48 protein-coding genes and 2 pseudogenes are annotated in these 57,671 nt (G+C 42.6%); 20 read left to right on the top strand and 30 right to left on the bottom strand.

Features of this window, described 5'->3' with window-relative positions; translation table 11 throughout:
* The first annotated feature begins 149 nt into the window (after positions 1-149).
* The 6 genes from ppdD to yacG all read left to right on the top strand — a co-directional run bounded on the left by ppdD (position 150) and on the right by yacG (position 4,958).
* Positions 150-572: a prepilin peptidase-dependent pilin gene (gene ppdD, locus ACGF49_RS17965; RefSeq protein WP_011147801.1), complete on the top strand. Its 423-nt coding sequence runs from the start codon at positions 150-152 to the stop codon at positions 570-572.
* Positions 573-613: 41 nt separating this feature from the next.
* Positions 614-2,056, top strand: a complete 1,443-nt coding sequence (gene gspE / locus ACGF49_RS17960) for a type II secretion system protein GspE (RefSeq protein WP_113043335.1) — start codon at positions 614-616, stop codon at positions 2,054-2,056.
* Positions 2,057-2,058: 2 nt separating this feature from the next.
* A complete protein-coding gene (gene hofC, locus ACGF49_RS17955) occupies positions 2,059-3,258 on the top strand; it encodes a protein transport protein HofC (protein WP_112895349.1) in 1,200 nt (399 codons plus the stop codon).
* A gap of 103 nt (positions 3,259-3,361) precedes the next feature.
* Entirely contained in the window at positions 3,362-3,985 is a 624-nt protein-coding gene (gene coaE, locus ACGF49_RS17950; protein ID WP_262977861.1) for a dephospho-CoA kinase, read from the top strand.
* Positions 3,978-4,730: a cell division protein ZapD gene (zapD, locus tag ACGF49_RS17945; RefSeq protein ID WP_113043365.1), complete on the top strand. Its 753-nt coding sequence runs from the start codon at positions 3,978-3,980 to the stop codon at positions 4,728-4,730. The genes coaE and zapD overlap by 8 nt, the downstream gene beginning before the upstream one ends.
* A 30-nt stretch (positions 4,731-4,760) precedes the next feature.
* Positions 4,761-4,958 carry a DNA gyrase inhibitor YacG gene (yacG, locus tag ACGF49_RS17940; RefSeq protein WP_113043337.1) on the top strand — a complete coding sequence of 66 codons (198 nt, stop codon included), beginning with the start codon at positions 4,761-4,763 and terminating at the stop codon, positions 4,956-4,958.
* Positions 4,959-4,996: 38 nt separating this feature from the next.
* Here yacG and mutT read toward each other — a convergent pair whose 3' ends face one another.
* The 3 genes from mutT to secM all read right to left on the bottom strand — a co-directional run bounded on the left by mutT (position 4,997) and on the right by secM (position 8,821).
* Positions 4,997-5,389, bottom strand: a complete 393-nt coding sequence (gene mutT, locus ACGF49_RS17935; protein WP_113043338.1) for an 8-oxo-dGTP diphosphatase MutT — start codon at positions 5,387-5,389, stop codon at positions 4,997-4,999.
* Between the two features lie 112 nt (positions 5,390-5,501).
* Positions 5,502-8,213: a preprotein translocase subunit SecA gene (gene secA / locus ACGF49_RS17930; RefSeq protein ID WP_113043339.1), complete on the bottom strand. Its 2,712-nt coding sequence runs from the start codon at positions 8,211-8,213 to the stop codon at positions 5,502-5,504.
* A gap of 83 nt (positions 8,214-8,296) precedes the next feature.
* On the bottom strand, positions 8,297-8,821 hold the full coding sequence (gene secM, locus ACGF49_RS17925; protein WP_262977860.1) for a secA translation cis-regulator SecM: 525 nt from the start codon (positions 8,819-8,821) through the stop codon (positions 8,297-8,299).
* A gap of 32 nt (positions 8,822-8,853) precedes the next feature.
* On the opposite strand from secM, the gene ACGF49_RS17920 reads away from it, so the two are divergent.
* Positions 8,854-9,381: a DUF721 domain-containing protein gene (locus ACGF49_RS17920; protein ID WP_113043341.1), complete on the top strand. Its 528-nt coding sequence runs from the start codon at positions 8,854-8,856 to the stop codon at positions 9,379-9,381.
* Positions 9,382-9,525: 144 nt separating this feature from the next.
* On the opposite strand, the gene lpxC is transcribed toward ACGF49_RS17920, so the two are convergent.
* The 23 genes from lpxC to leuO all read right to left on the bottom strand — a co-directional run bounded on the left by lpxC (position 9,526) and on the right by leuO (position 35,743).
* Positions 9,526-10,443 (bottom strand): UDP-3-O-acyl-N-acetylglucosamine deacetylase, encoded by a 918-nt coding sequence (lpxC, locus tag ACGF49_RS17915; RefSeq protein ID WP_113043342.1) that lies wholly within the window; start codon positions 10,441-10,443, stop codon positions 9,526-9,528.
* Positions 10,444-10,541: 98 nt separating this feature from the next.
* Positions 10,542-11,702, bottom strand: a complete 1,161-nt coding sequence (ftsZ, locus tag ACGF49_RS17910) for a cell division protein FtsZ (RefSeq protein ID WP_113043343.1) — start codon at positions 11,700-11,702, stop codon at positions 10,542-10,544.
* Between the two features lie 62 nt (positions 11,703-11,764).
* Positions 11,765-13,021 (bottom strand): cell division protein FtsA, encoded by a 1,257-nt coding sequence (gene ftsA / locus ACGF49_RS17905; protein ID WP_011147813.1) that lies wholly within the window; start codon positions 13,019-13,021, stop codon positions 11,765-11,767.
* Positions 13,022-13,062: 41 nt separating this feature from the next.
* Positions 13,063-13,869 carry a cell division protein FtsQ gene (gene ftsQ, locus ACGF49_RS17900; protein ID WP_113043344.1) on the bottom strand — a complete coding sequence of 269 codons (807 nt, stop codon included), beginning with the start codon at positions 13,867-13,869 and terminating at the stop codon, positions 13,063-13,065.
* A 1-nt stretch (position 13,870) separates the two neighbouring features.
* Positions 13,871-14,791 carry a D-alanine--D-alanine ligase gene (locus tag ACGF49_RS17895; RefSeq protein ID WP_113043345.1) on the bottom strand — a complete coding sequence of 307 codons (921 nt, stop codon included), beginning with the start codon at positions 14,789-14,791 and terminating at the stop codon, positions 13,871-13,873.
* On the bottom strand, positions 14,784-16,259 hold the full coding sequence (murC, locus tag ACGF49_RS17890; RefSeq protein WP_113043366.1) for a UDP-N-acetylmuramate--L-alanine ligase: 1,476 nt from the start codon (positions 16,257-16,259) through the stop codon (positions 14,784-14,786). The genes ACGF49_RS17895 and murC overlap by 8 nt, the downstream gene beginning before the upstream one ends.
* 55 nt (positions 16,260-16,314) lie before the next feature.
* On the bottom strand, positions 16,315-17,382 hold the full coding sequence (murG, locus tag ACGF49_RS17885) for an undecaprenyldiphospho-muramoylpentapeptide beta-N-acetylglucosaminyltransferase (RefSeq protein ID WP_113043346.1): 1,068 nt from the start codon (positions 17,380-17,382) through the stop codon (positions 16,315-16,317).
* Entirely contained in the window at positions 17,379-18,572 is a 1,194-nt protein-coding gene (gene ftsW, locus ACGF49_RS17880; protein WP_113043347.1) for a cell division protein FtsW, read from the bottom strand. The genes murG and ftsW overlap by 4 nt, the downstream gene beginning before the upstream one ends.
* A complete protein-coding gene (gene murD / locus ACGF49_RS17875) occupies positions 18,572-19,882 on the bottom strand; it encodes a UDP-N-acetylmuramoyl-L-alanine--D-glutamate ligase (RefSeq protein ID WP_113043348.1) in 1,311 nt (436 codons plus the stop codon). The genes ftsW and murD overlap by 1 nt, the downstream gene beginning before the upstream one ends.
* 2 nt (positions 19,883-19,884) lie before the next feature.
* The gene (gene mraY / locus ACGF49_RS17870; RefSeq protein WP_011147820.1) at positions 19,885-20,967 is read right to left on the bottom strand and encodes a phospho-N-acetylmuramoyl-pentapeptide-transferase; all 1,083 of its coding nucleotides are present in this window, start codon (positions 20,965-20,967) and stop codon (positions 19,885-19,887) included.
* Positions 20,961-22,340 carry a UDP-N-acetylmuramoyl-tripeptide--D-alanyl-D-alanine ligase gene (murF, locus tag ACGF49_RS17865; RefSeq protein WP_113043349.1) on the bottom strand — a complete coding sequence of 460 codons (1,380 nt, stop codon included), beginning with the start codon at positions 22,338-22,340 and terminating at the stop codon, positions 20,961-20,963. Before murF ends, mraY begins: the two co-directional genes overlap by 7 nt.
* Entirely contained in the window at positions 22,337-23,824 is a 1,488-nt protein-coding gene (gene murE, locus ACGF49_RS17860) for a UDP-N-acetylmuramoyl-L-alanyl-D-glutamate--2,6-diaminopimelate ligase (protein WP_113043350.1), read from the bottom strand. The genes murF and murE overlap by 4 nt, the downstream gene beginning before the upstream one ends.
* Positions 23,811-25,580, bottom strand: coding sequence for a peptidoglycan glycosyltransferase FtsI (locus ACGF49_RS17855; RefSeq protein WP_113043351.1), 1,770 nt, complete (start codon positions 25,578-25,580; stop codon positions 23,811-23,813). The genes murE and ACGF49_RS17855 overlap by 14 nt, the downstream gene beginning before the upstream one ends.
* Positions 25,581-25,608: 28 nt before the next feature.
* Positions 25,609-25,929 carry a cell division protein FtsL gene (ftsL, locus tag ACGF49_RS17850; protein ID WP_041380284.1) on the bottom strand — a complete coding sequence of 107 codons (321 nt, stop codon included), beginning with the start codon at positions 25,927-25,929 and terminating at the stop codon, positions 25,609-25,611.
* Entirely contained in the window at positions 25,926-26,870 is a 945-nt protein-coding gene (rsmH, locus tag ACGF49_RS17845) for a 16S rRNA (cytosine(1402)-N(4))-methyltransferase RsmH (RefSeq protein ID WP_113043352.1), read from the bottom strand. Before rsmH ends, ftsL begins: the two co-directional genes overlap by 4 nt.
* 2 nt (positions 26,871-26,872) lie before the next feature.
* Positions 26,873-27,331, bottom strand: coding sequence for a division/cell wall cluster transcriptional repressor MraZ (gene mraZ / locus ACGF49_RS17840; protein ID WP_011147826.1), 459 nt, complete (start codon positions 27,329-27,331; stop codon positions 26,873-26,875).
* Positions 27,332-27,927: 596 nt separating this feature from the next.
* Positions 27,928-28,935, bottom strand: a complete 1,008-nt coding sequence (gene cra / locus ACGF49_RS17835) for a catabolite repressor/activator (RefSeq protein WP_113043353.1) — start codon at positions 28,933-28,935, stop codon at positions 27,928-27,930.
* Positions 28,936-29,022: 87 nt separating this feature from the next.
* Positions 29,023-29,514: an acetolactate synthase small subunit gene (gene ilvN, locus ACGF49_RS17830; protein ID WP_167405300.1), complete on the bottom strand. Its 492-nt coding sequence runs from the start codon at positions 29,512-29,514 to the stop codon at positions 29,023-29,025.
* A 2-nt stretch (positions 29,515-29,516) separates the two neighbouring features.
* Positions 29,517-31,244, bottom strand: a complete 1,728-nt coding sequence (gene ilvI / locus ACGF49_RS17825; RefSeq protein ID WP_113043354.1) for an acetolactate synthase 3 large subunit — start codon at positions 31,242-31,244, stop codon at positions 29,517-29,519.
* A gap of 670 nt (positions 31,245-31,914) precedes the next feature.
* Complete coding sequence (locus tag ACGF49_RS17820) at positions 31,915-32,481, bottom strand: alpha/beta hydrolase (protein ID WP_228899507.1); 567 nt, start codon at positions 32,479-32,481, stop codon at positions 31,915-31,917.
* A gap of 80 nt (positions 32,482-32,561) precedes the next feature.
* Complete coding sequence (locus tag ACGF49_RS17815; protein ID WP_158536584.1) at positions 32,562-32,735, bottom strand: hypothetical protein; 174 nt, start codon at positions 32,733-32,735, stop codon at positions 32,562-32,564.
* 26 nt (positions 32,736-32,761) lie between these two features.
* Complete coding sequence (locus ACGF49_RS17810; protein WP_387492134.1) at positions 32,762-34,561, bottom strand: AMP-dependent synthetase/ligase; 1,800 nt, start codon at positions 34,559-34,561, stop codon at positions 32,762-32,764.
* A 237-nt stretch (positions 34,562-34,798) separates the two neighbouring features.
* Positions 34,799-35,743, bottom strand: coding sequence for a transcriptional regulator LeuO (gene leuO / locus ACGF49_RS17805; RefSeq protein ID WP_113043357.1), 945 nt, complete (start codon positions 35,741-35,743; stop codon positions 34,799-34,801).
* Between the two features lie 957 nt (positions 35,744-36,700).
* Here leuO and leuA point away from each other — a divergent pair.
* The 7 genes from leuA to ACGF49_RS17770 all read left to right on the top strand — a co-directional run bounded on the left by leuA (position 36,701) and on the right by ACGF49_RS17770 (position 45,583).
* Positions 36,701-38,263, top strand: coding sequence for a 2-isopropylmalate synthase (gene leuA / locus ACGF49_RS17800; RefSeq protein WP_112895372.1), 1,563 nt, complete (start codon positions 36,701-36,703; stop codon positions 38,261-38,263).
* 2 nt (positions 38,264-38,265) lie between these two features.
* Complete coding sequence (gene leuB / locus ACGF49_RS17795; RefSeq protein WP_262977857.1) at positions 38,266-39,357, top strand: 3-isopropylmalate dehydrogenase; 1,092 nt, start codon at positions 38,266-38,268, stop codon at positions 39,355-39,357.
* A 1-nt stretch (position 39,358) separates the two neighbouring features.
* Positions 39,359-40,768, top strand: coding sequence for a 3-isopropylmalate dehydratase large subunit (gene leuC / locus ACGF49_RS17790; protein WP_228899512.1), 1,410 nt, complete (start codon positions 39,359-39,361; stop codon positions 40,766-40,768).
* Between the two features lie 8 nt (positions 40,769-40,776).
* Positions 40,777-41,382 carry a 3-isopropylmalate dehydratase small subunit gene (leuD, locus tag ACGF49_RS17785; protein ID WP_228899514.1) on the top strand — a complete coding sequence of 202 codons (606 nt, stop codon included), beginning with the start codon at positions 40,777-40,779 and terminating at the stop codon, positions 41,380-41,382.
* Between the two features lie 462 nt (positions 41,383-41,844).
* Positions 41,845-43,506 (top strand): HTH-type transcriptional regulator SgrR, encoded by a 1,662-nt coding sequence (gene sgrR / locus ACGF49_RS17780; RefSeq protein WP_387492114.1) that lies wholly within the window; start codon positions 41,845-41,847, stop codon positions 43,504-43,506.
* A 584-nt stretch (positions 43,507-44,090) separates the two neighbouring features.
* Positions 44,091-44,777: a DNA mismatch repair endonuclease MutH gene (gene mutH / locus ACGF49_RS17775; protein ID WP_112878568.1), complete on the top strand. Its 687-nt coding sequence runs from the start codon at positions 44,091-44,093 to the stop codon at positions 44,775-44,777.
* A gap of 92 nt (positions 44,778-44,869) precedes the next feature.
* The gene (locus ACGF49_RS17770) at positions 44,870-45,583 is read left to right on the top strand and encodes a TerC family protein (RefSeq protein ID WP_113043360.1); all 714 of its coding nucleotides are present in this window, start codon (positions 44,870-44,872) and stop codon (positions 45,581-45,583) included.
* 561 nt (positions 45,584-46,144) lie between these two features.
* Here ACGF49_RS17770 and speB read toward each other — a convergent pair.
* The gene (gene speB / locus ACGF49_RS17765) at positions 46,145-47,068 is read right to left on the bottom strand and encodes an agmatinase (protein WP_113043361.1); all 924 of its coding nucleotides are present in this window, start codon (positions 47,066-47,068) and stop codon (positions 46,145-46,147) included.
* Positions 47,069-47,239: 171 nt separating this feature from the next.
* A complete protein-coding gene (speA, locus tag ACGF49_RS17760) occupies positions 47,240-49,144 on the bottom strand; it encodes a biosynthetic arginine decarboxylase (RefSeq protein WP_113043362.1) in 1,905 nt (634 codons plus the stop codon).
* A gap of 632 nt (positions 49,145-49,776) precedes the next feature.
* On the opposite strand from speA, the gene metK reads away from it, so the two are divergent.
* The 3 genes from metK (at position 49,777) to ACGF49_RS17745 (ending at position 52,225) form a co-directional block, all read left to right on the top strand.
* Positions 49,777-50,949 carry a methionine adenosyltransferase gene (gene metK, locus ACGF49_RS17755; protein ID WP_011147846.1) on the top strand — a complete coding sequence of 391 codons (1,173 nt, stop codon included), beginning with the start codon at positions 49,777-49,779 and terminating at the stop codon, positions 50,947-50,949.
* 150 nt (positions 50,950-51,099) lie between these two features.
* A complete protein-coding gene (locus ACGF49_RS17750) occupies positions 51,100-51,624 on the top strand; it encodes a SprT family zinc-dependent metalloprotease (protein ID WP_113043363.1) in 525 nt (174 codons plus the stop codon).
* Positions 51,625-52,042: 418 nt separating this feature from the next.
* A complete protein-coding gene (locus ACGF49_RS17745) occupies positions 52,043-52,225 on the top strand; it encodes a hypothetical protein (protein WP_387492110.1) in 183 nt (60 codons plus the stop codon).
* Positions 52,226-52,873: 648 nt separating this feature from the next.
* On the opposite strand, the gene ACGF49_RS17740 is transcribed toward ACGF49_RS17745, so the two are convergent.
* Both ACGF49_RS17740 and ACGF49_RS17735 read right to left on the bottom strand, forming a co-directional pair.
* Positions 52,874-53,134 carry a DUF2569 family protein gene (locus tag ACGF49_RS17740; protein WP_387492131.1) on the bottom strand — a complete coding sequence of 87 codons (261 nt, stop codon included), beginning with the start codon at positions 53,132-53,134 and terminating at the stop codon, positions 52,874-52,876.
* A gap of 67 nt (positions 53,135-53,201) precedes the next feature.
* A pseudogene (locus tag ACGF49_RS17735) lies at positions 53,202-53,927 on the bottom strand (IS982 family transposase); the annotation flags it as partial.
* Between the two features lie 589 nt (positions 53,928-54,516).
* Here ACGF49_RS17735 and accA point away from each other — a divergent pair.
* The 3 genes and pseudogenes from accA to ACGF49_RS17720 all read left to right on the top strand — a co-directional run.
* Positions 54,517-55,476 (top strand): acetyl-CoA carboxylase carboxyl transferase subunit alpha, encoded by a 960-nt coding sequence (accA, locus tag ACGF49_RS17730; RefSeq protein WP_387492108.1) that lies wholly within the window; start codon positions 54,517-54,519, stop codon positions 55,474-55,476.
* A gap of 51 nt (positions 55,477-55,527) precedes the next feature.
* A complete protein-coding gene (locus ACGF49_RS17725) occupies positions 55,528-56,430 on the top strand; it encodes a LysR family transcriptional regulator (protein ID WP_271866583.1) in 903 nt (300 codons plus the stop codon).
* 654 nt (positions 56,431-57,084) lie between these two features.
* A pseudogene (locus ACGF49_RS17720) lies at positions 57,085-57,671 on the top strand (IS982 family transposase); the annotation flags it as partial.

The following is a 57,671-nucleotide window of genomic DNA, read 5'->3' as shown; positions in this document are numbered from 1 at the left end:
ATTTGCGAACACCACCGTAAATATTTTTGCAAACCTTGCAATCCAAAAATTCTTTTTCGAGTCAATTCCATAACCTTCATATATCCTATTTCATTTTTTTCTCTTTCCTTCATTCTCTATATCGCAATACCACAACACGGAGAAAAAATATGAAACAACAAGGATTTACTTTAATGGAGATCATGGTTGCTATTGCTATCATTTCCATCTTAAGTGCCATTGGTATTCCTAGTTATCAAGGATATATCCAGAAAGCCGCTTTAACAGATATACTACAAAATATTGTACCTTATAAATCAGGGATAGAACTTTGCGGTTTTGAAACTGAAGATTTCAATGGTTGCAATGCAGGAGCAGTGTCAATTCCAAAAGAACATAACAGCAGATATATCGATAACATTTCAGTTAAAAATGGGGAAGTTACCATTAACGGTAAACAGAGTCTTAAAAACCTCAGCGTTACATTAAAGCCGACACAAAATACACAAACAGGTATAATTAAATGGAATATTAAATGTGAATCGACAAACAATTCATTAAAAAGTCGTTGTCAGGAAATATTTGAATTTTAATTCATTACTCTTATCAATACACATTTACCCAGGAAACAACAATGAACTCACTTTCAGCAACGGAAAATACATTAATGGAAAAAGAAATTCATGATATTTGTCAACGCCACCAATCTGTTGTGATAAAAAAAGATGATAATACGATAACAATTGCCAGCAGCGAATTACCCAATGATGATTTATTATCAGCATTACGCTTTATTTCCGGATGTATTGTTAATGTAGAAATTTGGCCACTGGCAAGGATCGAATCAGTATTACATCAAAATATTTCACTGAGTCATGCACCAGAGGAAGAATCCTCTCTATTACCACTTAAAGCTGATATCAATACAGATGAAAATGATGCCCCCGTCATTCAACTTATTAATCAAACTTTATTAACTGCAATTCAACGGCGTGCATCCGATATTCATTTTGAACCCTTCCAACAGGGTTATCGTATCCGTATCCGGGTTGATGGCGCATTACACCTCTTGTCTTCGCCATCTCATCAAATGAATGCAAGCATTGCCGCACGCCTTAAAATAATGGCGAAATTGAATATTGCTGAAAAACGGTTACCTCAAGATGGACAATTTGATTGGTCTGACACCCGACACAACTATGCTATCCGTATGGCAACTTTGCCAACCATACACGGAGAAAAAGTTGTGCTTAGAATATTAAATACAATGCAGCAATTATCGTTAGATCAATTAGGTATTCCTGACCCATTATTAAATCAGCTCCGACAAAAACTCGCATTACCACAAGGAATGATTTTAGTGACTGGTCCAACGGGTAGTGGGAAAACCGTAACTTTATATAGCTGCTTACAATATCTGGATCAGAATAAAAAGAATATTTGTAGTGTAGAAGATCCCGTCGAGATCCCACTGAATGGCATTAATCAGACACAAACTAATAGCAAAATCGAGCTCAATTTTGCCAAAGTATTACGGGCACTATTGCGCCAAGATCCTGATGTCATTATGGTAGGAGAAATACGTGATGGCGAAACAGCCGAAATTTCAGTAAAAGCGGCACAAACAGGTCATTTGGTTCTTTCCACATTGCATACTAATTCAACCATAGATACATTATCGCGCCTACAAAATCTGGGTATTTCAGGTTATATGGCTGCTTCTTGTATCAAATTAATTATCGCCCAACGACTTGTCAGAAAATTATGTCTTCATTGCCGCAAGCAACAAACAGAAGAAACCATTATTAATATTGAAAATAATTCTCTATTCATTAAGCAATGGTTAGCAGTTGGTTGTGAGCATTGTTTCTCCGGTTATTATGGCCGAACGGCTATTTATGAATTCTTAGAAATAACTTATGATATTCAACAAATATTATCAGAACAGAATCCTAAAAATGTGCAAAAAACCATTATGGCTCAAAGAAAAGACACTTTACTTTCATCCGGTATTTTATTAGTGGAACAAGGTATCACGACATTAGAAGAAATTTATCAAGTCACAGGTCAGGAATAGTAATGAAAATCCATTATCTTTATAATTGGCAAGCAGTGAACAACAAAGGCGAAATATCAAAAGGGAAATCACTATGTGATAACAGGAAAGTTTTATATCATCAGCTTATTCATTCTGGATTGCAACCTTATAATATAAAATGTGAAAAATTGATATTTTATCATCAACAACAAATTGCCTACCGTTTGAATTTCATTCGTCAATTGGCAACACTATTATCATCAGGAATGCCATTACTGAATTGCCTCAACATTCTTATTCGAGAATGTGCTCATCCATTATGGCACTGTGTATTATTAGATATTAGCAAGAAAATTACCCGTGGAGAATCATTTTCCTCCTCATTAAAAAATTATCCATTTCTATTCCCACCTTTATTTTGTCAACTTATTTCTGTTGGTGAATTAACCGGGCAATTAGAAGTCTGCTGTCAATTATTGGTTAAACAACAGGAGCAACAAGATAAGTTACAGAAGAAAATAGCAAAAGCACTGCGTTATCCTCTGATTATTACCATTGTTGCCAGCATCATTATTTTATTGATGCTTATTTTTGTTTTACCTGAATTTGAACATATTTATCATTCATTTGATGCACAGCTTCCTCTGCTCACCCGCAGTTTATTAATCACTTCCAACTGGCTGATTCAATATGGTGGCTATGGTGTTATTGGATTAATTATACTGTTTCTATTTTATCTACAATTACGTCAACGCCATACAATATGGATTACTCGTGAAAAAAATCTAATGTTACGTTTACCCGTTATTGCAAAATTAATTAGTTGTCAGCAATTAGGACAACTTTTCCATATTCTGTTTATGACACAAAAAGCCGGCCTAACACTCACCGCAGGGTTAGACAGTGCTATTGCATCAATAAATCATCCGGTATTTCTGCAAGCGACTAAATTCTTACGAGCTCAAATTAATCAAGGGGTACCAATGAGCGAAACACTGAAACAACAATCTTGTTTTCCTGCTCTGTGTCAGCAGTTTGTCAGTGTTGGTGAAGAATCTGGCAATCTGGAGCTATTATTAGGCAATCTCGCTAATTGGTACCAACAACAAGCATTGGAGATTTCTGATAATATGACCCAGTTACTAGAACCAATACTTATAGTCATAATAGCAATTATTGTCGGTACGCTATTGCTCGCAATGTATTTACCCATTTTTCAACTGGGTACAATACTCACCTAAAGACTCACCTAAAGCAAAAATGATTCTGTCGCTTTGTCTCTAGGTCATCTGCCCCCTTTCGGTTACAATCCCGAAATAGTATCAAGTAATATTAAGGGATAGGATGACTTATATTATTGCACTCACAGGTGGGATTGGCAGCGGTAAAACCACCATCGCCAATGCTTTTGCAGCGCTTGGTGTTCCTCTTGTTGACGCAGATATTATTGCCAGAGAAGTCGTTGCTCCTGGAACACCTGCCTTACAAACCATTTCAGAACACTTTGGTCATGACATATTGACACCCGATGGTAACCTTAACCGAGCACTGTTACGCCAGAAAATATTCACAAACAATCAAAAAAAACAGTGGGTTAATCAACTTCTTCACCCTCTAATACATCAAGAAACCCGACGGCAATTAGAACAGATAACGGCACCTTATGTTATTTGGGTTATTCCATTATTAGTCGAAAATAATTTAAGGCATTTGGCAGATCGGATTTTAGTCGTTGACGTTTCACCTGAATTACAAATCAGCCGGGTAGCCACTCGTGATGGCATTAGCAACCAACAGGTTGAAAATATTTTAGCTGCCCAGGCATCCCGTAGCGAGAGGCTGGCTTATGCCGATGACATTATCTCAAATCATGATAACGTACAGGCAATTGCTCCTCGTGTTGCCGAACTACATCAACAATATTTAAAGTTAGCTGGATCAGCCAAGCAGGATAATCATGATAAGTGACACAACTTCTACAATCATTTTTGAACACCCTCTGAATGAAAAAATGCGGGCATGGTTGAGAATTGAATCTTCTCTGCAACAACTCACCAGTCAACGCCATCTAGACTCACTAGCAAGCAGCCTCGCCTTCTTCCGCACTGTGACTGAGCTACTTGAAGTACTAGAACGTGGGGAAGTACGTTCTGAATTGCTAAAAGAATTAGAACGCCAACAGGCAAAATTAAAACAATGGGCTGAAATACCCGATGTTGATATTAATATCGTCAATAGCTTCAGATTAAAATTGAAAGAGCGAGCTATCGCATTAAGTAAAGCTCCACGGCTGGGGCAATCCCTTAAAGAAGATAAAATTATCAGCCTGGTGCGCCAGCGTCTCAGTATTCCCAGTGGCTGCTGTGGTTTTGATCTACCCACCCTACATCTATGGCTTCACTTACCACAATCAGAAAGAGATAAAATGGTCGCATTCTGGATTGATAGTTTGCTACCTCTCCAACAAGCCCTGGAAAGTATTTTAGAACTCATCCGCCAATCTGCTATTTTTCGTTCAGAAATCAGTAAAAACGGTTTCCATCAGAATACAGCAGAAGGCGCAGATTTACTAAGATTACGTTTGCCATTAACACCTTTATTGTTTCCCCAAATTTCCGGTCATAAGACCCGCTTTGCTATCCGTTTTTTACCATTAGATAGTGAAAAAGGCTCCGTGCCAACTCATTTACCATTTGAATTGGCATGCTGTTAATATTACGAACTAATTATCAGGAAAATTATTATGTCTGAATTACTCACGATTGAATGTCCAACATGTGGTAAGACTGTGGTTTGGGGAAAAATAAGCCCATATCGCCCATTTTGCAGTAAACGCTGTCAATTAATTGACTTAGGCCAGTGGGCAAATGAAGAGAAACGGATACCAAGCCAAAATGAAAACTCCGATAGTGATGATTGGAGTGGACAACCTGAGCAATAATAAATAGCCGCGTTATTAATAATGCGGCTATTGACAACTCAAGCGGTAAGTAATGCAACAATGCTACGATTAGCAGGCGGGAATTCATCAGCAATTAAATCTTTCTGTAATACCCACCGAGAAAGTTGCTCTTCTTTACCGAAAGGTTCATTTTCCCATTCATCCACCAAGAAGAAATACAGGGTAATCAACCTGTCAGGAAAATCATGTTCAACCGTTTTTACCAGCTCATAATGAGTAACTGTAATACCAATTTCTTCCTGTAACTCACGTATTAAAGCCTGTTCAGGCGTTTCTTCTTTCTCAACTTTCCCACCAGGGAATTCCCAGAAACCACCCATATGGACATCAGCATGACGCTGAGTAATAAAAATTTCATGTTGCGTATTTCTGATAATCCCAGCGGCTATATGCAGGTGTTTCTTTTCCATATTACCCTTACTTCTTCATCTATTCTTTTTGATTGCTCAACAACCAAATGCTATATCCAACGTTGCTCACTTAAAACTAACAGTAAAAAGGCGGTTTCCCGCCTTTTCATTGTTACTGCAAGCGCCCGTGGCAATGTTTATATTTTCTACCCGATCCACAAGGACAAGGATCATTACGGCCTACTTTACGAGCTCCACTGGCAATCTGAGCTTCTGTTGTAGACATCAATGCGCCTTTTTCAACCTCATGGCTTAATTGCTGTTGCCTTGCCAAGCGTTCAGCTTCCGCCCGGCGCTGCTGCTCCAATGCCTCTACTTCTTCCGGCAATCTCACTTGAACTTTGCTCAATGTACTAATCACTTCATATTTCAGCGATTCCAGCATGTTTGCAAACATAGCGAAAGATTCACGTTTATATTCCTGTTTTGGATCTTTCTGAGCATAACCACGGAGATGGATCCCCTGACGTAGGTAATCCATTGCTGCCAGATGCTCTTTCCACAACATATCCAGAGTCTGTAACATGATACCTTTTTCGAAATTACGCATCATTTCAATGCCAACAATCTCTTCTTTACGTCTATAGACTTCAACAGCCTGTTCAAGGATACGCTCACGCAACGTCTCTTCGTGTAACTCAGGCTCTTTATCCAACCACTCTTTGATCGGCAACTCTAAATCGAAATCAGTCACTAAACGTTGCTGCAAACCTTCCACATCCCACATCTCTTCCAGAGATTGAGGGGGAATATAAGCATCGATGGTTGCTTTAAATACATCTTCACGAATGCTACCAATGGTTTCACTAACATCACTCACATCCAGTAAGTCGTTACGCTGAGTATAAATAGCACGGCGCTGATCGTTAGCAACATCATCGTATTCTAACAATTGCTTACGTATATCGAAGTTACGGCTCTCCACTTTACGCTGAGCATTAGCAATGGCTTTAGTTACCCACGGATGTTCAATCGCCTCACCCGGTTTCATACCCAGTTTACGCATCATGCCAGTGACACGATCAGAGGCAAAAATACGCATCAGTGAGTCTTCCATTGATAAATAGAAACGGGATGATCCCGCATCCCCTTGACGCCCGGAACGCCCGCGTAACTGATTATCAATACGACGAGACTCATGACGCTCCGTACCGATAATATGCAAACCACCCGCCGCCAGAACCATGTCATGACGCTCCTGCCATGCGGCTTTAATCTCTTCAATCTGAGCTTCTGTGGACTCTGTCAGTTTAGCAATTTCTGCCTGCCAACTACCGCCTAGCACAATATCTGTACCACGACCCGCCATATTAGTTGCAATGGTTACCGTACTCGCTTGACCAGCCTGAGCAATAATGTCCGCTTCCATTGCATGAAATTTGGCGTTAAGTACGTTGTGCTCGATACCCGCGTTAGTCAGTTCACGGGAAACCAGTTCAGATTTTTCAATAGAAATAGTTCCCACCAATACAGGTTGCCCCTTGCTGGTACGTTCTCGGATATCTTCAATGATAGCTTCAATTTTTTCAGCTTCGGTCATATAAACCAGATCTGGCAAATCATTACGGATCATTGGACGGTTTGTCGGAACCACAATGGTATCAAGCTTATAAATAGAGCTAAACTCAAACGCTTCTGTATCTGCCGTACCGGTCATACCCGCCAGTTTTTCATACAACCGGAAGTAGTTTTGGAAGGTAATTGAAGCTAACGTTTGGTTTTCATTCTGAATTTCTACACCCTCTTTAGCTTCAACAGCCTGATGCAATCCATCAGACCAGCGACGCCCCTGCATAGTACGGCCCGTATGCTCATCAACAATAATGACTTCACCATCTTTCACGATATAGTCAACATCACGGGTAAACAGCACATGGGCACGTAGTGCGGCTGTAACATGGTGCATTAACATGATATTGGTTGGCGAATATAGGGATTCACCTTCTTCCATCAAGTTGGCTTCTGCCAGTAATTGTTCAATCAAAACTAAACCGCGTTCCGTCAAGTTAGCCTGACGGGACTTTTCGTCGACAGAAAAATGGCCTTCTCCCTGGAAAGTCTCTGAATCCTCTTTTTCCTGACGAATCAATTTAGGGATCAACTTATTGACTTTGATATAAAACTCAGAACTATCTTCAGCAGGGCCAGAGATAATCAATGGCGTCCGCGCTTCGTCAATCAGAATGGAGTCAACTTCATCCACTAGCGCGTAATGTAGCTTACGCTGAACACGCTCTTCCGGGCTAAATGCCATGTTGTCACGAAGATAGTCAAAGCCATATTCGTTGTTAGTACCATAGGTAATATCCGCAGCATATGCCTGGCGTTTAACGGGTGCCGGCATACCTGGCAGGTTAATACCAACACTCAATCCCAGAAATTCAAACAATGGGCGGTTATTTTCGGCATCACGCTGCGCCAGATAATCATTCACTGTGACTACGTGAACACCATGCCCAGTTAATGCATTCAAATAAGCAGGCAAAGTCGCTGTCAGTGTTTTACCTTCACCAGTGCGCATCTCCGCAATGCAACGTTCATTCAGAACCATACCACCCAGTAACTGAACGTCGAAATGACGCATAGCAAACACGCGCTTACTTGCTTCACGTACTGTTGCAAACGCTTCAGGTAACAGATTTTCCAGCGATTCGCCTTTTTCCAAACGGGCACGGAATTCGACTGTTTTACCCTTCAATTCATCATCAGACAATTTTTCAAACTCTGGCTCCATGCGGTTGATGACATCAACAACTTTACGCATACGACGCAGTGTACGGTCATTACGACTACCAAAAACCTTTGTTAATAATTTAATCAGCATAATCAATTACATCTCAGATAAGGCCGTTATCTCGCAGCCAGCAAATAGTTATTTATTTCGAAAATTTGTAAAAAAACGAAGATTCAGAGGTAAGCAGTAGGACCTGCACGGATACCTTGGGCTTTAGCAATCCAAAACGTCGGAGTATAAGAAGATTGTGATACAACATTCAGGAACGGTATATCTAAAACTGGTTCAGGTGGCTTAGGTTCCCGAATTAATAGTGTATTCAGGGTTTCCAGAACAAGCTGCTGAATACTGGAAGAACTTAACCGGATACTTTGTTTTGCTGTTTCATCACTCATAGGTTGCGAAACAGAAAAAGCAAAAGAAAGCTGTCTGATCACGTTACGTACAGCATGTTGTTGCCAGTAATTAACGCCATTGGCTGGCTGGTGTTGAACATTCTGCAATGAGAATAGATTATCAAAAGCCGATAAAGCCTGATTTTGCCAACTCTGGCTAGGCGAGGTATTAGCTTGTGAAATATTATCGGGAACACCCGCTAAAATGGTAGGAACGCCAATACTTGCCGCAACCACCCCTAATAACAGATGTGACCAGAAATAACGTCTGCCAAATTGTCGCCAAAGATTTAGAATACCCATTAATCCTTCATCATACCGGAGCTACTTTCATTATGCGCGATAGCCGCCCACAATCATTAGATGTTCTTTTTGAAGACGCCGCCGCCGTTGAGAAAAGCCCGCTTCATGTTATCCAGCAACGTGCCTTCGCTTTGTTAAAACTTAACCGTGCCGTTGTCAGCTTGCTTCCCGCACAATTACATCCGTGGTGCCGGGTCGCTAATTATCGCAAACAAATTCTGGTACTGGAAGCAGGAAACGCCAGTTGGATGACCAGATTGCGTTACGAGCTGCCAACGCTGCTTTCTACACTAAGAAGCGAAATTCTACCATCATTGTCATCTATCGACATCAGGATTAACCCATCACTCATGATTAAGCATGGCAATAGTGCGCAGAGCTTCGCAAAAACGATGAGCGATGAGCATAAAACTTTACCGACACGTCAGTTAAGTCAAGAGAGTGCGAAAGAATTAATAATGCTAGCGAACCGTAGTCCAAAAAAGCTGAAGGAAAGATTAGAACGACTAGCTGCACTGGCCGGAGAGAGTGCCAGTACAGCTAAAACGACTAAGCGATAAACGCTAAATAAATTTAAGTGCTAACGCTGATAAGTGCTAACGCTGAATAGTGTTGACGCCGAGTAAAAAACATCAGCGAGAACAAAACCACTGATAACATAACCCACTGATATATCATTGAATTATTATCAGCATACTAGAGAGTTATGCCATTACAGTTGATGGAGCACGAAAAGCCAATGGCATTTCAGCTTCATCTTCGAAAGTAGTCAGCTCCCATGCACTTTCTTGCGCCAGAACTGCCTGCAATAGTTTATTGTTCAACGCATGACCAGATTTGAACGCAGTAAATGCGCCAATGATGTTATAGCCACACATAAACAGATCACCAATTGCATCCAGCATTTTATGGCGAACAAATTCGTCTTCAAAACGCAAGCCATCTTCATTAAGCACACGATAGTCATCAACAACAATCGCACAATCAAAGCTGCCACCTAAACACAACCCTTTAGATTGTAAGTACTCAATATCACGCATAAAGCCAAATGTACGTGCACGACTGATTTGACGAACAAACGCTTCTGCCGAGAAATCCAGACAGTAACTTTGAGTGCTTGAATCAATCGCAGGGTGATTGAAATCAATAGTGAAATCCAAGCTGAAACCATTATAAGGTGCCATCTCTGCCCACTTATCCCCCTCCTCCACACGCACGGTTTCCTTAATACGCAGGAATTTTTTAGATGTGTTCAGCTCTTCAATACCCGCATCCAGCAGCAGGAAAACAAACGGGCTGGCACTACCATCCATAATGGGAATTTCTGGCGCATCAACTTCGATAATAATATTATCGATACCTAACCCCGCAAGCGCTGCATTCAGGTGCTCAACCGTTGAGATTCGCACGTCATGCTCATTTACCAGGCAAGTACAAAGCATAGTATCACGCACGGATTTTGCATCTGCCGGAAAATCAACCGGTGGATTCAAGTCAGTGCGGCGATAGATGACCCCGGTGTTAGCCGGTGCTGGGCGCATTGTTAGCGTGACTTTTTTGCCGGTATGTAGACCGACACCAGTCGCCTGAACAATACGTTTAAGTGTCCTTTGTTTGATCATCGTTTTATCTCGCAATGTTATCCATCCTGCCAACCACTATACACTATGATTGGCGGGCAAGTTTAGCACAAAAAGCGGAGAATCCAATTTTTTAGCTATTAATCGGCCTGTTTACGCAAAAATGCAGGAATATCCAAATAATCGGGCTCCTTGCTAGTTTGTACGTTTTGGTCATTCACCACTTTTGCTGCTGGTTTATTTTCTTCAGACAATGAAGACATACCGCCAGGCATTTGCTGATGACGGTGTTCCATTACACTTGACTGAGAAGACTTATTGGTAACCAACGTAATTTCAGGGCGTTTATCCATACCAATACCCGTGGCAACCACAGTCACACGCAACTCATCATTCATGTCTGGATCCAAAGAAGTACCGATCACGACGGTTGCATTATCAGATGCAAATGCACGGATCGTGTTACCCACTGTTTCGAACTCATCCAAACGCAGATCAAAGCCAGCAGTAATGTTAACCAGAACACCACGAGCGCCTGACAAGTCGATATCTTCCAGCAATGGGCTGGATATCGCCATCTCAGCAGCTTCTTCCGCACGATCTTCACCCTGCGCAATACCGGAACCCATCATAGCGTAGCCCATTTCGGACATCACGGTACGCACATCAGCAAAGTCAACATTCATTAGACCTGGACGCGTGATCAGTTCAGCGATACCCTGAACCGCCCCTTTCAAAACATCATTAGCTGCGCCGAAAGCGTCCAGTAGTGAAATGCCGCGGCCAAGTACTTTTAACAGTTTGTCGTTAGGGATAGTAATCAATGAATCCACATGCTTGGACAATTCAGTGATCCCTTGTTCGGCAAACGCCATACGTTTCTTACCTTCGAAATTGAAAGGCTTAGTCACCACAGCAACTGTCAAAATTCCCAGCTCTTTTGCAATCTCAGCCACCACAGGCGCGGCGCCAGTACCGGTACCACCGCCCATACCGGCAGCGATAAATACCATATCCGCACCATCAAGCGCAGTACGCAATGCATCCCGATCTTCTTGAGCAGCAGTACGACCAACCTCCGGGTTTGCACCCGCCCCCAAACCTTTAGTAATACCATTACCAATCTGGATAGTCTGGCCGACAGCAGTTTTACGCAATGCCTGAGCATCCGTATTTACTGCAAAGAATTCAACACCTTCGATGCGTTCACGCACCATGTGCTCAACAGCGTTACCGCCGCCGCCGCCGACGCCGATGACCTTAATCACCGCGTCATTGGTTAATTCTATTGGTTCAAACATAGTTTCTCTCCGCTTTATGCCTTTATATCGAGACTAAAAATAGATGTAGTCTCTGTATAAAATTAAAACTCTTTTTTCAGCCAGCTACTGACTCTCTTAAACCAACGGCTCACTGAAACATGTTTTTCAATATCCGCATCACCATTAAGATGAGAGGCTTTTCCGTAATGCAGCAACCCTACCGCTGTTGAATAATAGGGTTGCTGCGCATAGTCCGTCAGACCAGTAATATTAAGAGGTTGACCGATACGCACCTGAGCATGGAACACACGCTGAGCGCATTCAGCCAAACCATCAATCTGAGCACCACCGCCAGTCAAGACAATACCCGCAGCCAGATGGTGTTTAACCCCCTGCTGGCGTAACTGTTCCTGCAATCGCAAGATTTCATCATTCACTAAATTCAGTAATTCGATGTAACGCGGCTCAATGACTTCAGCCAACGTCTGACGCTGTAAGCTACGTGGTGGGCGTCCACCGACACTAGGTACCTCCACACTTTCATCTTTGCTGACCAACGAACCTAGTGCACAACCGTGGCGTACTTTTATCGTTTCCGCATCGCTTGGTGGCGTACCAAAGGCATAAGCAATATCACTGGTGACAACGTTACCGGCATAAGGAATAACTTTGGTATGACGCAGCGCTCCGCCGGTATACACCGCAATATCCATCGTCCCTCCGCCAATATCTACCACGCAAACGCCCAATTCACGCTCGTCTTCGGTCAAAACAGCATAGCTGGCAGCCAACCCGGAAAAAATAAGCTGATCGACTTTCAAGCCACAGCGTTCAACGGCTTTTGCAATATTCTTCGCCATATCATTATGACAGGTAATCAAGTGAACTTTCGCCTGCATACGCACACCGGAAAGCCCCACCGGATTTTTAATGCCTTCCTGATAATCGATAGCATATTCTTGCGGAATAACATGCAGTATTCGGTATTCATCACGTACACGAACTGATTTGGCAGTATGAACAACATTGTCCACATCTTCCTGAGTAACTTCCTCTTCGGAAATAGGAACCATCCCGATTTCATTCTGACAACTGATATGTTTTCCAGATAACGCCAGATAAACAGAGGAAATTTGACAATCTGCCATCAATTCAGCCTGATCGATAGCCCGCTGTACACATTTAACAACCGACTCTAGGTCGTTTACACCGCCTTTATCCATACCACGGGATGGACAGCTTCCCACCCCGATAATATTAACCATACCATCGGGCAGAATTTCACCAACAAGGGCAGATACCTTTGCTGTGCCAATCTCTAGGCCAACTACTAATTTTCTGTCCGTCGATTTGATCATCGTTGTTCTGCCTGCCTCATATAATTATTGCCAGTAATTGTTTATTGCCCTTTGACCGGAGCATTAGGATCACCCATTGGTAAAGATGCCCAACCTACCGCGGCACCACTGTCATAACGCAAATCCACATAATCTACCCTTTTCTCTGTGTTCTGCTGTAACAGCGGATAAAGCTCGATAAAACGTTTAATACGGCCTGTTGCATCCATTCTTCCCAGCTTTAGCTGGATACCATTATCCAGAGTCAGTTGCCAGGAACGACGCGCAGTCATTGCCGCCGCTTTTAATTTCAGTTTATTGGCAGCGAGAAGTTTAGCCATGGCTCGGTAACCATCAAGTACTTCTTTTTCACTGCCTTGTGGGCCATAAAGCATCGGGAAATACCCTTTAGCTCCCCATTCAGCCGGAATGCTGAATACCTGACCTTCGGCATCCAGCATCTGTGTGTCATTCCAGCGCACATAAGGGATATATTCTACCAGATGAATTCTCAGTTCATCAGGCCACTGTTTGCGGACAGTGACTTGCCTTATCCACGGCATCCGTTCAATTTGTTGCTGAATGATATTCACATCCTGCGTCATGAAAGTTCCCGGTTGCCCTAATGACAAAATTGCTTGCCGGATATCATCGTTGGTAGTGTAGTGACGCTCACCCGTTACCACCAATTTTGAAATAGGCAATCTGTTAGCATCTTTCATCCAGTTAAGGACGGCCAAACCTCCCCAAATAATGGTCCCAAGTACCATCAGGAAGAAGATAAGCCCTGCCAGATAAGAGCCGTTACTAGGACGGGAACTGCTATTTTCATTATCCCGTCCCCTCACTTTCAGGGCCGCTTGAGACATATCAATCAGCCAACTCCAAAATCTTTACCACCAACTGTGAAAAACTTAATCCAGCCTGACGCGCAGCCATCGGCACCAAGCTGTGACTGGTCATCCCCGGAGAGGTATTCACTTCCAACAGATAGAAATCACCATCAGTATCCATCATGACATCAACTCGCCCCCAACCACTGCATCCAACTGACTGATAAGCTTTAAGCGCCAGTTCTGTCAATTGCTGCTCTTTTTCATCACTTAAGCCACTTGGACAAAAATATTGTGTTTCTTCAGACCAATATTTTGCATCATAGTCATAAAAAACAGCAGCGGGTTGAATACGAATAGAAGGTAAAGCCGCATCACCAAGGATGGCTACTGTGTATTCCGGGCCGTTCAACCATTTTTCTACCAGCAAGTCAACGTCATAACGAAACGCTGCCTCTAATGCGCCACGCAACTCTGAAATCTCATCAACCTTAGTCATACCAACACTGGAACCTTCCAGACTTGGCTTAACAATTAATGGCAAACCTAAATCTGCTACATATTCTTGGAGTTGAGAATCAGTCAATCGTTCAAATTGCTGAGAATTAATTGAAACATATGGCGAAACAGTCAACCCAATTCCCTGCCATAACTGTTTTGTACGCAATTTATCCATTGACAGTGCAGAGGCCATCACGCCACTACCGGTATAGGGTAACTGCAAAAATTCCAATACACCTTGCAAAGTACCGTCTTCCCCACCACGCCCATGAAGCGCGATAAAGACTTTCTCAAATCCAGCTTCTTTAAGTTGAGTCACAGGAAAATCTTTTGTATCAACTGGATATGCATCAATACCCGCTTCTCTCAATCCAGCCAACACGGCTTGTCCCGATAACAGCGAAACTTCACGCTCAGCGGAAGTTCCGCCCAACAGTACCGCGACTTTCTCAGCCATTGTGTTTTTCCTCATTCAAAGATGGCTGTAATTTCGTTTCAGCCAGATTACGCGCTATTTTGCCTATATTGCCGGCCCCTTGAACCAGAATTAAATCATTACCATCCAGCACCTGTGCCAATGCAGCGGTCACCTTTGCCGGATCAGAGACCAAAATCGGATCTAACTTACCGCGGCTACGGATAGTACGGCACAACGAACGACTATCTGCCCCCGGAATAACCACTTCACCCGCAGAGTAAACATCCAACATCAGCAATACATCTACCTGATTCAATACATTGGCAAAGTCATCGTACAAATCACGGGTACGGGTATAACGATGAGGTTGAAATATCATCACAATCCGTTTATCCGGCCAGCCCGCGCGAGCGGCTTTAATGGTTGCATCCACTTCCGTTGGATGATGACCATAATCATCAACCAACATCGCACTGCCACCTTTGCCGTTAACATGTTCCAGAGGAAAATTCCCCAAAAAATCAAAACGGCGCCCGGTTCCCTGAAAACCTGCCAACGCAGCCAAAATATCACTGCCAGAAATCCCTTCCTCAGTCGCAACAGCCACTGCTGCCGCCGCATTCAGCGCATTATGGCGGCCCGGTGCATTCAATACGACTTTCAGATCTGCCATATCTTGACGACTAACAGTAAAATATCCCTGAGCACCTTTTTGCTGATAATGGGTGATACGTACGTCCGCGTCCTCACTAAAACCATACGTCGTGATATAGCGCCCAACACGAGGAATTAACTCTTTGGCAACCGGATCATCAATGCACATGACTGCACGCCCGTAAAAAGGTAGGTTGTGCAAGAAGTTGATAAACGTCTGTTTCAAGTTTTCGAAGTCACCATGATAGGTATCCATATGGTCTGCTTCGATATTCGTAATGACCGCCACCATCGGCTGCAAATGCAAGAAAGAAGCATCACTTTCGTCAGCTTCCGCAATTAAATAACGGCTACTGCCAAGACGAGCATGCGTTCCTGCTGCTTTAACTAAACCACCATTAACAAAAGTGGGATCTAAACCAGCCTGTGCATAGATGCTAGAAATCATCGCTGTTGTTGTCGTTTTACCGTGAGTCCCGGCAATAGCAATACCATGACGGTAGCGCATCAGTTCTGCCAACATCTCTGCTCTGCGAATAACCGGAATTCGGGCCTCACGAGCAGCAACAATTTCCGGGTTATCCGCCAAGATTGCGCTTGAAGCCACAACAACACTGGCATCCAGTATATTTTCAGGACGATGATTAAAATAAATCTGAGCGCCCAACTTAGTCAGTTGACGAGTTACCGGGTTTGGTGCCAAATCAGATCCACTAATCTGATAACCTTCATTAGCCAACACTTCGGCGATCCCCCCCATGCCAGCACCACCAATGCCAACAAAGTGGATGTGCCTGACTTTTCTCATCTCAGGCACGAAAACTCTTAATTTCGCCAGTTGTTGTGTATTCACGTTTTCTTCTTCACTATATATGTTTGCTTCACCGCCCCTTTTAAGGCGGTCTAAATCATTTTTTTGCCGCATCGATTAATGCCGCCGATACTCGCTCAGTTGCATCAACAATTGCTGCTGAACGGGCTTTTACCGCCATTTCCAGCAATTGTGGCCGTTGCCATTGAGTTAATAATTCGATTACTGCATCAACCGTAAATTGGGGTTGCTCCAATATTCTTGCTGCGCCAACCTTTTCTAGAGGTAACGCATTCCAGTATTGCTGACGATCTTTATGCTGAAATGGCACAAAAATCCCAGGTAATCCCGCCGCTGACACTTCACTAACCGTCAACGCGCCAGAACGACAAATCACCACATCAGCCCAAGCATAAGCTTGTGCCATATCGTCAATAAATTCAGTAATCTTATGTTCGCATTTAACTGAATTGTCATAGGCATTCTGAACACTCTCTTTAGCCCCTTTGCCTGTCTGATGCCAAAGAGTAATTTTATCACCCATACGGGCAGCAATTTCAGGCATTGCCTGGTTAAGAATTCTCGCCCCCTGACTGCCACCAACAACCAGAACTCGAATCGGACCTTCACGCCCTGCCAAACGTTGTTCAGGTACAGGCAGTGTCAACACATCTTCGCGAACAGGATTGCCAACAACGGGCGCTTTTGGAAATGCGCCGGGAAATGCTTGTAAAACAGTCGTAGCGATTTTAGCCAGCCACCGGTTTGTCAGCCCGGCAATACCATTCTGTTCATGCAATACAACCGGAACACCGCACATCCACGCAGCAACGCCGCCGGGACCAGAAACATATCCCCCCATGCCAAGCACGACATCTGGCTGATAGCGACGCATAATCGCCTTTGCCTGACGGATTGCTTTGAAAATTCGGACCGGGGCAGCCAACAATGCTTTGATCCCTTTACCTCGCAGACCAGAAATCTGAATAAATTCAATATCAATGCCATGTTTTGGCACTAAATCGGCTTCCATACGATCCGCTGTTCCCAACCAGAGAACGTCCCAGCCCTGGTCTTTTAAATGATGAGCTACAGCCAGACCCGGGAAGACATGTCCTCCAGTTCCACCTGCCATCACCATCAAACGCCGGGTTTTGCCACTCATCGGGGGCTCCTTACAAACGCTTGAGCTTTTGCCAAGCGTGTTTCAAAATCAATTCTTAATAGCAATACGATAGCTGTCGACATAATCAGCAAACTTGAACCACCGTAACTAATCAAAGGTAAAGTCAAACCTTTAGTCGGTAACATACCTGCGGCGGCCCCAACGTTAACCAGAGCTTGGAAACTAAACCAAATACCCACCGAACAAGCCAGAAAACCCGAAAAACGCTGATCCATTTGTAATGCGCGGCGACCTATCGTCATTGCGCGAAAAGCGACGAAGAATATCATTAACAACACCAAAACCACACCTACGTAACCTAATTCTTCTGCCAAAACAGAGAAAATAAAGTCAGTATGTGCTTCCGGCAGGTATTCCAGTTTCTGTACTGAATTTCCTAGTCCTTGCCCTAAAAACTCCCCTCGACCAAAAGCCATCAAAGATTGCGTTAATTGATAACCTTTGCCGTATGGATCTTCCCAAGGGTCCAGAAAGGAAGTTACACGGCGTATACGGTAAGGTTCAGCAATGATTAACAAAACCACCGCGAATACCCCTGAACCAATAATTGCTAGAAACTGCCATAATTTTGCCCCGGCCAGAAATAGCATTGCCAACGTTGTTACAAACAGTACAACCACTGTTCCCAAGTCAGGTTGAGCCAGAAGTAACACTGCTAACACGACCATCACGCCCATTGGCTTACAGAATCCCCAAAAGTTATTCCGCACTTCTTCTACTTTGCGCACCAAATAACTGGCGAGATAGCAAAATAGAGAAAGTTTCGATAACTCAGCAGGTTGAATTCTCAAAGGCCCAATGGCAATCCAACGCGATGCACCATTTACTGAATTTCCCACCACCAGGACAACCAGCAACAAAATAATGGAAATAAGCAGCATCAGATTGCTATAGCGTTGCCAGAAATCCATCGAGATACGCAATGTAATCAATGACAACCCGAAAGCCAGCAAGAGATAAATCGCATCACGCTTAGCAAACAGAAACGGATCTTCTGCAAGACGCTGCCCAACCGGCATCGATGCTGATGTCACCATAACAAAGCCGATAATTCCTAATCCGAGTGTCAGCCAAACCAGTGTGCGATCATACAACACCATATTGGTGGCATCAGTTTCACGGCCACCAATAACCCAGTCTTTTAATCTACTGAATCCCGGAATAGACATCAGCCCAACTCCTTTGCCAAGCGGGTAAACTCATGACCACGCTGTTCAAAATTACGGAACTGATCAAGGCTTGCACAAGCAGGAGATAACAGCACCATGTCACCAGCCACCAGACGCGGAGCAATATCACGTATCGCCTGTTCCATAGTTTCAGTCAATATCGCTATTTCCGGGCGGAGTTGAGCCAACTGTTTTCCATCCCTACCAAAGCAGTAAAGCTGAACTTTATTCCCGCTCAGGAAAGGTTTAAGCGGAGAAAAATCTGCCGACTTACCATCACCACCTAATAGCAAATAAAGCGAGCCCTCCAGGTTCAGACCATCAAGTGCCGCCACCGTACTGCCAACATTGGTCGCCTTAGAATCGTTAATCCAACGCACCCCGTTGTTCAGACGAACAAGCTGGAAACGGTGGTCAAGTCCCGGATAAACCGTCAATGTTGCCAAACTGGCTTCACGAGGAATACCAACCGCATCAGCTAAAGCCAATGCAACCAACCCATTGACGTAGTTATGTCGTCCAGTCAGCTTAATTTCATTTGTCGCCAGCAGTGATTGGTTGTGAACTTTCAAAAAGGCATTTTCACTATCAAGCTGGTAGTCACCACAATCGACACCAAAGCTGACACAACGGCTATCCATACCCGTTTCAGGCAGTGTCAGGGGATCTTGAGCATTCACAATGCATCTTTTCGCCTGACGATAAATCCTCAGTTTAGCCGCCCGGTACTGAGATACCCCCTGAGGATAACGATCCATATGGTCCTCAGTCACATTAAGCACAGCGGCGGCTGTTGCGTTCAGGCTATATGTAGTTTCCAACTGGAAACTGGAGAGCTCTAAGACATAAAGCTGACAAGATTTCTTCAACAATTCTAATGCAGGTAGGCCAATATTACCGCCAACACCCACCTGCCAATTAGCCGCTTTCGCCATTTCACCGACAAGACTGGTAACGGTACTTTTACCATTAGAACCCGTAATAGCGACTATCGGGGCTGTTGCTTCACGGCAAAACAACTCGATATCACCAACAATTTCAATACCTGCATTAGCCGCAGCCTGCAATTCCGCCGTTGCCAAAGCAACGCCTGGGCTTACAACAATCAAGTCAGTATCCATCAACCAGCCAACATTCAGGCTTCCACTGTGACACTCAACACCAGCGGGCAGTTTATCCTTGCCGGGTGGTACCGCACGAGTATCTATCACACGAGGGATCACCCCTCGTGCCATAAAAAAGTCAACACAGGAGAGACCCGTCAGCCCCAACCCGATAATGACGACTTTTTTACCCAAATAATCTGCCATGATTAACGTACCTTCAATGTTGCCAAGCCAATCAGCACTAGCATCAGAGAAATAATCCAAAAACGCACAATAACACGCGGTTCTGGCCAGCCTTTCAATTCATAATGATGGTGAATAGGTGCCATACGGAAAATACGCTGCCCGCGCAGTTTAAAAGAACCCACCTGTAAAATAACTGACAGGGTTTCCACCACAAATACACCGCCCATAATCACCAGTAGAAACTCTTGGCGTAGCAACACAGCAATCGTCCCCAGTGCACCACCTAATGCCAAAGAGCCCACATCTCCCATGAAAACCTGAGCCGGATAAGTGTTGAACCACAAGAAACCTAGTCCTGCGCCAACAATCGCAGTACAGACGATAACCAGCTCACCAGCATGGCTCAGATAAGGGATATGCAGATAGTTAGCAAAATTGACATTACCTGTCGCCCATGCCACTAAAGCAAAACCAGCGGCAACAAAAACGGTTGGCATAATTGCCAAACCATCCAATCCGTCAGTCAAATTCACTGCATTACTGGTTCCGACAATCACAAAGTAGGTCAACAGAATATAAAGCACACCCAGTTGCGGCATCACATCTTTAAAGAATGGCACGACCAATTGTGTTGCCGGAGTATCTTTACCGAAACTGTACATTGCAAACGCTACCCCCAATGCCAGGACGGACTGCCAGAAATACTTCCAACGGGCAATCAACCCCTTAGTATCTTTGCGCACAACTTTGCGGTAATCATCCACGAAACCAACAATGCCGTAACCAATCAGCACAATCAGCACGCACCAAACATAGGGGTTATTCAAGCGCACCCACAACAGTGTAGAAATCGTAATTGAAAGTAAAATCAGCAAACCACCCATCGTCGGCGTACCACGTTTGCTAAAGTGAGATTCCGGCCCATCATTGCGAACAACCTGCCCAATTTGTAATTTTTGCAGAAAGGCGATCATACGCGGCCCCATCCACAATGCGATAGCCAAAGCAGTCAGCAGGCTGACGATAGCCCTAAACGTCAAGTAAGAAAAGACGTTAAAGCCGGAGTGATATTTGACCAAATATTCGGCCAGCCAAACTAACATGTAAAGCTCTCCTGTAATGCGTGGACAACATCTTCCATTGTGGTATTACGCGAACCTTTAACTAACACTGAAAAGACTTTGTGTTGTTGTAATAGTGGAACTAATGTTGCGATCAATGCAGCTTTATCCGCAAAATGCTGACCACAACCGCTCGCTTCACTAACATGAATACTTAATTCGCCCACACTGAACACACTATCGATACCGCTAGAAGCTGCGGTTTCACCAATCTGACGATGGTAATCTGCTGACTGTTCACCCAATGCCCCTATATCGCCAACAACTAGTACTCGGTAACCCGGCATCTGTGATAACACCTGAACTGCAACGGTCATTGAACCGACATTGGCGTTATAAGTATCATCAAGCAGCAATTTTCCTTCTGCCAGATTGATTGGAAACAACCGCCCTGGTACCGCTTTCAGCTCAGACAAGCCCAAACGGATATCTCGCAGGGTTGCGCCAACAGAAATGGCTAACGCACTGGCCGCTAACGCATTGGCGATATTGTGTTTTCCAGGCAACGGCAAATTGATTTCTGTGCTACCAATAGGCGTATGCAGACAAAAATCCGTAGTCAGTTGTTTAACCTGAACATCTGTAGCGTAAAAATCAGCACCTGATGCTTGTTGCATGGAAAAACGCTGTACTGTTTTGTCGCCAATAACCTGCTGCCAGTGAGTCCAATCATTGCTTTCCATATTGATAATGGCCGTACCTTTCTCTGAAAGACCGGTAAAAATCTCGCCCTTAGCTTTTGCAATACTCGCCAGAGAGCCAAAATCCGCTAAGTGCGCAGCAAACAGGTTATTAATTAACGCTGTTTCTGGCAGGGTCATTTTTGCGGTATAGGCAATTTCACCAACATGACTTGCACCTAATTCAACCACAGCAAACTCATGTTGTTCTGTCAGCCTGAACAATGTCAGCGGCACACCGATATCATTATTCAGATTACCTGCGGTATAGAGCGTGTCACCACATTGGCGCAAAATCGCGGCGGTCATCTCTTTTACCGATGTTTTGCCGGACGAACCCGTCAACGCAACAACACGGGCATTACTCCGCTGGCGAACCCAACTCGCTAATTTACCCATGGCTAAACGAGTATCTTTAACCACTACCTGTGGAAAGTTAATATCCAATACGCGGCTGACAAGCAAAGCACTGGCACCAGCTTTGGCTGCATCAGCACAAAAATCATGAGCATCAAAACGCTCACCTTTCAAGGCAATAAACAAACTGCCATTTCCAACCTGACGGCTGTTAGTAGTCACATCACTAATACAAATATTTGCTGCCTGCTGCTCAGTAACCTGATTCAATACGCCATCCGTTACTTGTGCCAGTTGTTGCAGAGTAAGGGAAATCATGCAATCACCCCCAGTAACCGAGCAACAGTCAACCGGTCTGAGTAATCCAAGCGACGATGGCCTACCAATTGATAATCTTCATGGCCTTTACCCGCTATCAATACAACATCATCTGCTTTTGCCTGCATAATAGCGTTGGTTACCGCTTCAACACGGCCATGAATCGTTATCGCACCTCCCGGATCAAGAAAACCCGTTAAGATGTCAGTAACAATTGCCTGTGGCTCTTCATTGCGCGGATTATCATCTGTAACAATCACATAATCGGCCCACTGTTCTGCAACGCCCCCCATCAATGGGCGTTTACCTTTATCACGATCACCACCACAACCAAAAACGCACCAAAGTTTACCCTTACAATGTAAACGTGCGGCTATCAAAGCTTTCTCCAGCGCATCAGGTGTGTGAGCATAATCAACGACGACAACGGGTTTATCCGGTGCCGAGAATACTTCCATTCGTCCACAGACAGGTTCCAGGCAGGAAGCTGTTGCAAGCAGTTTTTCCAGCGGATAATCCAGAGCTAATAAGGTGGAAAGCGCCAACAACAGGTTGCTGACATTAAATGCTCCCATCAGGGCACTATCAATTGTACCGCCTCCCCAACTGGACTCGAAGGTAATGGATACCCCTTTATCGTGATACTTTATTTCACGCGCCGCTAACCAACGCCCCTGCCAATTTTCCGGCAGACAGTTTTCCATCGTCACAGCAACCGCTTGCGGTAAACGGGACAACCATTTCAATCCAATATCATCATCAGCATTAATGATTTGTTGTTTCACATTATGCGTGGAAAACAGCAACCATTTAGCTGCTTCGTAGTGCGCCATATCACCATGATAATCAAGATGATCACGGCTCAAGTTGGTAAACACTGCCGCTTCAAACGGCAACGCAGCTACACGCCCCTGAACCAGTCCATGAGAAGAGACTTCCATTGCCGCAAAAGTCGCCCCTTGCCGAACAAGTTGTTGCAAATCCAGTTGAATATCAACAGCCGAGCCTGTGGTATTTTCACTTGGCGCCACATGCCCCAGTAAACCATTACCGACAGTTCCCATCACGGCACTGGTTTCCCCCAATCCGTGACTCCACTGAGCAAGTAATTGGGTAGTGGTTGTTTTACCATTGGTTCCGGTTACACCAATCAAGTGCAACTTATCACCAGGGTGACAATAAAACTCACCAGTTAACTGTGACAACTTATTATTCAAATCGTTCACATAAACAACCGGAACACCGTGCATAATCTGTACGGTTCCGCTATTGGCCTCGCCCTGGGCTTCTGCAATAACCGCCGCAACCCCTTGTGCGATGGCTTGAGGAATGTAGTCTCGACCATCTGCCTGGTGCCCTTTAATGGCAACAAACAGATCTCCGGCAGCCGATTTACGGCTGTCCAATGTCATTTCGCGTAACGCACGCACTGGGGCGTCAATACCCAATGGCGCAAGTAAATCGCGTAGATTACGATCTGCCACCTGTATCCTCTTTCTTATTAATCACAAATTCGTTTTTATCACCTGCCGCCAAAGCATCTGGCTCCACATTCATGATGCGTAGAACACCCCCCATGATGGTGCCAAATACTGGCGCAGAAACCGCACCACCGTAATACTTACCTGCCTGTGGCTCATTAATAATCACAACCAGAGCAAACCTTGGGTTACTTGCAGGGGCAACCCCTGCGGCGTAAGAGATATATCGATTAATGTACTTGCCATCCGGCCCGACTTTCTTCGCAGTACCCGTTTTGATTGCAATCCGATAACCTTTTATTGCGGCCGTTACTCCGCCGCCACCGGGCAAAGCCACACTTTCCATCATATGAACGACCGTACGCATAATTGGCTCAGGAAAGACTCTGGTGCCTGGTACGGGTGGATCAACTTTGGTAATCGACAGGGGACGATAGATACCCATGCTGCCAATCGTTGCATAGACCCGTGCTAACTGTAATGGCGTAACCATCAACCCGTAGCCGTAAGAAAAGGTAGCCCTATCAAGATCTGACCACCGTTGTCTGTTTATTGGATATAAGCCACTGCTTTCTCCGACCAACCCCAGATTGGTCGGTTTTCCCAACCCAAAACGAGAATAAACATCCACTAACTCTGTCGCAGGCATCGCTAACGCCAGCTTAGAAACACCAACGTTACTTGATTTTTGTAAGATACCAGTGATAGATAATTCAGAATAACGGCCTACGTCTCTAATTTCCTTGCCGCTAATCCTATAAGGTATTGTATTAATAACGGTATTTTCTTTGACAATACCATCATTCAGCGCAGCCATGACCACCATAGGCTTAACAGTGGAACCTGGCTCTAAAATATCGGTGATAGCACGGTTACGCATTACTTCTTTGGGCGTATTGATACGATTATTTGGGTTATAAGATGGGCTGTTTGCCATTGCCAGCACTTCTCCGGTATTAACATCTACTAATACTGCTGTACCGGATTCTGCTTTATTAAAGGCCACCGCATTGGTTAATTCGCGATAAACCAGCGCCTGTAAACGTTCATCAATACTCAATACCAGATTGTGTGCCGCCAGACTATCCACAGATGAAATATCTTCGATGACACGGCCAAAGCGATCTTTACGTACAGTCCGCTCACCCGGTTGCCCCGTCAACCAACGATCAAAACTTTTTTCTACGCCTTCAATACCCTGACCATCAACGTTGGTCACGCCAATAATATGTGCCGTTACCTGACCTGACGGATAATAACGCCGGGATTCCTGACGCAAATAAATTCCCGGTAATTTCAGTTTATGAATATAATCGCCAACTGATGGGTTAACCTGACGCGCTAAATAAACAAAACGGCCTTTTGGATTAACGCTAACTTTGTCAATAAGCTGTTCAAGAGGCAAATTAATAGCATCAGATAAAGCTTTCCAGCGGGTATCACCCGTAATTCCCCCTTGTTCAAATACCTCTTTCGGATCTGCCCAAACAGCATTTACTGGAACGCTAACAGCCAGAGGTCGGCCCATTCGGTCACTGATCATACCGCGAGCGGTAGGGACTGATTGCACGCGCAGGGAACGTAAATCACCTTCTTTAACCAGTTGATCAGGATTGATGACCTGCAAATAAGTCACTCTCAGCAATAAGGCAATTAAAGCTACAGCAATCCCCCCGCATAACAAAGCAAAACGCCAGCTAACAAAACTGGCTTTTTTATCTTCTTGCCTTTTTAACTTCACGGGGCGTGCTGCTTTCATCTCTTACCTTTTTAATAATTAAATTAACTCACTGTGAAACAACAATGTTTTCCTGAGCAGGGTTAACATGCTGCATATGCATTTTTTCAACAGCTATCCTCTCAACCCGGCTGTGATCACCCAAAGCATTTTCTTCGAGGATCAAATTGCGCCACTCGATATCTAATGCATCACGTTCCACCACCAGATGCTCTCTTTCAGCCGTCAACAAGCGAGTTTCATGTGCAGTAGTTACAACAACTATGGCCGAAACCAGTACAACAACTAGAAGAATTAACGGTATCTTGGCATTCTTGAGCAAATCGCTGCCGATAATACCGGTTAATCCGTGACGTTCACCTGCCATTATTCACTAACTTTTTCAGCAAAACGCAAAACAGAACTACGAGCCCGTGGGTTATTAGCCACTTCTTCCTCTGGAGGTTTCATCTTGCCAATCGGTTTCAAGCTACGCCCGCCTCGTGCTTTCAGTTGCTCTTCTGTGAGTGGCAATCCTGCCGGTACTTGTGGCCCTCGACTATTCTGACGAATAAATCGTTTAACAATACGATCTTCCAGCGAATGGAAACTAATCACTGAAAGTCTCCCCTGCGGTGCAAGCACTTGTAATGCCCCCTCCAGCGCCTGCTCAATCTCTTCCAGCTCACTGTTGATATAAATCCTAATAGCCTGGAAACTCCTGGTTGCTGGATGCTTATGTTTTTCTTTTACCGGGCTGGCCTGAGCAATCAAATCGGCTAGCGCTTTTGTTCGGGTAATTGGCTCTTCCTGATTGCGTGCCACAATGGCTCTGGCAATGCGTTTGGCGAAACGCTCTTCACCAAATGTTTTCAATACCCAAGCAATATCATCTGCTGTTGCGTTCATCAGCCATTCTGCTGCTGACTGCCCGCGAGTCGGGTCCATCCGCATATCTAGCGGCCCATCACGCATAAAAGAAAAACCGCGTTCCGGATCATCCAACTGGGGCGAAGAAACACCTAAATCCAGTAATACACCATCAATTTTGCCGATTAGCCCGGCTTTTTCTGTATAGTGAGCCAATTTAGAAAATGGCCCATGTACAATTGAAAAACGTGGATCTGTAATCGTTTTCGCCACTTCAATCGCCTGAGGATCTCGATCAATGGCAATTAAGCGGCCTGCCGTCCCCAATTGCGACAAAATCAGACGTGAATGCCCTCCACGGCCAAATGTGCCATCAATATAGATGCCATTTTCACGAATATTCAGTCCGTTGACTGCTTCATCCAACAATACGCTGGTATGTTTAAAATGACTATTTGCCATATTTATAGTGATAATTCCTGTAGCCGTACTGATAAAGGTTCCTGTGTGGATTGCTCAGCTGCAATATCATCTTTAACCTGTTGATACCAAGCCTGTTCATCCCACAGTTCAAATTTGTTGAACTGACCAACCAGCATGACCTCTTTGACTAGCCCTGCATGCTGACGCAATGTATTAGCTAACAAAAGACGTCCTGCACTATCCATCTGGCATTCACTGGCATGACCTAAAAGTAAACGTTGCACCCGACGCTCCGCCGGATTCATGCTGGATAAGCGAGAAAGTTTTTCTTCAATAATCTCCCATTCAGATAATGTATAAAGCAACAAGCATGGTTGATGAAGGTCAATGGTACAAACCATTTGCCCTTGTGATTCCTCATTTAGCATAGCCCGGTATCGGGTAGGTACGGTGAGCCGCCCCTTGCTATCGAGATTTATCTGCGTTGCTCCACGAAACATCCTCAGGTCGCCCCTGGTGATCAAAAATTACCACTTTATCCCACTAATCCCCACAATAAGGAGTTTACGGATGGGATGAAAACCTTGTCAAGCCAGAGCCGATGCGCTTTAGCTATATTTGATGGCAGGATTTTGGCTGTTGGGAGGCATAATTATTAAATTTAGCAATATCAATAATAATTAACACCATGATAATTCTGAATAATTTTACAAGCACAGGGAGAATAAATGTTTACGGCAAAATAATGAAAAAATAGTTGTGTGATTAATTTATTTACATAATTTACATTTCATTACTATTTAACCACCGTGCAGCAATGTTTATCATTCTATTCGATGCATTCAACACTCAAACTAACTAGCAACAAAAAGCCACAAGATAAATATTATTAAAATCAATTTAATATATAAAAGACGGTAAAAAAACGGGAGTAAATAGACAAATCCCAAACTCAAATAAGCGCTGTTCCATGCGCTTCTTCCTACTGAATAATTTATGTATGAACGAAATTGCTATTTGCTCGCGCTAAAACACCTCTTTTAAGACAGATCTGACAACCAAAACCCCCCATCAGAAAATTAATGAGGGGTTTTTATCATATTTTCCGACTCAGGCTTCCTCGCCGACATAAGTCACGATGTATCCGTGTGATACCTGGCCCTGGCTTCTGCTTTTCATCCAGACTTGCTAACACCAGTTCCAATACCCGTTCAGCAATTTCACGATGACGCTGCGCTACAGAAAGCACTGGACATTCAAGGAAATCCAGTAATTCATGATCACCAAAAGTCGCAATAACCAATTGATTTGGTAAACGGCCGCTGTGTTTTAGCGTAACATCCATGACTCCCTGTAACAGGGCAAAAGAGGTGGTGAACAACGCTTGTGGCATTGGATGAGTTTCTAACCATGTGGTGAACACTTCAGCAGCCGCATCACGCTCATAGCTGTTTGAGTAAAGATACATCACTTTACGAGGGTCATCTTTCCATGCTTCACGGAACCCCTGTTCACGCAGAAAACTGACTGATAATTCAGGTAATGCACCGAGATAAAGCACAGATTCAGCAGAGAATTGACGAAATTCTTGCGCCAACATCTTTGCATCTTCAAAATCATCACCCACTACGCTGATAAAGTGTTCATTTTCGAGTGCCCGATCGAGAGCAATAATAGGCAAAGAACGATTTGCCCAGCGTTGATAAAAAGGATGCTCCGGCGGTAATGCGGTAGAAACAATAATTGCATCCACCTGACGTTGTAGCAGGTGTTCAACACAGCGCATTTCATTATCAGGTTGGTCTTCCGAACAGGCTATCAATAACTGATAGCCACGCTGACGAGCCTGACGTTCCAAATAATTAGCAATACGGGTATAGCTGGTATTTTCTAAATCTGGAATAACCAAACCAATAGAACGGGTACGTCCTGCACGGAGACCGGCTGCCACAGCATTAGGATGGTAATTATGCTCTCTGACCACTGCCATCACTTTTTCTACCGTTTTATCACTGACACGGTATTGCTTGGCTTTACCATTAATTACATAACTGGCCGTTGTGCGTGAAACACCTGCAAGGCGGGCGATTTCATCCAGTTTCACATTAACTCCTTCATAGACCCCAAAAAGGCCCTACTTTATCGCAGAGCCTGATAAATGTATGCACATAGCCCCGCAGTTTGCGATTTTTCATCGCATAATTTTATCCCCACGAGAGACACCGACAATACCCGAACGAGCAACTTCAACAATTTCAGCAACATCCCGAACAGCATCGAGAAAGGCATCCAATTTATCGCTGGTTCCCACCAACTGTACGGTATATAAGGTCGAAGTCACATCAACGATCTGCCCACGGAAGATGTCAGTACTGCGTTTGATCTCTTCACGTCCATATCCACTGGCCTGCAATTTGACTAGCATAATCTCACGCTCTACATGAGAACCCGGTGCCAACTCGCTGACTCGTAACACATCCACCAACTTGTGCAACTGTTTTTCAATCTGTTCAAGTACCCTTGCATCGCCCTTAGTCTGAATTGTCATCCGCGATAATGTCGGATCATCAGTTGGGGCGACAGTTAAACTTTCAATGTTGTAGCCACGTTGGGAAAACAGACCAACAACCCGGGACAAAGCCCCTGATTCGTTTTCAAGTAATACAGATAAAATCCGGCGCATAATCAGGTTCTCTCCGTTTTGCTTAACCACATCTCATCCATTGCTCCTCCACGGATCTGCATAGGATATACATGTTCAGTTTCATCCACAGTGATATCAACAAATACCAGCCGCTGATTTTCAGTCACCTCTTTCAAGGCTTCGGCCAATTTACTTTCCAATTCATCATAACGTTGAATAGAAATGCCAACATGACCGTAAGCCTCAGCCAATTTGACAAAATCAGGCAAGGATTCCATATAAGATTGAGAGTGACGACCGGCATAAATCATATCTTGCCATTGTCTTATCATCCCCAAGAAACGATTATTCAAGTTCAGAACCAGTACCGGCAACCCATATTGCAACGCGGTAGACAACTCCTGAATATTCATCTGAATACTGCCATCCCCCGTAACACAGACTACCGTCGCTTCCGGTTTCACCAATTTAACGCCCAAAGCAGCCGGTAAACCAAATCCCATCGTTCCCAAACCACCGGAACTGATCCAACGCCTTGGTTTATCAAATGGGTAATGCAATGCAACAAACATCTGATGCTGCCCAACATCTGAAGTGACGTAAGCTTCACCCTTCGTCAGACGATAGAGAACCTCGATAGCCGCTTGTGGTTTAATTTTTTCACCACTGCGATCAAAACTGAGACATTTACGGCTACGCCATTGCTGAATAGATAACCACCAATCTTTTAGCGCATCGGGATCTTGTGTATCTTCTACTGTCTCCAGCAACGCCAGCATTTGCCTAAGCACCTGTTTAGCATCACCGACAATAGGTACATCTGCGGAAACCGTCTTCGAAATTGATGTTGGATCAATATCAATATGTAATACCGTTGCTTCCGGGCAATATTTTTCCAGATTATTGGTTGTACGATCATCAAAACGTACACCGACAGCAAAAATGACATCTGAATTATGGATTGCTTTGTTAGCTTCGAATGTACCATGCATACCGAGCATGCCCAGGCTTTGCAGATGAGTTGCAGGGAAACTGCCTAATCCCATCAAGGAGCTCACAACAGGGATATTGAATTTTTCTGCCAATACCAGTAATTCTGCTGAACAATCTGCGTTAATCACCCCTCCGCCTACATATATGACGGGTTTTTTCGCATTCAATAATTTGCTTAATGCTCGCTTAATCTGCCCTTTGTGTCCTTGAATCGTTGGATTATAAGAACGCATACTTATCTGATCAGGATAAATATAGGGTAATTTTACTGCCGGATTTACCGTATCTTTCGGTAAATCAATAACGACGGGTCCCGGACGACCACTGGAAGCTAGATAGAAGGCTTTTTTCAGTACCTTCGGAATATCCTCTGCTTTTTTCACTAAAAAACTGTGTTTTACGATCGGGCGGGATATCCCTACCATGTCACATTCCTGGAATGCATCATTACCAATCAACGAACTGGCGACTTGACCGGACAATACAACCATTGGAATTGAATCCATATAAGCTGTGGCAATACCGGTAATGGCATTAGTTGCTCCTGGACCGGAGGTGATCAATACCACACCAACCTTCCCGGTAGAACGAGCATAACCATCAGCCATATGAACTGCCCCCTGCTCATGACGTACCAGGATATGCTCAATGCCCCCAACCGTATGCAGGGCATCGTAAATATCCAGTACTGCCCCCCCCGGATAACCGAATATATGCTTAACGCCCTGATCAATTAACGATCGGACGACCATTTCAGCTCCTGATAACATCTCCATAGGTTTTCCTCCAGGCTCTGTTTGCAAGTTAATAAATCGGAAGTTCCTTCCACTTTTATTTTAGTAAGACGAATGGCCTCTCAGCGATATATTGATGCTGAGTTAATTAACATAACGCTAGAAACGGGTGTTAGCAATGTGAGTAAAGGCAGAATAGCAACTTTCTGACAATTCCAAATGTCTCCTGCAAGCGTTATCTTACTATCAAGAAGCTAAAGATAAGTAGAATATGATTGGCTATACCTAAAAAGAACGACAACGTATAGGTATTATCCAGTATATATACGATAAAAAACTAAAAAGCAGTTTTCAAAATCGTTTAAGTCACCGAAGTATGAAGCTGACAAAGGAAATGCAGACAAATGCCTCAAATAATTTGACCGTCATTTCCTCGTTTCTGAATAACTATTGTGAATAATTCATTCAGGTAAAACCCATTTACCCCATTTTAATTAGAGAACACGATAAAATCCTTTATTTTTTCTAGAAAACTAATTCCATATATTCAATACTTACCTGGATATATAAATATTCATTTTCAAAATTAAATAACTAAATATAACAATCAGTTAAATGATGATTTAAAATAGGAGGAAATTATATTGATTTAAATAGCCAAGTTATGAATATAAGTAAACTTGGCATATCTACAAAACAACAAGACATTTATTTACAACATTGAATTATCTTTTAATATCTTTTCTAGCTGAGGAAAAACAGTAAAGCCGTCGCGATCTAAAAAGTGCCCACCATCGGAGAAACCATATAATTCAGTCCGGAGCTGCTGACTTAAATTTAATGTAAACTGTGGCGATACAATCTCATCATTAAGCGATAATATTGCTATCCGTTGGTTTATTTTCTGTCTGAGCGAGCTAAAATCCAGCTCCTCTTCAGTAAATGTACTTAATTCAGGTAAGGTTGATAGTTTTTCATAAAATCCTGAAATTAGTACAACTCCCCCAATATTTACATTATCAGGTAAAGATGAGATATAACGGAGTGTAGCAATACAACCCAAACTATGTCCAAAAAAAAGTGTTCTTTCGTTAGGACTGGAAATGCTCTCCTGCAATTTTTCTTGCCATAAATGGGGAAAAGGAGCATGAGATTCAGGCATTTCCGGCACAATAACATTAATATTTAACTTTTCATACTGATCTTTAAGCCAAGGAAACCAATGGTGATCAGGGGTTGCTGAAAGACCATGAACAATAACGACATTATTGAAATTCATCAATTCACCTAATTATACAAAGTGTATTTTATTTACTATACAGACTTTAAATTATCTTATCCATATATACCCGTCATCTTTCAAGTTGCCTCTTTGTTAGCTGCACTCACCCCAGTCACATCGTTATCTATGCTCCCGGAGATTCGCTCCCTTGCCGTCGCGATGCATCTTGAAATCTGGGTATTTTCAGAAAAAACCCAAAGCGGGATATTACTACAATATCCCTCATACTTTCCCTGAATAACTGGTAACACTAACTCTTTGTATAAAATCCCGAAAATCAATCTTGATACATAGATTCAATCTCTTTATAGTAACGCTGCATAATAATTTTCCTCCTCAATTTCAGTGTTGGAGTTAATTCACCCGTTTCCATTGAAAATGGTTTTGGCAGTAATATGAAACGCTTTACCTGATCGAAGTGAGCAAAGTTTTTCTGCACCTCTTTCAAGCGTTGCTCAAACATTTCGATAATCTGACTATGGCGTAGTAATTCAACCCGGTCATGATATTTGAGATTAATTGACCTTGCATACTCTTCCAATGCTTCATAACAAGGCACGATAAGAGCGGATACAAATTTACGGGCATCAGCAATAACAGCCACATGCTCAATAAAACGATCTTGCCCTAGCGTGCTTTCAATCATTTGAGGAGCAATATATTTCCCATTCGATGTTTTCATCAAATCTTTCAGACGTTCAGTAATGAACAAATTACCATTTTCATCCAACTTACCAGCATCACCTGTACGCAACCAACCGTCTTGAGTAAATGCCTTGGTGGTTTCTTGCTGATTATTGAAATAGCCTTTCATCACAATTGGGCCACGCACTTGTATCTCATCTTCTCCACCGATACGGACGTCAATGCCAGGCAAGGGTTTACCAATAGAACCAAATATATAACCTTGCTCTTCCCAACAGGAAACCGTGGCACAAGTCTCTGTCATACCATAGCCATATTTGATATTTATCCCAACAGCGAGAAAGAACAAGATAATCGTTTCGTCCAGACGTGCGCCAGCCGCAGGTAAAAACCGAACTCTGCCCCCCAATACATTTCGCAATTTACTCAACACCAATTTATCAGCCAGTCGATGCATTACTGTTGACCAAAGGCAGCTTTTTTTACTTTGCAAATTACGTAAAAACTGACGCTCACCACATTTAATCGCCCAATTAAAAAGTTTTCTTCGATGCCAAGGAGCCCTAGAAACCTTTTCAAAAACCGCACTATAAATTTTTTCGTAAAATCTCGGCACTGCACACATCACTGTCGGGCGGATATCCGCCATAGCTTGACGAACAAAATTAGTGTCGGTCAGATAAACATTTTGTGCTCCTACATGCATGACATAGAAACTCCATGCGCGTTCAAAGACATGGGATAACGGCAGAAAACTCAAAGAAACGTCCTGATCAGTTAATGTCAAGATATGATCATGTGAATACAACTGATAGGCTAAATTGCGGTAATCAAGCATGACGCCTTTAGGCTCACCCGTGGTACCAGACGTATAAATAAGTGTAAAAAGATCATCCAGATTGTGGTTAGCAATACGGGTTTCCAACGCAGATTGATGTTGTAATTTATTATCCGCCATGAAATCAGATAAATGCTGAGCTAATGAACAATCCCGCAAATCGACTGATTCATCTAAGACAATAATGTGACTTAACTGAGGGCAACGTTCTGTCAAAGTAATAGCAACATCATACTGCGGCTGCCCGCCAACAAACAAAATACGCACACCAGCATCATTAAGTATGAAACTAGCCTGTTCTTGACTACTGGTTGCATATAGAGGGACAGTGACCGCCCGAAGTTGTAATACAGCGATATCTGCCAATGACCACGCCATGCTGTTATGTGCAAAGAGGCCAATTTTTTCTTGTACATCAACACCAATCTCCAACAACGCCCGGCTAATAGCATTGGTCTTTTTGCCAATATCATTCCAGTTTAGTTCGAGTTGTTCAGCCGGAGACCATTGGCGAAAAGCAATTTTCTCTGGGTGTTGTTTGATTTGTTGTTGCAACCGGTTTATCAAGTGATAAGGATGTAAATTTTTAGTTATCACAATCTTTTTCCTGTTCGAAAAACTTTTTTCTTATCGGAGAAAAAACAGTAATTTAATTCTCTGATAATACCTTTTCGCATCACTTATTCGCTTTTCAGCTTACAGGTGTTAGCTATTTCCTTGCAGTCTACCGATTCCTGAACAACAGGAAAAGTCTATTTATCAAAAGTTGAAAAATTTGTGATAAAATAAAAAAACTCACCACCCTTATCCAGTAGTGAGTTTTCAAGTTAATTATCTGCTACTAAGTTGACTCAACAACGATTTCATCCATTGATGCCCTTTATCTTTCGTTGTAGATTCATGCCAAATCAAATAACACGGACGACTTACTTTCTCCCACGGTAATGAAACCGCTCTTATTGCTAATTGTTCGTTATAGTGCTCAACTAACCATTTTGGTGCAATCGCAACCAAATAGGTTTGAGAGACAATATGCAACACACTATTCAAATCGGTCCCCTGATAAACCACCGAACGCAAACGTTCACCTCCATCATAATAGGGAACGCTGAATGAACAGATATTATCCAATGATACAACGGCATGATGTTCCTCATACAATTGCTGCTCACTAATACTATTTTCAATTCTTGGATGATGATTAGAAACAGCCAAAACCAACTCATCATTGAATAACGGGTAATGATGAAAATCCATACGTTCTAGCTGCGTATAGCTAATGACAAACTCAGTTTCCTGATACCTGAGCTGATGTTCAATATTATCATGTAGATATGATCTAATCGTCACACCCAGATTGGGTGTATTTTGTTTCACCTGTTCAACTATTTTTGCAGCCAGTCTAATATCTAGAGGGCTACAAATTGAAAGACTAAAAACCCTATCACTATTATCAGGTTCAAAACCAACCCCAGGTAACTCGTTATATACCAGTTGTAATGCCTGACGGACGGGACCAAATAATTGATGAGCTCTTGCCGTCGGTTGTATTCCACGCCCATAACGCACAAATAATTCATCATTGAACATTAGCTTCAAACGAGAAACCGCATTACTGACAGCCGGTTGTGACATTCCTAATATCTGTGCCGCACGTGTTACATTCTGCATTTGCATAACTGCATCAAAAACAGTCAGAAGATTGAGATCCACATTACGTAAATGAATTTCATTTGGATCTTTTTTGGTTGCAGTTACTGAGGTGTATTCAGCCATTGTTTAACTCCACTAAACTGATGCAGATGATCCCAGCTAATAACAAAACATCGGAAATACCTTCATTTATTACTCAGATATTACGATGACTCTAACTATTAACGAGATCAATTGTCTTAATCATTTCGATAACAAATAATTAAGACTCGTCCTTGTACAAATCTGAATACGCATAGCTAACCAGCGCATCCCCTTATTAATGTTAAAAATATATAATTTCAATTAGTAGACAATGTAGTGCTCATTATTCATTCACAAAAAAGTACAATTATGTTAACAATTTATTCACCCTGATATTTTGTATATGACGATAAATCAAAGAATTACACAATTTACAATAAAATTACTGACTTATTATTATTAAACAATTTTATCAGAGTTATTATATTATAGAATTATTTTTTCAAAGATATATAACATAACGTCCTATTTGTATCTATTTTTCCAATGACAAATGATGTTTTTCGGAAAAATACAAATCGACTTCCAGCTCATCACACAAAAAATACTTCATTTTAATTAATCAGTATAATGCGCTATTTTTTATATAAATCTGAGCTTATCATTAAAGTCAAACCAGAACAAAAAAGGATAAAATAAAAGCTTTTTAAATATAAACAGATCAACACTTCAATTTACCACTATGAGAAAAGTAAAACCAAGGATCATATGCCTAAATGAATTCTTGACATCACTTTTAAGATAACGTATCAATAAAAGCATACGAATCACAAACACTCATTAATACTACTGAAAGGTTGGATCGATATGATTCACTCAATTTGTCTACTAAACCTACTACTCATCGTATCTGATATGCGCGGTATGCTGGTGGACAGAAAACAGAGTTGATTTAAAACAGAGTTGGTCCAAACCAGACATTAACAAGAACCCGCGCCAAGCGCGGTTTTTTTTTACCTGCTGGGCGCAAAAAACAACCATGAGAGGAACGTACATATGAACCAGCAAGTTATTATCTTCGACACCACGTTACGTGATGGAGAACAAGCATTACAGGCCAGCTTATGTGTGAACGAAAAACTCCAGATTGCCTTGGCCTTGGAGAAAATGGGTGTTGATATCATGGAAGTCGGTTTTCCAGTTTCCTCTCCTGGTGATTTTGAATCTGTACAGACGATCGCTAAGCAGATAAAAAATAGCCGTGTTTGCGCCTTAGCCCGTTGTGTAGAAAAAGACATTGATGTGGCCGCAGAAGCATTAAAAGTTGCAGACGCTTTTCGTATCCACGTCTTTTTAGCCACTTCCGATTTACATATTGAATCCAAGCTGAAAAAAACATTCGAAAATGTCATGGAAATGGCAACTCAATCAATCAAACGGGCACGTCGTTACACTGATGATGTCGAATTCTCCTGTGAAGATGCGGGCCGTACACCTATTGATAATCTGTGTCGGATCGTTGAAAACGCTATCAAAGCAGGCGCAACGACGATCAATATCCCAGATACTGTCGGTTACACCACGCCATATCAATTTGGCGGCATCATCACTAACTTGATCGAACGCGTTCCTAATATTAATAAAGCGATAATATCCGTCCATTGCCACGATGATTTGGGGATGTCTGTCGCCAACTCTATCACAGCAGTACAATCCGGAGCTCGTCAGATAGAGGGGACGATAAACGGTCTGGGTGAACGTGCCGGTAACTGTTCACTGGAAGAAGTCATTATGGCGATTAAAGTCCGTCAGCAAATGTTAGGTGTTTATACTAATATCAACCATCAGGAAATTTACCGCACCAGTCAGTTGGTCAGCCAATTATGCAATATGCCAATCCCCGCGAATAAAGCAATTGTTGGTAGCAATGCATTTTCCCACTCATCCGGGATTCATCAAGACGGGGTACTGAAAAATCGTGAAACTTACGAAATTATGACACCAGAGTCCATCGGCCTGAAAGAAATTCAATTGAACCTGACTTCCCGTTCTGGTCGCGCCGCAGTGAAACACCGTATGGAAGAGATGGGATATCAGGATAAAGATTACGATCTGGATAGCTTATACGAAGCCTTTTTACGTCTGGCAGATAAAAAAGGCCAGGTATTTGACTATGATTTGGAAGCCTTAGCGTTCATCAATTTGCAACAACAAGAACCTGAATTTTTCCATCTGGACAACTTTAATATCCAATCTGGCTCCAATGTGATGACAACAGCTGCTGTACGTTTAGTGTGCGGTAAAGAGGTGAAATCAGAAGCTGCCACAGGTAATGGACCGGTAGATGCTGTCTATCAGGCAATCAGTCGAATAACTGAATACCCAGTTGAACTGGTTTCTTATCAGTTATCAGGTAAAGGCCAAGGAAAAAATGCACTGGGTCAGGTAAATATCGTTGTCGAATGCTTTGGGCGTCGCTTCCACGGCATGGGATTGGAAACAGATATTGTTGAATCTTCTGCCAAGGCAATGATTCATGCTCTGAACTGCGTTTGGCGTACAGAGCAAGTTAAGAAAGAGAAACAACGTATACAGCAAAATACAAAGGAAATGGTGTAAACATGTCGAACAATTATCATATTGCAGTTTTACCCGGTGATGGTATTGGCCCTGAAGTTATGGCACAAGCCTATAAGATATTGGACGCAATCCGTAAGCGTTTCAATATCCGTATCACCACCAGCGAATATGATGTGGGTGGGATTGCTATTGATCACCACGGCTGTTCACTACCGGCAAAAACCGTAGCAGGTTGCGAACAGGCTGATGCCATATTGTTCGGCTCCGTGGGAGGGCCTAAATGGGAACATTTACCACCAGCAGAACAACCTGAGCGTGGCGCACTGTTGCCATTGCGCAAGCATTTCAAACTATTCAGCAACTTACGCCCTGCCCGCTTATATGCTGGATTAGAGGTATTTTGTCCTTTACGCCATGATATTGCCGCCAAAGGCTTTGATATTTTATGTGTCCGTGAATTAACCGGCGGTATCTATTTTGGTCAACCCAAAGGACGTGAAGGCCAAGGTAAATATGAACGAGCATTTGATACTGAGGTTTATCACCGTTTTGAAATCGAGCGTATTGCCCGCATCGCCTTCGAATCCGCTCGCAAACGCGGTAATAAAGTCACATCTATTGATAAAGCAAATGTGTTGCAGAGTTCCGTATTGTGGCGAGAAGTTGTTACTGAGATTGCAAAAGCGTATCCAGATGTAGAAATCAATCACATGTATATTGATAACGCCACCATGCAGTTAATTAAAGATCCGTCTCAGTTTGATGTGATGCTGTGCTCCAATATTTTCGGCGATATCTTATCTGATGAGTGCGCCATGATTACCGGTTCAATGGGGATGTTACCTTCTGCTAGCCTGAATGAAAAAGGTTTTGGCCTGTACGAACCCGCTGGTGGTTCTGCACCAGATATTGCCGGAAAAGGTATTGCTAACCCGATAGCCCAGATCCTGTCTGCCGCTTTACTGTTGCGCTATAGCTTAGGTCACAATGACGCCGCTAATGCGATTGAACAAGCGGTTAACTACGTACTGGAACAGGGCCATCGCACAACAGATTTAGCCGGAAACGGTAAAGCAATTAGCACTGATGAAATGGGCAGCGCTATCGCCCGTTATATAGCCGAGGGTGTTTAACATGGCTAAGACTTTATATCAAAAATTATATGATGCTCATATTGTCCGGGAAGTACCGCATGAAACCCCGTTACTCTATATTGATCGTCATCTGGTTCATGAAGTAACCTCCCCGCAAGCTTTTGATGGTTTGCGTACTAAAGGCCGCCCAGTGCACCAACCCGGTAAAACGTTCGCAACAATGGATCATAACGTATCCACGCAAACAAAAGATATTAACGCTTGTGGTGACATGGCACGTATTCAAATGCAGGAGTTGATGAAAAACTGCGCTGAATTCGGTATCACATTATATGACCTCAATCATCCCTATCAGGGGATTGTTCATGTCATCGGCCCTGAACAGGGGATAACCCTACCAGGCATGACGATTGTTTGTGGTGATTCCCATACTGCCACGCACGGCGCATTCGGCTCGTTGGCCTTCGGTATTGGCACTTCTGAAGTTGAACATGTACTCGCTACCCAAACTCTGAAACAAGCCCGTGCCAAGACTATGAAAATCGAAGTGATGGGTGATGTCGGTGATGCTATTACCGCCAAAGATATCGTTCTGGCGATCATCGGCAAAACAGGCAGTGCAGGTGGTACAGGGTATGTAGTGGAATTCTGTGGTAAGGCGATTGAAGCACTTAGCATGGAAGGCCGTATGACTTTATGTAACATGGCAATTGAAATGGGTGCTAAAGCAGGTTTAGTTGCACCGGATGAAACCACTTTTACTTATATGAAAGGCCGCCAGTTCTCACCGAAAGGAGAGCTATGGAAGCAAGCTGTTGCTTACTGGAAGACATTGAAATCCGATCCTGATGCACAATATGACACCATTGTTACGATTAATGCAGAAGAGATCTCCCCGCAGGTTACATGGGGAACAAACCCTGGGCAAGTGATCGCCATTGATCAAACAATTCCAGCGCCGGAATCTTTTAGTGATCCTGTTGAACGAGCATCTGCTGAAAAAGCACTGGCGTATATGGATTTGAAACCCGGTATTAAGCTAACAGATGTGAAGATCGATAAAGTCTTTATCGGCTCTTGCACCAACTCCCGGATTGAAGATTTACGGGCTGCCGCAACCATCGCACAAGGCCATAAAGTTGCACCTGGTGTTCAGGCGATCGTTGTTCCCGGATCAGGCCCCGTTCAAGCACAAGCAGAAGCAGAAGGTTTAGATAAAATTTTCATAGAGGCCGGTTTTGAATGGCGCTTACCCGGATGTTCCATGTGTCTGGCAATGAATAATGACCGCCTGCAACCCGGTGAACGCTGTGCTTCTACCAGTAACCGCAACTTTGAAGGGCGCCAGGGACGTGGTGGACGCACCCATTTGGTGAGTCCAGCGATGGCAGCAGCAGCAGCGATTAATGGTCATTTTATCGATATACGCCATCCAGCACAGAAGTCATAAAGGAGAGAATGATGGAAAAGTTTATTCAACATACCGGCTTAGTTGCTCCTTTAGATGCGGCAAACGTCGATACTGATGCCATTATTCCCAAACAATTCTTGCAAAAAGTCACTCGCACAGGCTTTGGTCAACACCTGTTTCATGACTGGCGTTTTCTTGATGAGGCAGGACAAAAACCTAATCCTGAATTCGTATTAAATCAGCCTTGTTATCAGGGTGCCAGTATCCTTCTGGCTCGTGAAAACTTTGGTTGCGGTTCCTCCCGTGAACATGCACCTTGGGCACTAACGGATTATGGTTTTAAAGTTGTTATCGCCCCAAGTTTCGCGGATATTTTCTACGGTAATGCTTTCAACAACCAGTTACTGCCAGTAAAACTGAACGATAACGATGTCAATGAGCTATTTGAGTTGGTTCAGCAAAACAAAGCTTGCCGTTTTACTGTCGATCTAGAACAACAGAAAGTCCATGCTGGCGATAAAAACTATGATTTTGAAATCGATAGTTTCCGGCGCCACTGTATGATGAATGGTCTGGATAGTATTGGCCTAACATTACAACATCTGGATGCCATAATAACCTACGAGCAAGAACAACCGGTTTTCCTACGTTAATTTTTCCGTTATTGATTTATCCCGTAGTTTTCTACTACGGGATTTTTTCTATAGAAATTTACAGATAGAAATAGCGATAGTAGCTGGACAAAACACCTCCAATACCAGATTATTACTCGCTTTAAACTGATATGTATACCCTATGGATTTCAAGATGCATCGCGACGGCAAGGGAGTGAATCCCCGGGAGCATAGATAACGATGTGACCGGGGTGAGTGAGTGCAGCCAACAAAGAGGCAGCTTGAAAGATGACGGGTATAAAAGAAATAGAGAGTACACAATGTATAATAAGAAAAAAAGCCAGTAAGCTTTCTTACTGGCTGGCAAATCACCATTACTCAAGAAAATTGGGGGAGAAGCCAGATTTCGTCTGGCCTATTGAGCTACTTTCAATATGGATAATTATCGTCGCAATATAAGGAAATAAAAATTGATGAATAATACTCTGGAGTTCCTCTTTTATGCCCAGTTCACGCTTACAACAACAATTCATTCGATTATGGCAACACCATCAAGGAAAAGAGGCTGAAACAACGTTACAAGAACTGGCAAATGTACTGCATTGTTCAAAACGCCATATCCGTTCACTGCTCAACAATATGCAGAAAGCTGGCTGGTTACAGTGGCAATCTGAGTCCGGGAGAGGGAAACGTTCTCAACTGAATTTTTTACGTGATGGATGGGAATTTCAACAACAACGAGCTGAAGAGTTGCTTGAGCAACATAACGTTGAGAAGTTGGTCCAACTGGTTGGTGATAAAGATACAGTCCGTCATATGGTACTATCCCAGATTGAGCGCCGTTTCCGTCAAGGAAAAAACTTACTGCGGATACTCTATTATCGCCCCTTCCCTAATCTTCTACCCGGTTCACCTTTACGCCGTTCTGAAATTCATCTGGTCAGGCAGATATTTAATAGCCTAACCCGCATAAATGAGGAAAATGGGGAACCAGAAGCTGACATAGCTCATCATTGGCAACAATTATCCTCAAATCATTGGCGCTTTTATCTACGGCCGGCCATCCATTTTCACCACGGCAGAGAATTACAGATGGCAGATGTCATCGCTTCGCTACAAAGATTACGCAACCTGCCCCTTTTTTCTCATATTGAAAAAGTCACAACGCCCACCCCCTACGTGATTGATATTTTTCTTTCAGAACCTGATCTCTGGCTCCCCTTATTAATCGGCAGCCCACATGCCATGATCTTGCCTCAAGAGTGGCAAAAGTTACCGAACTTCTCTCGTATGCCAGTGGGAACCGGCCCTTACCAGGTCATAAAAAACAGCGCTCAGAAACTACAAATTCGTGCCTTTGATAATTACTTTGGCTTTCGGGCACTGATTGATCAGGTGAATATATGGTTTCTACCAGAATTAGCGGAGAAACTGGTTTGTACAACTCTGCATCTGGAAAGTGACAGCACGGATAATAACTCGCTAGATAGCAGGATAGAAGAAGGCTGTTATTTCCTACTACACGACCATCGTTCAACTAAATGTAAGAGAGAAGACGTTCGCCAATGGCTATGCAGTCTGCTAACACCGATCAATCTGCTAGCGCATTGTGACCCCTTTTATCAACGTCACTGGTCACCCGCTTATGGTTTATTACTGCGCTGGCATCACAGTAAGCTCATATCCGAATTGAACAAACCAGAGGATATTACCCATCTGACCGTCACGCTTTGTCATCAACATCACGAATACCACACAATCAGCCAGATCCTTCAAGCCATACTGACCAAGTGCGGCGTCGAATTGAAAATCAACATCGTGGATTATGACACATGGTTCAATGGTAACACCGAAAGTGACCTCTGGCTTGCTACCGCCAACTTTTATAATCCTCTGGAGTTTTCGCTGTTCGCTACACTGTACGAGATGCCATTATTGAAAAAATGCCTTGGTAATGACTTAAGTAAAGAAGTATCACAATGGCGACGACAAGAGTTATCGCTTGAAGAGTGGTGCGAAAAAATAGTTGATGAACATTGGTTGCATCCACTGTTCCACCACTGGCTTGAGTTACAGGGGCAGAGAAGTATGCGGGGAGTCAAAATGAACACCTTTGGTTGGTTTGATTTCAAATCTGCCTGGTTCAACCCATATGAAGGGTAATTCACAGAAAAAGCCAGAGTTATGAACATACACAGGTGTGCAAACTTGCTTTTATTCACTTTTTCTGTGGATATCTATGTGAAAAAGGCAGGGGTAATTCAGGTATAGCTTTATATTATGAATTATCAGTCTATAGACAAAAAATGAAATAGTATTTATTTTTCATTGAAATAGCAGCTATTTATCTCGCTATTTCTAGCATCAACCATAACTATAATGGACAACGTTAGTTGATGAGAACAAAAAACAATCAAAAATTATGTTATCCACAGGTTATGCTTTTTAGTTAAGCAAAAAACAGCGGTTTTTGTAGAAAAAAGTGTTAGTCAAACCTGTAAATCAAACCAGTGATCTCATTTTTGTCTACTTATCCCATAAAACTGTGGATAACATGGTGTAAGATCCTGTTCATTATTACCAGCAATAGGTGAACAAGAACGGCAGTCAATTTTACAATATTTGAAACAGCAATAAAAAATGTTTGTATATCATGCTATTATCACTTTTTAGCTATTGTATGAACCTCGGATTTATTATTCACAGAAACTAAGGCTGTTTTTTGACCTAAAAAACGGATATCTCAAATGAACATACTGTTTTCCCCCCCACCTCCACCAGACAACGAGCAACAGTTGCTTGAATGCGCCCAACTTCTGGCTGGCTTATCAATGGGAGAACTCGCGGCAAAAGCAAATTTACCTATCCCACCCAATCTGAAACGAGATAAAGGCTGGGTAGGCATGTTGCTAGAATATTATCTGGGGGCAAGTGCCGGCAGCAAGCCAGAGCAAGATTTCGAACATATCGGTATTGAGCTTAAAACCATCCCAGTAGACAGAAGAGGTTATCCATTAGAAACAACATTTGTCTGCGTTGCACCATTAACAGGGAACAGTGGTATTACCTGGGGAAGCTGTCATGTTAGACGCAAATTATCGCGAGTACTGTGGATACCTGTTGAAGGTGAACGGGAAATCCCTCTAGCCAAACGCAGGGTTGGCTCTCCTTTATTGTGGAGTCCCAATCAAGAAGAAGAAGAGTTACTACGTCGCGACTGGGAAGAATTGATGGATTTCATCGTGCTTGGCAAAGTAGAGAGCGTTACCGCCCGTCATGGAGAAGTATTACAGTTGCGCCCAAAAGCGGCTAACAGCAAAGCATTAACCGAAGCAATCGGTGTACACGGCCAGCCTATTATGACTCTGCCTCGCGGGTTCTATCTAAGGAAAAATTTCACTGCTCCTCTACTGGCCCGTCATTTTTTGATTTAACGTTGAGCTCTGACTGATTTTTACATCGACATACTTACCTTACATCTAATCACGCGTATAATTAGCTTTTTACCTTAAGGTTTTAATAAGCAATGTTAGAATGGATTGTTGATCCCCACGCCTGGATGGCACTTGCCACCCTGACAATTCTAGAAATCGTTTTAGGGATTGATAACATTATCTTTTTGTCACTTGTTGTGGCAAAACTCCCTAACCATCAACAAAATAAAGCACGTAAGATCGGACTAATGGGAGCAATGCTGATGCGCTTGGCGCTGTTAGCATCTATTGCCTGGGTTATTCGGCTAACCTACCCGATATTGACAGTTTTTGAACATGACATTTCTACCCGTGACTTAATCCTATTCTTTGGCGGTCTATTCCTGATCTGGAAAGCCAGCAAAGAAATCCACGAAGCGATCGAAGGTGACAATGAAGGAGAGCTAAAACGTCCTGTTCACTCCTTCCTGGGGGCCATCATCCAGATTATGTTGCTGGACATTATTTTCAGCCTGGATTCAGTCATCACCGCTGTTGGCCTGTCCGATCACCTATTCATTATGATGGCAGCCGTTATCATAGCCGTCGGTGTCATGATGCTCGCCGCTCGTCCTATCGGTGAATTCGTTGACCGTCACCCTTCCGTCAAAATGCTGGCGCTGTCGTTCTTAATCCTTGTAGGCTTTACCCTTATTCTGGAAAGCGTACAAGTGCATATACCTAAAGGTTACATCTATTTTGCTATGTTCTTCTCAATGGCAGTGGAAACACTGAATCTCATGCGTGGGAAAAAGAAAAGAAATTAGAAATAGCGCTAAATAACGCTAAAAAATATCATTCTTTGATTTAAAAAGTACGCCATAGATGCCCAGTTCAGTACTGCGGCATCTCAATTCTATGCAGCAAAAAATTGCCGGTTATTTCGGCATTTTTTGTTATACCTGGCTAACCTAGCCAAATATGAAAACTTTATTATGACTATCCAAACAAATATGCATGAAGCTAAAAGTAACTTAAGCCAACTAGCTGACAAACCTTATGTCCAACTTATACCAATAACCCAATCAGATAGGGTTCCTGGAAGATTCGAAGATCTTACTACCATAGGAGAGGATTTTTTTAATACAGACCGGGAAATTCAGTTCATGCTTGAAGGTAACAAGTGAAACATTTGTTGCTTGATAAACATGTTCTTAATGGAATTCGGTTAATTGATGCTCGCATGTAAAAAATGACAAAGAGCCTCCAAGAAAAGCATATAAAGGTTACATCAATCCAAATAACAGCCGAGTTTCAAGGGATAGCGCCACAACTCAGTACGAGCTTATTTCACTATCCCCTAAGACTATATTAAGACTATGTGCTCTTTAGCGCTTCTTAGATGCCTGTAAATAAAGCATCTCCAATGCAATAGTCGCACCGGCCAGAGCCGTAATTTCAGACTGATCATAAGCTGGAGCAACTTCTACCACATCCATACCGACAATATTTAGCGGTTGCAAACCACGCAGCAATTTCAGTGCACGATCGGTTGTCAGGCCACCAATGACTGGCGTGCCCGTACCCGGCGCAAAAGCTGGATCAAGACAATCGATATCGAAAGTCAGGTAAACCGGCATATCACCAACCGTCTCTTTTATCTGAGCAAGCAAATCATCCACACTACGGTCATTAACCTGATCAGCATCCAGTACCGTAAAACCATCGTCCCGTCCATGTTCAGTACGAATACCAATTTGTACTGAATGATGCGGATCGATCAACCCTTCATTTGGTGCGTGATAGAACATGGTACCGTGATCAAATTGGCTACCGTTTGGATAGGTGTCAGCATGAGCATCAAAATGAACCAGAGCCATTTTACCGAAATGTTTGGCATGAGCGCGCAACAAAGGCAAAGTAATAAAGTGGTCACCACCAAAAGAGAGCATACGCTTACCGGAAGCCAGCACTTTTTCAGCATGAGCCTGTAATTTATCACTCATATCCTGAGCATCACCAAAGTTGAAGACCACATCACCGCAATCTACAACTTTAAGACAATTGCGTAGCTTAAAATCCCACGGCCAACGGCGGCTTTCCCATGCCAAGTGAGTAGAAACCTGACGAATGGCCGCAGGCCCGTGGCGACTACCTGCACGACCTGATGTTGCCATGTCAAATGGTACGCCAGTAATTACCCACTCTGCATCGCTGGAATATGGCTGGAAATTCAGCGGAAAGCGCAGGAAACCGAAGGCATTAGAAACCAAAGAGTCATCTTGTTGGTTGCCCAAGGTACTTATTGTCATGAGATATATCCTCAAAAGTTTCCCGACAGAACAAAGCTATTTAATTCCAGGATACCCATGCCATGACGAAATGGGGTATTTCTGAGATAACCCTATTTCTCTGCATCTCCGCATCTGGTTTATATTAAATAACGTTATCTGTATACAGGAGGCTTAATTAACACCAGAAGATTATTCATCTTCCAGATATGTGTAGCCATAAAGACCACTTTCAAATTCCAGTAAAAATTGCTCTTGCAAGCCTGTATCCAAATCCGTGCCTTTTACTTGATCACGGAAGCGAGCCATCAATACATTAGGGTCCAGTTTCACATATTGCAGCATATCCGCGACTGAATCCCCCTCTTCACTTTGGTTATAGGTCACTTCGCCATTATCGAATACATAAACATCAATAGCCGCTGTATCGCCAAACAGGTTATGCATATTGCCAAGAATTTCCTGATATGCTCCCACCATGAAGAAACCAATCATTGGCGGGCAATCAGGATCATAAGCGGGCATCGGCATTGTCGCGGCTACACCATCACCATCCACATAATGATCAACAATACCATCGGAGTCACAGGTGATATCCAACAATACCGCACGGCGATCCAACGGCTTATCCAGTCCCTCAATGGGTAAAACAGGAAATAACTGATCGATACCCCATGCATCAGGCAGAGACTGGAACAGTGAGAAATTCACATAGAATTTGTCTGCCATACGCTCTTGCAACTCATCAATAATTGGCCGGTGAGCACGGTTGCTTGGATCAAGATCCTGTTGAATATGGCGACAGATATTCAGATATAACTCTTCCGCCCACGCCCGCTCTGCCAAATCCAGCATGCCATGAGCATATTGTGTATGAACATCATGTAGATCGAGCTGACCATCATGCAGCGATTCACGTAAAGAGCGTCTATTTCCTTCTGAATGCATCTCCTGCCAGGTTTCCCACAAACTGGTGAGCGGGCGAGAAGCATCTTCTGCCGGTGGTGTCGTCTGCGTAAATTCATTACGCTCAACCCCGATAACATTAGAGACCAAGACAGTATGGTGAGCGGTCAGGGCACGACCTGATTCCGTGATAACCGTCGGATGGGGTAAACCATGTTCATCACAAGCATCACCAATACCCCAGATGACATTGTTGGCATATTCATTCAACCCATAGTTCACAGAACAATCAGATTGAGAGCGGGTCCCTTCATAATCGACCCCCAGTCCACCACCAACATCAAAACATTGAATATTTACCCCGAGTTTATGTAATTCGACATAAAAACGCGCTGACTCACGGACACCTGTTGCAATATCACGGATATTCGCCAACTGTGAGCCTAGGTGAAAATGCAACAATTGCAGACTATCAAGTCGATCCACTGCGCGCAAAATCTCAACCAATTGCAATACCTGAGTTGCCGCCAGCCCAAACTTCGATTTTTCACCGCCACTGGCTTGCCATTTACCTGAACCCTGAGATGCCAAACGTGCACGGACTCCCAAACGCGGGATCACATTCAATCGTTCAGCTTCTTCCAATACCTGGGCAATCTCAGACATCTTTTCGATCACCAAATAAACCTTGTGACCTAACTTCTCACCTATTAGCGCCAGACGAATATATTCACGATCTTTATATCCATTACACACGATGACGGTACGAGTCATACCCGCATGGGCCAGCACTGCCATTAATTCCGCTTTAGAGCCAGCCTCAAGCCCTAAAGGTTCACCGGAACTGGCCAGTGATTCAATAACGCGGCGTTGTTGGTTAACTTTAATGGGATAAACTAAAAAGTAATCGCCTTTATAACCATATGACTCTCTGGCACGTTTAAATGCGGCATTGATTGAACGCAAACGATGTTGCAGGATTTGAGGGAAACAAAATAGCGCCGGCAAACGCAAATGTTTCTGCTCCTGCTGAACTTTTTTCACCAATTCCGCAAGATCAATTTTTGCCCCCGGCAAATCAGGATTTGGACACACACTAACATTGCCAAGATCATTGACGTAGTAGTAACTCCCTCCCCAATATGCAATATTGTAAGTCTGTTGCATTTTACGAGCGATATTATCATTCATGGCAGTCTCCTTAAGGGAGTTAGAGTTTTTCGCCTTCGCCTGTAATTAATAAATAACCCAAAACGCCATAATCTCACGTGTTGAGAAATATCAGGGAACAGCATGCTCTTAGGTTGTAAAAAGCGTTTAGTTACTACTAAACAACGACAAAATTACCGAGTGACAATACGACTGTCCGACATATCCGGCCTGTTTGCTGGTAACAGATAACATCGAATTAAAGACATATTGAAAAGAAAGGAAAAAGACGCGGATACATCCGACGACAAGTGTGGCTGTTGGCCATTAGCAATCAGCAGATAATGGTTCATTACCCCATTCACCCCCACACATGACTCATATCTAAGGAGCCATTTTCTCGATTGAGAAACAGAAGCTAGTTAGCTTTCTGCGAATCTGTAGCCAAAATAGTTCAACTACGGCCGCAGTTTATACTCGCAATCACATAAAATTGCAAAATGAAATTGAACAAAACTGACATACAAACCAAGAAATTATTCATTCACCCAATGAAAATGACTAGCTGAACTAAAAAAATCTAGCACATGGATAAGAATTATCCTAAAATAGCCATCTAGATGTTAATCCATCCATTTCCAAACTGAAATTATATTTTAAGGTAACGTTATATAATGACCACATACCTTTTCACTTCCGAATCTGTTTCCGAAGGGCATCCTGATAAAATTGCAGACCAAATATCTGATGCCGTTCTTGATGCTATTCTAGAACAAGATCCAAAAGCACGAGTTGCCTGTGAAACCTATGTTAAAACCGGCATGGTCATGGTTGGTGGTGAAATTACTACCAGCGCTTGGGTTGATATTGAAGAAATTACGCGACAAACAGTTCGAGAGATTGGTTATGTTAATTCTGAAATGGGTTTTGATGCAAACTCATGTGCAGTATTAAGTGCCATTGGTAAACAATCACCGGATATTAACCAAGGTGTTGACCGTGAAGATCCCCTGCAACAAGGTGCTGGTGACCAAGGGCTAATGTTTGGTTATGCAACCAACGAAACTGATGTACTCATGCCTGCGCCTATCACCTATGCACACCGTCTGGTTCAGCGTCAAGCTGAAGTTCGGAAAAATGGTGTACTGCCGTGGTTACGCCCCGATGCTAAAAGCCAAGTCACTTTCCAATACAATAACGACAAAATTGTCGGCGTTGACGCGGTTGTACTTTCCACACAGCATGCTGAAAATATTAGTCAGAAAGATCTGCAAGAAGCGGTCATGGAAGAGATCATCAAGCCGGTACTGCCTGCTGAATGGTTAAATCCAACAACCAAATATTTCATTAACCCAACTGGTCGTTTTGTCATTGGTGGCCCAATGGGTGACTGTGGTCTGACTGGTCGTAAAATCATCGTAGATACTTACGGTGGCATGGCACGTCATGGTGGCGGAGCATTCTCCGGTAAAGATCCATCCAAAGTCGACCGTTCAGCGGCTTATGCTGCACGCTATGTGGCAAAAAATATTGTCGCGGCTGGTCTGGCTGATCGTTGCGAAATTCAAGTTTCTTACGCTATCGGCGTTGCAGAACCGACTTCCATCATGGTGGAAACATTCGGCACTGAAAAAGTTTCAACGGCAACTTTGACTCTACTGGTACGTGAATTCTTTGATTTACGTCCTCATGGTTTGATTCAGATGCTGGATCTATTGCACCCAATCTATCGTGATACTGCCGCTTATGGTCATTTTGGTCGTCCACAGTTCCCGTGGGAAGCCACTGATAAAGCAGAAGCACTGCGTGATGCTGCGGGCCTAAAGCTATCAGCGATGAATATGTAAAAATATATACGCGAAAAGCCCGGTTTGGATAATTGAACCCGGCTTTTTTAGCATTAGCTGACAATTGAAGAATCCGTGACAATATTATTATCAGCTTGTTTCAAGATTTCTAATAAAATTCACTGATCATTGCCTATTTACTTTCAATACATGAAATTAGTTAACGTTCCAATTTCTCTACAACAAGCCATTATGAATACTTTGCAGCAAAAACTGCAACAAGCAAACTTATATCTCAACCGTGATTTTCCTGAACCTACAATAAACTACCGCCAGAGGGGAACTACTGCGGGCAGTGCCTATATAAAAAATTGGGAAATCCGCCTTAATCCAGTATTATTGATTGAAAATCAACAAACTTTTATTGATGAAGTTGTACCTCACGAATTAGCTCATCTATTGGTTTATCGCTACTTTGGGAAAGTGCCTCCACATGGAAAACAGTGGCGTTGGATGATGGAAAAAGTACTGAACGTTCCAGCTAACCGTACACACAAATTTAAAATCGACTCAGTACGTAGTCAAACTTTTACTTATTACTGTAGTTGCCAACAACATGAATTAACCCTACGACGCCATAATAAAATTCTGCGAGGAGAAAGTCATTATATCTGTCAAAAATGCGGAGAAAGGCTTATTGTTAAATCAATTGACTCTTTCAATCCTAATTTATAAAGATTTATAATAATAAAAATGTGATTTAATTACTCCACTATCTGAATATAAATCATACTAATAATATATGAACCAAAATCCTATTTTATCAATAAATTCTTATAAATATTCTCATTTTAAAAAAGAAAGAAATTTTTTAAGTAAAATTAAAATCTCCAGATAAGAAAATTAAGCAATAATTAATTTTATACCCTATGGATTTCAAGATGCATCGCGACGGCAAGGGAACGAATCCCTGGGAGCATAGATAACTATGTGACCGGGGTGAATGCAGCCAACAAAGAGGCAGCTTGAAGGATGACGGGTATAAAATTAATCCTGTTAAGGTTCTGTATTACCATCAGGTTAAAAAACTGAGTCTAAGATAAACCACAAAAATAATGGATCATATCTGGCTCAAATAGTCCAGATACAAGCCTTGTACAGGGAAGCAAGGGATAAAATTTATACCCTATGGATTTCAAGTTGCATCGCGACGGCAAGGGAGCGAATCCCCGGGAGCATAGGTAACTATGTGACCGGGGTGAGTGAGTGCAGCCAACAAAGAGGCAACTTGAAAGATGACGGGTATATAACTAATAAAAATATAGTCTTAACGTAAAAGTCAGTTTCCCTGACTATCCTGTATCATTATTATATCGAGTGAACATCTATCTGATAAGGAATCAATTAACCACCTTTTACATCTTACAATATATTAATATTTATTTAATGATAAAATTATTTCCCGAAGTCTATACAATCTTTGAATTATCCCCTTCCCCGGCCTTGATAATCTCGGTATAATATTGATCCACTTGTTTAGCTATAAAGAAAGAATTAGGTGCCCAAATCATTACTCCATTATAGCCACTATTAATAACTAAACTACAAATTCCTTTTACTTTAGATAAAGAGGTGAATTCTGGAGAGATACCAAAAAATAAATTTTATTTTTTCATTCCATAACCAACATAAGTCATCTCATAACCTTCATCCAAGAAATCTGCTATATTTTCTTGACCATAACACTGTTACCCTTTTTTCCACACGCTGACGAATTAGGTAGAAATTAAATAGTCTTGACCCAGAAAAATACAGGACTCAGACCTTAATGAACGCGTGATTTAAATTATCTAATTTTTGGGAGCAATTCATAAGGCTAGGTAGTTTTGACTGTCATATTTTTTGAATAAATATTAGTTACAAAAAATTCACCTACTCTTGTTTCTTGCTGAATATTGTTTGCAAAATAGTTTAATTTTAATCATTACTTTATAAATGTTCTTTTAACTCGAATATATATAATAAAATAAGGCATCCATATACATGTATAAAACACAGTTCTAAAAAGCAAGAAAAGATAATTATAATCCAGTTTTATTTCATATAAATAATGAGCCAATGCTAAATCGGTTATTACAAATAATGAAGTAAAAACCAAAAGGATAATATAAAATAAATGTATTCTTTTCTTTAGAAAAAAGAAAAGAACAGATGTATAAAGTGCAACTCCAAAAATAAGGTGCACATCCCTTTTATCAATGACAAATGGTTTTGCCTTAACCTCAGCATCTCCTCCTGTCTGATAGTTGGATACCGGGCACACTTTCGATGATAAAACGCCTTGATAACATTATCTTATCCCTCTCAGCCAGCAGGAGTGCTTTCATATTTCGGCGCTTTTGGGTGACGAAAGTGACACCAGTTTTGCCTAAATTGTCTGCCAGTTCCTGACTGAGATAACCTTTATCGCCGTAAAGCGAACCCGTTAATTCTGTTGTTAATTCGCGAACAGGTTCCCGAGCATCCACATTACCGGCAGTCACTTTCAGCGCCAGAATTTCGCCTAAATGGTTAACAACCAAGTGTAACTTGAAACCGTAAAACCATCCCATTAAATTTTTTCCGCGCTTTGCTATCCCCTCAAAAACCTTATGACGGGGAATACCGATGTTATGACAAACCCGCAAACTGGTGGAATCAATAAAAGCAATGCCGGTTGGTTTCCCTTTTAATTGAGTCAGATAACTACATAGTGGCACCAAAACGGAAGGGGCCACACTGACAAAACGAGGATAGCTGAGCAAGGTGGGAAAATCGTTGTGGTGATATTTCCAAATATGTTCTAGATAAAAATTTTTAAAATCACGGTAATGTGACAGATGAAAAAGGATCAAAATGGTCATGATTTCACTGGGATACATGTGACCTTGTCGGCGGCGTAAACGATGCCCGCTATCGAGATAAAATTGTTCCCATTGAGAGATGAAAAAACGGCAAAGACCATCGACATCATAGAAAATCTCAACGAACTTGTTCATAGCCTGTTCCTTCCCGGAGCTGTTTTCGGCGTTCACCAAAATATGGCTCCTGGAACAGGCTTCACGTCAATTTTTTATCCAGAATTCGGGTTAAGTAACCTCAGCCCTGCGTTCATTCACACTTTTGTGTTAACAAAAGGGGATAGCATGCCCTATCAGGTTTTGCGAAGATTGATTATTGATGACATAAACAACGGCAAATCGACCCAGTAAAAACCTAAACTAAAATATGACTCTATGAAGTAATGACACTTTTAAGGTTTATCAAGTGCAGAACTCATCGTGACATGGGCAACTCTGCTCATAAACCCATAAAGATGTCAGATAGATTTAAGCAAGCCCAACACGCATCAAAATCAATATTGCAAGAACTCGGAGACCATAGATATTTTTGCCGAACCGGAATGTTCAGGACAGACGGTCTAAATGAGCCGCTTACAATCAAAGAGTATTGAATACTTATTCAATCATCTTCTTTCTCCATTTTTATCCCTATTTTGATAATAAATTATCCCATATTGAGGCATAGATAGGTGTAAACCTTCTCATTACACTGATCTTTTTGGAATGTCATTGAACTAAGAGTATTATGTCAAAAACTTATCTTGCATTTGAAAAACCAATCTTTGAGTTGTATGAAAAAATTGATGCGTTAATAACGTATAGACAAAAATGTCATCCTGTACAGATTGAAATAGAAGAAGAAATCAGTCTACTGGAGAAAAAATGCCAGTCGTTAACCCAATCTATTTTTTCCTCCCTTAGTGCCTGGGAAATTGTGCAGTTAGCAAGGCATCCCATGAGGCCTTATACATTAGATTATGTTGACCTGATTTTTACTGAGTTTCAGGAACTGGCAGGCGATAGGATGTTTGCGGATGATAAAGCAATAGTGGGGGGATTAGCCCGGTTAGATAATCGCCCGGTTATGTTGATCGGGCAACAAAAAGGCCGCAGCACAAAAGAAAAAGTCATGCGTAATTTTGGAATGCCTTCACCTGAAGGCTATCGTAAGGCATTACGTTTGATAAAAATGGCAGAACGCTTTCATTTGCCTATCATTATTTTTATTGATTCTGCCGGAGCGTATCCTGGAATCGGCGCGGAAGAACGAGGTCAATCAGAAGCGATAGCACGTAATATTATGGAAATGTCTCGTATAAAAACACCGATTATTTGTGTTATCACAGGAGAGGGGTGCTCCAGTGGTGCCTTAGCTATCGGAGTCGGTGATCGCATTAATATGTTGGAATACAGTACCTATGCCGCGATATCGCCGGAAGGCTGTGCATCCATTCTATGGAAAGATGTACAAAAAGCCCAATTTGCCGCAGAAGCCATGGGAATGACAGCCACTCGCCTTAAGAATTTAGGTATTATTGATAGCATAATTCCAGAGCCTTTAGGCGGTGCTCATCGCAATTATCAGCAGGCTGCTGAAAACCTTAAACAACAACTTATTAAGGATTTGTCAGAGTTAAGTTTGTTAGATACCGGAAAATTAGTTGAAGCCAGATATCAAAAAATTATGGCGATCGGTTATTGTTAATATGGGTGCCATACAACTAATCATGGAAAAAAGTTTTATCGTGGAGAGCTTATGAATATTGACCTTAATTTATTAAGGGTTTTTATAATGGTTGCAACACAGGGAAGTTTTGCACGCGCGTCAGAACAGCTCTCTATGCCGACATCCAATGTTAGCCGCGGAATTAAACAGTTAGAAGAACAAATTAACTGTCGCTTGATTGAACGTACAACCAGACGCATGCGTTTGACAGAGCAAGGGCTAATCCTATTACAACGAAGCACAAAACTGTATGCAGAATTAGACGAAACAATAAATCAGATTACTCATTCTGATTTATTGTCAGGGACTTTGCGTATGACGATACCCAGTGAGGTGGGTAGCGAATTATTGGCAGGTATCATAGCGCAATTTGCGTTGCAACATCCCAAAATATCCATTCATTGTGATACGCAATTAATGTCATTAGATGTCATTAGTGATGATATCGATCTGTTATTGACCTTTCATCGTGGTGAACTCGAAAATAGTAGTTATCACTCACGTTTAATTAAGTCGTGGAAGAGTGTGGTTGTAGCATCTCCGAAGTTACTTGAACAAACAGGAAGACCGGATACTCTGGATCAACTTACTCACATGCCTTGTATCTCAAGCTTGAATGCCATTAAAGGACAGCCATGGGTATTTATTGATCAGGATGGTCATCAAAAGAGAATAAATATTAATAGTCATTTCCGGGTCAACAGCGGAAGTTTAGCAAAGACGGCAGCAGAGAAAGGTGTAGGATTTGCGATATTGTCTCTGGATACATGCTTAGAAGAGATTCGGCAAGGCAAATTGCAAATAATCACATTTGCTGAACAACCAGCACCCCTTGAATTAAGGGCCATTTATGCGAGCCGCAGTTCACTCTCTCCTAAAATAGGCGCCTTTTTGAATCATCTTTTTGCCTGCCTTAACTTAACATTTACTTAATATTTGGCAAGGATGCGTCGACCACAAAGGGTATGTCCATGATTTTATTAGATGAAGGTGAAGTTCATGAAGTTACCTTGAATACCATCATATTCAATAGTAAGATAAATTTTCTATCAAGACTAAGTTAAAATATCCTCATCTATGAGCTTTCAGAGAAAATGCCGATGCGAGCATCGCCCCCATAACGACCCCTTTAAAATAACGTCACTGCATGAACTACACGTTTATTAAAACGATTACTTAATTATTCCGAAGTTATCACCATTAGTATCAACTCTGACAATCAATTGCCACTCAATGCTTTTGTTTGATCTATGTTGGTGGTGATTTTGGGCAAGGGACAGAGCTCCTTCATTGCTTGTAATTTCTTTTCTATAGACTGTGCAGCAGTAAATTCCAGATTCGGGAACTTTACTTCCTAGTGAGTACCTTAATGTCCAACGAGTTTTGTTATCCATAACCCTTTGTAAATACTTCTCGGGTGCGACACGAGGCTGTTTCTGTGATTGTCTCAGCCAATAACCTGAGGTTTACTTAAGAAGGGAACTCAGTGCCTGAGGCACGATCAAAGTTTTTGTCAAAGAAAACAAAATCGTGGAGATCCTCAGGCATGTCTAATTTAGAAGAACTTTACTGCTGCGTCGATGACTTTTGCCAAAAATTTATTCTCTCTGTACTTTTCTTTCGTCACGCAAGGCTGAAACCCAGGGGAGCACTTTTATTGATTCAACCAAAATTGCCGTTTGCCACAATCTCCGTATTCCCCGTCATCACGTATTTCAGGGCATCGCACAGCGAGGGAAAACCCGTACCGGCTGGTCTTATGGCTTTAAACTTCATCTGATTATCAATCATTGTGGTGAACTTTTGGCGGTTAAGTTGACCTCAGGAAATAAAGATGAGCGTCATCCTGTCAAAGCGCGGGTACAAGGGTTAACGGGGTGTTTATTGGCGATAAAGGGTATTTGTCACAGGCCTTGTGCGATGAACTGGAAGCGGAAGGAATAACGTTAATCATTCATGTCCGTAATAACATGAAGGCAAAAGCGTTATCTCTCTGGGATAAGCTGATGTTAAGAAGGTAATTTTTGATAGAAACGGTCGTGGATCAACTCAAAAACATTTCTCAGATAGCGCATTCAAGACACCGCAGTCAGCTCGGTTTTTTATTGGAAATCGTCGCTGGCCTAATTGCTTATACATTCCAACCTAAAAAACCGAGCTTGAATTTACGGGAT

The organism is Photorhabdus sp. RM96S (assembly GCF_042879335.1).
Lineage (GTDB): Bacteria > Pseudomonadota > Gammaproteobacteria > Enterobacterales > Enterobacteriaceae > Photorhabdus > Photorhabdus kayaii.
The sequence above is the reverse complement of the archived record's forward strand: the minus strand, read 5'-3'. Positions and strand labels throughout refer to the sequence as shown.

What these genes read in the sequence shown, in the direction of transcription:
- metK (WP_011147846.1), top strand. Translation starts at nt 49,777, where the DNA reads ATGACCACATACCTTTTCACTTCCGAATCTGTTTCCGAAGGGCATCCT.
- ACGF49_RS17855 (WP_113043351.1), bottom strand. Translation starts at nt 25,580, where the DNA reads ATGAAAGCAGCACGCCCCGTGAAGTTAAAAAGGCAAGAAGATAAAAAA.
- mraZ (WP_011147826.1), bottom strand. Translation starts at nt 27,331, where the DNA reads ATGTTTCGTGGAGCAACGCAGATAAATCTCGATAGCAAGGGGCGGCTC.
- ilvN (WP_167405300.1), bottom strand. Translation starts at nt 29,514, where the DNA reads ATGCGCCGGATTTTATCTGTATTACTTGAAAACGAATCAGGGGCTTTG.
- speA (WP_113043362.1), bottom strand. Translation starts at nt 49,144, where the DNA reads ATGAATGATAATATCGCTCGTAAAATGCAACAGACTTACAATATTGCA.
- leuB (WP_262977857.1), top strand. Translation starts at nt 38,266, where the DNA reads ATGTCGAACAATTATCATATTGCAGTTTTACCCGGTGATGGTATTGGC.
- ftsW (WP_113043347.1), bottom strand. Translation starts at nt 18,572, where the DNA reads ATGTCTATTCCGGGATTCAGTAGATTAAAAGACTGGGTTATTGGTGGC.
- sgrR (WP_387492114.1), top strand. Translation starts at nt 41,845, where the DNA reads ATGCCCAGTTCACGCTTACAACAACAATTCATTCGATTATGGCAACAC.
- leuD (WP_228899514.1), top strand. Translation starts at nt 40,777, where the DNA reads ATGATGGAAAAGTTTATTCAACATACCGGCTTAGTTGCTCCTTTAGAT.
- ilvI (WP_113043354.1), bottom strand. Translation starts at nt 31,244, where the DNA reads ATGGAGATGTTATCAGGAGCTGAAATGGTCGTCCGATCGTTAATTGAT.
- ACGF49_RS17895 (WP_113043345.1), bottom strand. Translation starts at nt 14,791, where the DNA reads ATGGCTGAGAAAGTCGCGGTACTGTTGGGCGGAACTTCCGCTGAGCGT.
- rsmH (WP_113043352.1), bottom strand. Translation starts at nt 26,870, where the DNA reads ATGGCAAATAGTCATTTTAAACATACCAGCGTATTGTTGGATGAAGCA.
- leuA (WP_112895372.1), top strand. Translation starts at nt 36,701, where the DNA reads ATGAACCAGCAAGTTATTATCTTCGACACCACGTTACGTGATGGAGAA.
- ACGF49_RS17725 (WP_271866583.1), top strand. Translation starts at nt 55,528, where the DNA reads ATGAATATTGACCTTAATTTATTAAGGGTTTTTATAATGGTTGCAACA.
- ACGF49_RS17820 (WP_228899507.1), bottom strand. Translation starts at nt 32,481, where the DNA reads ATGAATTTCAATAATGTCGTTATTGTTCATGGTCTTTCAGCAACCCCT.
- ACGF49_RS17750 (WP_113043363.1), top strand. Translation starts at nt 51,100, where the DNA reads ATGAAATTAGTTAACGTTCCAATTTCTCTACAACAAGCCATTATGAAT.
- ftsZ (WP_113043343.1), bottom strand. Translation starts at nt 11,702, where the DNA reads ATGTTTGAACCAATAGAATTAACCAATGACGCGGTGATTAAGGTCATC.
- speB (WP_113043361.1), bottom strand. Translation starts at nt 47,068, where the DNA reads ATGACAATAAGTACCTTGGGCAACCAACAAGATGACTCTTTGGTTTCT.
- ppdD (WP_011147801.1), top strand. Translation starts at nt 150, where the DNA reads ATGAAACAACAAGGATTTACTTTAATGGAGATCATGGTTGCTATTGCT.
- murF (WP_113043349.1), bottom strand. Translation starts at nt 22,340, where the DNA reads ATGATTTCCCTTACTCTGCAACAACTGGCACAAGTAACGGATGGCGTA.
- ACGF49_RS17770 (WP_113043360.1), top strand. Translation starts at nt 44,870, where the DNA reads ATGTTAGAATGGATTGTTGATCCCCACGCCTGGATGGCACTTGCCACC.
- ftsQ (WP_113043344.1), bottom strand. Translation starts at nt 13,869, where the DNA reads ATGTCTCAAGCGGCCCTGAAAGTGAGGGGACGGGATAATGAAAATAGC.
- gspE (WP_113043335.1), top strand. Translation starts at nt 614, where the DNA reads ATGAACTCACTTTCAGCAACGGAAAATACATTAATGGAAAAAGAAATT.
- hofC (WP_112895349.1), top strand. Translation starts at nt 2,059, where the DNA reads ATGAAAATCCATTATCTTTATAATTGGCAAGCAGTGAACAACAAAGGC.
- yacG (WP_113043337.1), top strand. Translation starts at nt 4,761, where the DNA reads ATGTCTGAATTACTCACGATTGAATGTCCAACATGTGGTAAGACTGTG.
- ftsA (WP_011147813.1), bottom strand. Translation starts at nt 13,021, where the DNA reads ATGATCAAATCGACGGACAGAAAATTAGTAGTTGGCCTAGAGATTGGC.
- coaE (WP_262977861.1), top strand. Translation starts at nt 3,362, where the DNA reads ATGACTTATATTATTGCACTCACAGGTGGGATTGGCAGCGGTAAAACC.
- lpxC (WP_113043342.1), bottom strand. Translation starts at nt 10,443, where the DNA reads ATGATCAAACAAAGGACACTTAAACGTATTGTTCAGGCGACTGGTGTC.
- secA (WP_113043339.1), bottom strand. Translation starts at nt 8,213, where the DNA reads ATGCTGATTAAATTATTAACAAAGGTTTTTGGTAGTCGTAATGACCGT.
- leuO (WP_113043357.1), bottom strand. Translation starts at nt 35,743, where the DNA reads ATGGCTGAATACACCTCAGTAACTGCAACCAAAAAAGATCCAAATGAA.
- leuC (WP_228899512.1), top strand. Translation starts at nt 39,359, where the DNA reads ATGGCTAAGACTTTATATCAAAAATTATATGATGCTCATATTGTCCGG.
- mutH (WP_112878568.1), top strand. Translation starts at nt 44,091, where the DNA reads ATGAACATACTGTTTTCCCCCCCACCTCCACCAGACAACGAGCAACAG.
- accA (WP_387492108.1), top strand. Translation starts at nt 54,517, where the DNA reads ATGTCAAAAACTTATCTTGCATTTGAAAAACCAATCTTTGAGTTGTAT.
- secM (WP_262977860.1), bottom strand. Translation starts at nt 8,821, where the DNA reads ATGGGTATTCTAAATCTTTGGCGACAATTTGGCAGACGTTATTTCTGG.
- mutT (WP_113043338.1), bottom strand. Translation starts at nt 5,389, where the DNA reads ATGGAAAAGAAACACCTGCATATAGCCGCTGGGATTATCAGAAATACG.
- murG (WP_113043346.1), bottom strand. Translation starts at nt 17,382, where the DNA reads ATGAGTGGCAAAACCCGGCGTTTGATGGTGATGGCAGGTGGAACTGGA.
- mraY (WP_011147820.1), bottom strand. Translation starts at nt 20,967, where the DNA reads ATGTTAGTTTGGCTGGCCGAATATTTGGTCAAATATCACTCCGGCTTT.
- ACGF49_RS17920 (WP_113043341.1), top strand. Translation starts at nt 8,854, where the DNA reads ATGCGCGATAGCCGCCCACAATCATTAGATGTTCTTTTTGAAGACGCC.
- murD (WP_113043348.1), bottom strand. Translation starts at nt 19,882, where the DNA reads ATGGCAGATTATTTGGGTAAAAAAGTCGTCATTATCGGGTTGGGGCTG.